This is a genomic window from Pseudarthrobacter sp. B907 (genome assembly GCF_040137805.1).
In the GTDB taxonomy this organism is placed as follows: Bacteria; Actinomycetota; Actinomycetes; order Actinomycetales; family Micrococcaceae; genus Arthrobacter.
On the sequence record NZ_JBEEQE010000022.1, the window covers coordinates 1 to 54,718 of the forward strand.

The following is a 54,718-nucleotide window of genomic DNA, read 5'->3' on the forward strand; positions in this document are numbered from 1 at the left end:
GACCTTCATGCCGGCCAGCACCGCGGAGGCGGCGTTGGTGCCGTGCGCGGAGGCCGGGATCAGGCAGACGTTGCGCTGAGCGTCGCCGCGGGAGTGGTGGTAGCCGCGGATCGCGAGCAGGCCGGCGAGCTCGCCCTGGGAGCCGGCGTTGGGCTGGATGGAGACCTGGTCGTAGCCGGTGATTTCGGTCAGCTGGGCTTCGAGGTCCTCGATCAGTTCGCGCCAGCCGGCGGTCTGGGAGTCGGGGGCGAAGGGGTGGATGGAGGCGAATTCCGGCCAGGAGATCGCTTCCATCTCGGCCGTGGCGTTCAGCTTCATGGTGCACGAACCCAACGGAATCATGGTCCGGTCCAGCGCGAGGTCCCGGTCCGAGAGACGGCGGATGTAGCGCAGCAGCTGGGTCTCGGAACGGTGCGTGTTGAAGACCGGGTGCTGCAGGTAGTCGGAGGTGCGCTCGACGGCGGCGTCCAGGGCGAAGCCTTCCACGGAATCAACCACCGTGGCGCCGAAGGCGGCGACGACGTCGGCAACGTTTGCCGCCGTCGTCGCCTCATCGGCGGAGATGCCGACCGTGTCGGCATCGATGGAACGCAGGTTGATGCCCTTGGCATCGGCGGCGGCGATGATCTCCGCGGCCTTGCCCGGAACCGAGACGGTGACAGTGTCGAAGAACGAGGTGTGCAGCACGTTAAGGCCGGCGCCCTTGAGCGAGGCGGCGATGGTGCGGGCGTTGTTGTGGACGGTCTCGGCGATCGCCTTCAGCCCGTCCGGGCCGTGGTAGACGGCGTAGAACGAGGCCACGATGGCCAGCAGCGCCTGGGCCGTGCAGATGTTGGAGGTGGCCTTCTCGCGGCGGATGTGCTGCTCGCGGGTCTGCAGCGCCAGGCGGTAGGCGGGCATGCCGGCGTTGTCCTTGGAGACACCGACGAGGCGGCCGGGCATGGAGCGCTCGAGGCCCTTGGCTACGGCCATGTAGGCGGCGTGCGGGCCGCCGAAGAACAGCGGGACGCCGAAGCGCTGGGCGGAGCCGACGGCGATGTCCGCACCCTGCTCGCCCGGGGAGGTGATGAGGGTCAGGGACAGCAGGTCCGCCGCCACCGTGACGAGCGCGCCGCGTTCCTTGGCCTCGGCGATCACGGCGGTGTGGTCGAACACGCGGCCGGAAGCGCCCGGCTGCTGCAGCACAACGCCGTTGATGACGCCCTCGGGCAGGCCTTTGGACAGGTCTGCGACCTCAACTTCGAAGCCGAGGGCCTCGGCGCGGCCCTGGACGATGGCGATGGTCTGCGGCAGGCAGTCGGCGTCGAGGACGGTTTTGCCGTCGTGGGCCGTCTTGTTCTTGTTGGCCCGGCGCATCATCAGCACGGCCTCGGCGACGGCGGTGGCTTCGTCCAGCAGCGAGGCGTTGGCGATCGGCAGGCCCACGAGGTCCTGGACCATGGTCTGGAAGTTCAGCAGCGCCTCGAGCCGGCCCTGCGAGATTTCGGGCTGGTACGGCGTGTACGCGGTGTACCAGGCCGGGGCTTCGAGGATATTGCGACGGATCACGGCCGGGGTGACGGTGTCGTAGGAGCCCTGGCCGATCATCTGCACGGCGGTCTTGTTCTTGGCGGCCAGCTTGCGCAGCTCGGCGAGGACTTCGACTTCGCTCAGTGCCGCGGCGAGCGCCAGGTCGGAGTCCTGGCGGATGTCCTTCGGAACGGCGGTGTCCACCAGCGCGTCGACGGTGTCGTGGCCGACAGCCTTCAGCATGGTGTCGACGTCGGCCTGGCGGCGGGCGCCGATGTGCCGGTCAACGAAGGACGTGGAGGCTGAGGTAACAGTCACAAGGAACTCCATAACTAAGGCGGCGCAGGGTACGCCACATTGATTCGGGTTCCTCCCCGCTCTGTATTGGACCTGAGAGTTTCCGCGCAACCGCTTTCGCGAGGCTCCGCTTGCACCGTCGGTGAGCACGGCGCGCCCGGGGCGTGCCTGCTGCTTTCCAGAGTTGCCTTGCCGCGGCGGTACATGGGCCTGAGAGATTCCTGGGGAGGGTTTGCTCCTACGGCGCCTGCTTGTACCTACTTGCAGAACTCTCCCGCCGCAGATCAAAGGCATATTCAATTGCTCGTGACCGCAGTCACAAGTCCCATTGTCCTATGCCGGAGGCACGTCCGCAAACTCCGGCGCACGGAGCGGTTCGGGTCACGCTTCGGGTGCCGCCGCAGGCCCCCTGATGGGACGCTCCCGCACCAACCCGCCACACCTGCGGGAGCCTCCCCGGGTTGGAGCGCCCACTCAGCCGCGCAGCCGTTCGACGGCGGCGAGCAGGCCGTCGACGTCGCCGGCCACCTCCGGCGGCGCCCCGCCGGGAGCCCGCGCGAGCATCGCGTTGAAGTACAGCCCATCCCCCATGTACAGCACAGCCTTGGCCATCGCAGGTCCGACGTCGGCAGCGAGCAGTGCCAGCCAGCTGGCCTGGACCCCGGCCATCCGCTGCAGGGTCTCAGCGTGCGCCACTTCGGCCAGCCGGGTAGCGGCCACAAACACCCGGTCCAGCGGGGTGTCGGCCCACACGGAGGATTTGATGAAGTACGCCGCCGCCCCCTCCGGCGCGGCGGCCATGGCATCCAGGTCTTCGGCGAGCAGCCGGTCCAGGCGCTCGAGCAACACCGCGATCATGGCTTCCTTGTTCGGGAAGTGGTACAGCAGGCCGCCCTTGGAGACACCTGCCAGCCTGGCCACCGCATCCAGCGTCGCGGCGCGTTCCCCTTCGGCGATGAGCAGCGATTCGAAGGCGTCGAGGACGGCTTCGCGGGCAACGGGTTTTCTGGCCATGGATTACATCATGCCTGCCGGGACGCGCATTTCTTAACTATACCGTCCAGACGGTACAGTTATCTCTCATGAGCACCGTATTCCAGCCGGCAACTGACCGCACGGCCGCAGCCCCGGAGCCGCGAGCGCCCTGGCGGGACTGGCTGGCGCTCACCCTGCTGATGTTCCCGGTGCTGCTGGTGGCCGTGGATAACACGGCCCTGACGTTCGCGCTGCCCGCGATTGCCCGAAGCCTGGATGCCACCGGGGTGGAACTGCTCTGGATTGTTGACTCTTACCCGCTGGTCCTGGCCGGCCTGCTCGTGGCGATGGGCAGCCTCGGTGACAGGATTGGCCGCCGGCGGCTGCTGCTGGTCGGCAGCACGGGCTTTGCGGCCGTCTCCGCGGTGACGGCCTTTGCACCCGGCGCGGAGTGGCTGATCGCCGGCCGGGCCGGGCTCGGTTTCTTCGGCGCCATGCTGATGCCATCCACGCTGTCGCTGATCCGGAACATCTTTCCGGAGCCCAACCGGCGGCGGCTCGCGGTGGCGATCTGGGCCGCCGGCTTCTCCGGCGGCGCGGCGCTGGGCCCGATCCTGGGCGGCTGGCTGGTGGAGCACCTCTGGTGGGGTGCGGTCCTCCTCGTCGCGGTGCCCATCATCCTGCCGCTGCTGGCCCTCGGTCCGGCGCTGATCCCGGAATCCTGCGACCCGAAGCCCGGCCCCGTGGACGTACCCAGCATCGTCCTGTCCCTGCTGGCCATGGTCCCGGCAGTGTACGGCATCAAGATCCTGGCGACCCACGGCCCGGAACCGGAGGCGCTGGCCGCCATCGGCGTCGGTCTCCTGATGGGGTACGCCTTCGTCCGCCGCCAGCGCCGGCTGGCAGCCTCGCCGGCGACGGCTCCCCTGCTGGACCTCAGCCTCTTTGGCAACCCGGTCTTCAGCACCGCCATCACGGCGAACGTGCTGGCGCTGTTTTCCTACAACGGCTTTATTCTCTTCCTCGCCCAGCACCTGCAGCTGCTCGAGGGCCAGTCGCCGTCGGAGTCCGGCCTGGCGATGGTTCCGGCCCTGGCCGCCACGGTTGTCGCGGGCCTGCTCGCGGTGCCGCTGGTGCGCAAGGTCCGCCCGGGCTTTGTGGTCGCCGGCGGGCTGCTGTTGAGCGCCACGGGCTATGCCCTGGTGGCCGGGGGCGACCACGGCGCCGGTCCCGGCATGTTGCTGGCGGCGCTGCTGGTGCTCTGCCTGGGCGTCGGCGCGGCCGAGACCATCTCCAACGACCTGATCTTGGGTGCCGTCCCGGCCGCGAAATCCGGCGCGGCGGCCGCCATTTCGGAAACCGGTTACGAGATCGGCTCCCTGCTCGGCACCGCCATCCTCGGCTCGATCCTTACCGCGTCCTACCAGCGGAACCTCAGGTTGCCCGCCGACGTCGCCGGCGCCGGCCCCGGGGCGGCCCACCAGGCCGGCGAGACCCTTGCCGGGGCAACCGAGCTGGCCCGGAGCCTCCCGGCCCCGCTGGCCGAGGCCGTGACGGCCGCCGCCAGGACCGCCTTCGACTCCGGCGTCCACATCACGGCCACGATTGCCCTGGTGCTGATGGCGGGCGCGGCCGTCCTCGCCGCCGTCGTACTGCGTAAAGTGCCGAGGGCCGCCTGAACAGGCTTACCCGGGGGGTAAACCGCGTTAAACGCCGGACGCCCGACGCCGGGAGGGAAACCCGGCGCCGGACGCTTGGAAAGGCGCGTGGAAGGTTGCGTCTATTTCTTGGCGTCAGGGGTGGTGACGCTGGCGGAGGCCCGCATGGTCTCAGCGTTCACCATCCAGGCGAACTGCTCGAACTTGGCAATGAATTCGTGCAGCAGGTCCGCGGTGGTGGGGTCTTCCTCGTCCACCTCGTCGTGCACCTTGCGCATGGTGCCGACGGCGGCCTCGAGCGCGGCGACGATCTTGTCGATCGCGTCCTTGGTGTTGATGAGCCCGGCAGGGAATTCCGCAAGGGCGGTGGACTTGGAGACGGTGGAACTGCGGCCGTCCGGCAGGGCGTGCAGGGCGCGCATCCGCTCGGCCAGGTCGTCGGCGAATCCGCGGGCGGCTTCGATGATCTCGTCGAGCTGGAGGTGGAGGTCGCGGAAGTTGGTTCCCACGATGTTCCAGTGCGCCTGTTTGCCCTGGACGTGGAGTTCAATCAGGTCCACGAGAACGGCCTGCAGGTTGCTTGTCAGGGTGGGTGTTGCTTTCATGCATCCTCCTTGATCGGAACGGCTGGTACGGCGTTATGCCTCAGACGGTACCCCAGGGAGGACGCGGCCCGCGATGGCCGCGGGTGAATTTCACGGTCAGCTTACTAAGTGAGCTTAGTAAGCGTTCCGAGCGGCTTTAGACGGCCTGGTTGAGCATCGGCCCCTGCGGGAAGATGGCCCGGGTGATCCCGCCGGCAGTCGCTTCGGAGAGCTGGGCCAGGTAATCGTTCCGGCGGCGCGGCGTGATCCGCGACTGCGGCTCGAAGCTCTGGTCCGGGTCGTCGGCGTAGTGGGCGGTGAGGCCGTCGCGCATCAGCCGGATCGCTTCGGCGCGCTGCTGCGACACCGCGGCGTGCGTGGAACCCAGCTCGGCGGCCAGGTCCTTGACGGTGCGGTCCCCGAAGTAGATCTCCTCGACCACATAGCGCATCCGCTCCGGGAGGGACTTCACGGCGGCCCGCAGGTACTGGAGCCGTTCGTCCGCGAGCACCGAGTGCTCCGGAGACAGGGTTTCCGCCGCCAGCGTGTCCACAACGGCGTCGTCGAGCGGCGTGAGGGTGCGGGACGCGTCTGCGAGCGCCGCCTCCACCACGCTTTGCTGGACACCGAGGGCGGAGGCAATCTCGTCCACCGAGGGCGTGCGGCCGAGGGCGGCGGCGAGGGTCTCCTGGACGGACATGGTCTCTTTGATCCGACGGCGCGCGGAGCGGGTGGCCCAGTCGCTGGCCCGCATTTCGTCCGCGAAGGCGCCCAGGATGCGGCGCCGGGCGAAGGCGCCGAAGGGCACGCCAAGGTCGGGGTCGAAGGAGTCTGCCGACGTAATCAAGGCAACGGCGCCAGCCGACGCCAGGTCATCGCGCGAGAGGTGGGACGCCTTCGAGCACAAATCTGAGACGAGATAACCCACCAGCGGAAGGTGCTGGGTGACCATCTCGTTGCGTTCCACGCGATTCAATAGTGTGTCCCCCCATGAGACCGGATCAGGAGCTTAAAAACCCTGAGAGCCGCACCCGCAAACGGTCCCGCGCTCCCCCCATGGGAGGCGGTGTTCGAAGCTCGGGCGCAGCACCCAGAACGAAACCTATCACCTGATCTGGAATCTGCGTGTAGCCTCAGGGAAAAGCTTGGCGGAAAATGCGGAATGCCGTAATTTGGCCGGGATGGCAAGGGAATGGGGCCCATGGGTGCAGGGGATCTTTCGGCGGCGCTGTGGCAGGAGCGGCGGCAGTTGGAACTGCTGTTGTTCAGGCTGGAAACCCAGCGCCTGCACGTGGCTGCCGGCAACACCCAATGGCTGATCTTTACCGCGTCCGAGGTGGAGTCGGTACTGGACCGGCTGCGGTTCGAGGCGCTGGCCCGGAACGTCGAATCGGCGGCCGTGGCGGCCGAATGGGGTCTTCCGGCGCAGGCGACGCTGGTTGAACTTATTGCCGCCGCCCCGCAGGGTTCGTGGCCGACGGTCCTGCGGGAGCATCTGGACGGCCTGCGGGAACTTCTGGGCCGCCTCGGCGACACGGCCCGCGCCAGCGAGGAGATGCTTGCGAGCCTGCAACTGCCCGCCGCTACCGGCGATCCGGCCGAGATGCTGGAGCAGCTGACGATGGCGGGAAACATTGACCGGGCCTTGGCCATTACGCGCCGCGCCGCCCAGCCGCTGATGGCCCAGTACCTCGGCGACGACGCGAATTCCCACTAACCGCCGTTAGTCGACGGGGCGGACGGCCGCCGGGGGCAGCAACCCGCGCAGGGCGTCCTCGGTTCGGGACCCCGCTTGCGCACCGGCTTCGGCCGCCGCCAGGTTCGCCGCGGCGATGGCCTCGATGACTTCCCGGCGCTGGATCGGGACCCCGCGGGGCGCCTCGATGCCGATCCGGACGCCGTCTCCGCGGCCTTCCAGAACAGTGATGACGATGCCGTCGCCGATCATGATCTGTTCGCCCGGCTTGCGTGTAAGTACCAGCATTCTCTCAATCTACCCTTCGTGGCCGGGCGCTGCGTCCCACGGCAGCGGCCGGGTCGCCGGCCGGCCGTCGATCCAACCCACGGGCAGGCCGAGGGCGTCAACGCTTTCGGGCGTGGCGGTGTCCGCAGCGCCCACGACAGCCACCGCGGCAACGTCGAGCCGCGCCCTCAGCAGGCCGACCCAGCGGGCGGTGTCCTCGTGTTTGCGTCCGGCGTCCACGACTACCCAGAGTTGGTCCGGCGAGAGCGCCGCGATCGCCTGGAGCCGGGCCAGGGTGTTGCGCGCCTTGCCCAGTCCGAAGGCCGCCAGCACGGTCTGCTCCGTCTCGACGGCGTGGGCGCGGGCCGCCGTCGCGCTCTGGCGCCCGTCCAAATGCAGGTGCCCGTAGGCGCTGAGCTCCCCCGCGGTGCGGACGTCCGCGCCGCCCGCGGCGCTGGACATGGCCAGGGCGGTGTCCATCGCGTCGTCGTCGAGACCCACCAGGACCACCAGGTCGCCGGTGCCGCTGAGCGGGAAGGGGACCGTCTCGCGTGCCGGCGCGGCGGCCCGCACCGCCGGCGACGGCGACGACGACGGCGACGGCGCAGACGGGACCGCGGACACTGGATGGCCGGGTGCCGGGGCGGGTGGTTCCCCTGTGCCGCTCCCCGGCTGCGCCGAAACCCTTGGGCCGGAGCGTGCCGGTTCGGGCGCCGGCGGGCGGAGGCCGGAACCGAGCTGGTCCAGCAGTTCGGCGAAGCCCGGCGATTCGGTGGAGACTCCCGGGCTGGCCGTGCGGTGCAGGGTCAGTTCGGCGGCGTCGGCTTCGGCCAGCAGGGCGGCGATCGCGTCGCCCTGCAGTTCGTGGCCGGGCGCGGCGGCGGCCCGCAGTCCGCCCGGCACCCCCGGCCGCGGCGTGTCGCGGGGGGTGTCCCGTTGCGTGTCGCGGACGGCGTCCCGCGGCGTGTCCACGATCTCGCCCTCGGCCAGGATGTCGGCGTCCGGGACCACCTCGCCGGTCACGACGTCGTGCTTGGGCTGGACCTCGATGATGGCTTCGTAGCGGTTGGCGGCGAAGAGTCCGGCAATGCCGGGGCTGATGACGCGCTCCGCGGAAATGATGCGGGCCGCGGGGCCGTACTGGGCTTCCGCTTTGCTGCGGATTTCCTCCAGCGAGGCTCCCTTAAGCCGATAGCGGTTCGGCATGGCGCACGACTCCTACGGTTTCGATCCGGACGTTGGCGGAGGTGACCTCGCGGTAGGACAGCACCGGCAGCGAACCCGGCTGCGCTCCGACGAGCCGGTGGATGGCCGGGCGCAGCGCAGGGGCGCAGACCAGGACTGCCTGCCGGTTGGCGGCGGCCGCGGAATCCACCGCGTTGCGCACCGAGCGGAGCACGGCGTCGAGCCGGTCCTGCCCCATCACAATCTGGCTGCCGCCCTCGGCCGGGCGCATGTCCTCGAGCATGGACTGCTCCAGCAGCGGATCGATCATGATCACGTTGAGCACGGGGCCTTCCATGAACTTGGCGGTCAGCGCCGGCCCCAGGGCCTGGCGGGCCGCCTCCACGAGGGACTCCGGGTCGGTGGAAATCTTGGCCCGGAGGGTCAGCGCCTCGTAGATCCGGGCGAGGTCGTTGATCGGGACCTGTTCGTCGAGCAGGCCCTGGAGCACCCGCTGCAGCTCCGCGAGCGAGAGCAGGGCCGGGGTGAGCTCGTCGACGGCGGAGGGGCTCTGTTTCCGGACTCCCTCGGTCAGCACCCGGACATCCTCGCGGGAGAGCAGCCGGGCGGCGTTGGCCGTGACGATCGAGGATAGGTGGGTGACGAGCACCGAGACCCGGTCGATCACGGTGGCCCCGGTCATTTCGGCGTTGTGCCGCATCTCGGCCGGAATCCACTTCCCAGCGAGGCCGAAGACCGGTTCGATCATCGCGGCGCCCGGCAGCGAGTCCAGCGAGTCGCCGAGGGCCAGCATCTGGCCGGCCGGGGCGGTGCCACGGCCGGCCTCCACGCCCGCGATCCGGATGGCGTAGGTGGCCGGCGGCAGGTCCACGCTGTCCCTGGTGCGGACCGGCGGGATGACCAGGCCCAGTTCCATGGCAATCTTGTGCCGGAGCGACCGGACCCGGGCCAGCAGGTCGTCCGAGGCGCCGGAGACCATGTCGACCAGGTCCGGGGCCAGCAGGATCTCCACAGGGTGGATGCGCATGTCCTCAAGCAGCTTCTCGTTCGGGTCCAGTTCCGGGGAGTTCAGCGCGGCGGCTTCGGCGTCGCGGGTCCGCTCGGCCTCCTGCTGGCTGGCGGCGGTTCGGCGCGAGGCCAGAATCAGCCCGGCCCCGACCAGGACGAATGGGATGGGCGGCATGCCCGGGATCAGGGCCATGGCGAGGGCGGCCACGCCGGCGATCAGGAGGGCGTTGGGCGATTGCAGCAGCTGGGTGGAGGCTGTCCGGCCCATGTCCGCTTCGGCGTTGGACCGGGTCACGATCATGCCGGTGGAGACCGCCATCAGCAGCGCCGGGATCTGCGTGACGAGCCCATCGCCCATGGTCAGCAGGCCGTAGGTGTTGAGGGCGTCGCCGATTTCCATGCCGCGCTGCAGCATGCCGATGGCGATGCCGCCGATGAAGTTGATGATGATGATGATGATGCCGGCGATGGCATCGCCCTTGACGAACTTGGACGCACCGTCCATGGCGCCGTAGAAGTCGGCCTCGGCCGAGACCTCCGCGCGCCGCTCCCGGGCCTGGGTGTCCGTGATCAGCCCGCCGTTGAGGTCGGCGTCGATCGCCATCTGCTTGCCCGGCATGGCGTCCAGGGTGAAGCGCGCGCCCACTTCGGCGACGCGCTCGGCGCCCTTGGTGACCACCACGAACTGGATGACCACCAGGATCAGGAAGACGACGGCGCCGATGATCATGGAGCCGCCCACGGTCACCTTGCCGAACGCCTCAATGACCTGCCCGGCATAGCCGTTGCCCAGCACCAGGCGGGTGGAGGCGACGTTCAGGCCCAGCCGGAACAGGGTGGCCACCAGCAGCAGCGAGGGGAACACGGAGAAGTCCAGCGGCTTCTTCACGAACATGCTGGTCAGCAGCACCAGCAGCGCGAGCAGGATGTTGCACACGATCAGGAAGTCCAGCAGCGGCGCGGGCACGGGAACCACCAGCAGCAGCACGATGCCGACGATGCCGATGGGCACCGCCAGCCGAGCGAGCCTGTTGTTCATGATGCGGTCCTTTCACAGACGCTGGTTCGGTGAGTGCGGCCAAAAGTGTTCACAGCGCGGCCCCGGCCATGCGGTGCAGCCCGGCGCCGGCGCCGCGGGCCTTGAGGGACATCACGAAGGCGAGGACCCCGGCCACGGCGTGGTAGAAATCCACCGGGATCTCCTGCCCCAGCTCGCAGGCGCCGTGCAGCGCCCGGGCGAGCGGGATGTCCTGGACCATCGGCACGTTTCGTTCCTCCGCTTCCTGCCGGATGCGTGCCGCGACGTGGCCGGCGCCCTTGGCCACTACCCGCGGGGCGGATTTTCCCGGTTCGTATTTCAGCGCGACGGCCACGTGCGTGGGGTTGACGAGGACGACGTCGGCGTCGCCGATCGCCGCGATCATGCGGTTCCGGCTCATGGCCAGCTGCCGGGCGCGGCGCTGGGAGCGGATCAGCGGGTCGCCTTCGCTGCTCTTGTTCTCGTCCTGGACTTCCTTTTTGGACATCCGGGTCTTCTTCCGGTTCCTGCGCATCACCACGAAGAAGTCCACGGCCGCCAGTGCGATTCCGGCGAAGACGGCGAACTGGACCAACTGCGAGATACCGCCGCCGGCCGCCGCGACGACGCCGGACACCGGGAGCCCGCCCGCCGTGAGCAGCACCGGGATCAGGCCCTGCACCACGGAGTAGAGCACCAGGCCCACGACGCTGGCTTTCAGCAGGGCCTTGACGCCGCCCCAGAGAGCCTGGGTCCCGAAAATGCGCTTCAGCCCGCTGAGGAGTTTGAAGTTCTCGAAGTCCAGCCGGAATTTTTTCAGGTGGATTCCGCCCTGCAGCGCGGAGCCGACCAGCACGACGACGAGGACCACGATCAGCATGGGGCCGAGGATTCCGGCCAGCGAGCCGAGGCCCGCTTCCAGGGCTTTGAGGGCCTTCGCCGGGTCCGGCTGCGCCATCACGCCTTTGACGCTGAAGACCTGGTCCGTGGCCGCGCTGGCCCCGCGTTCCACGGTGGCGGGAATCATGACCGCGGCGGCGCCGACCGCCAGCCACGCCGTGAGGTCCTGGGAGCGGGAGAGCTGGCCCTTGGAGCGGACCTCCCGCATGCGTTTGTCGGTGGCTTGTTCGGTCTTTTCCTGTGAATCCGACATCAGCCCACCCCCAGCACTGTCTTGGCGGCCTGCCCGGCGAGGGTGGAGACGATCCTGGGCAGCGCAAGGAAGAGGAATCCGGCCAGCGCGAGGGTCAGCATGATCTTGAGCGGGAAGCCGAGCGAGAAGGCGTTCAGCGCGGGGGCCACGCGGGTCAGCAGGCCGAGGCCGACGTCGGCGAGGAAGAGCACCACCAGCAGCGGGCCGGCGATCTGGACGGCGGCGAGGAACATGCCGGTCACCGCGGACGTCATGGCCTGGACCGGCTGGGCGAGGTCAAGGCCGCCGGCCAGGGGCAGCGCGGTGAAGCTTCCGGTCAGGCCCCCGATCACGAGCTGGTAGCCGTCCGAGGAGAACAACAGGGCCAGCGCGGCCATCTGCAGCAGCCGGGTGAACTGGGCGCCGTTGACCATCATTTGTGGATCGAACGCCTGGGCCATCTGGAAGCCGCTGAAGAGGTCCACCAGGGAGCCTGCGGACTGGACCGCGGCGAAGACCAGCATGATCAGGAAGCCCAGGACCAGCCCGGTGACGAGTTCCAGGACCACCCCGGTGAGGAATCCCGCCGTGTCACGGGCAACGTAGCCGGCGGAAAGGCGCTGCGAGACGGCCAGGCCCAGGCCGACGCCCAGCATGGCTTTGATCCGCCCGGGAAACGCCTGGTGCGCGAAGGGCGGCGCCACGATCAGGAATGCCGTCATCCGGACGGTGGCCAGGAGGAGGACTTCCAGCCACGTCTGGTCGATGGGGATGCCCACCTCACAGGCCCCCGAGCAGGGACGGGATCTTGGCGAAGAGGTCGTTGGTGAAGGCGACCATCTCCGTGATCATCCAGTGCCCGCAGACCACCAGGGCCACCGCCACGGCGGCGAGTTTGGGCACGAAGGAGAGGGTGGCTTCCTGGAGCTGGGTGATGGACTGCAGCAGGGAGATCGCCAGGCCCACCACCAGCGCGGTTACCAGCACAGGGGCCGAGAGCTTGGCGGCCACGATCATGGCCTGGAGGCAGATGTCCAGGACGGCGTTGGCGTTCATCCCGTGCCTGCGTAACTCTGGATCAGCGAGGTGATGATCAGGCCCCAGCCGTCCACGAGGATAAAGAGCAGGATCTTGAACGGCAGCGAGATCATGACCGGCGGCAGCATCATCATGCCCATGGACATCAGGGCCGCGGAGACGACGAGGTCGATCACGAGGAACGGGATGAAGATGACGAAACCGATGATGAACGCCGCGCGGAGTTCGGAGATCATAAATGCCGGGATCAGTGTCTGCAGCGGCACCGACTCCGGGGTGTCCGGGTTCTCCATGCCGGCGGCGCGGGTCATCAGGGCGATGTCTTCCTCGCGGGTGTGCGCCAGCATAAAGTGCTGCAGCGGCCCCGAGCCGGCGCTGAGCGCGGCGTTGAAGTCGAGGGTGCCGTTCAGGTAGGGCTGCACGCCGATGGTGTTCATCTCGTTGATGACCGGCCACATCACAAAGATGGACAGGAACAGGGCAAGGCCCGCCAGTACCTGGTTGGGCGGGATGGAAGGCAGTGAGAGCGCGTTGCGCGTCATGGCGAGCACCACGAAGATCTTGGTGAACGAGGTCATCATCAGCAGCAGCGCCGGCGCGACGGACAGCAGTGTGATCCCGATCAGGGTCAGGACCGCGGTGGAGGGCTTCCCGTCCATGCCGTTGATCTCAATGTTGACGCTGCCGGTGTCCGGGCTGGCCGGCGGGGTGGGCGGAACCGGCGGGACGGGGGCGGCGTGCCCGGCGGAGGCAGTCAGCCACAGGAGCAGGACAGCGAGCAGCGCGGCGGCGAGGCCGAGCGCCAGGATCCTGCCGGGTCGGCGGGCGGTGATGGGGCGGATCAATTGCGGCGTCCGCTCCTGAGAGCGGCAGCGGCCTGCTTCCAAGTGGAACCGGCCAGGATCGACCCGTGCAGCGGCGGGTGCACCGGGTTCCCGGACCCGGTATCCCGTCCCGGGGTGGTCCGCCCCGGGGAGGTCCGGGTGTGGGAGTCGCGGTGGATCGAGCTGCGGCGTGACAGCGGCAGCTCCGGCGACGCGCCGGCCGCGGGCTGGCCGCCTGCCGGCCGGGCGGCGCCGGCGTCGTCGGCGTCGTTCGCGGAAGCGGAGGCGGAAGCGGAAGCGGGGGCGGAGGCGGAGGCGCCGGCGAGGATCTGGGCGAACGCGCCGGCGGCCCCGCCGCGGCGGGGCTCCGGGGCCAGGTCTTCAAGGGCTTCTTCGGGGATGTCGCCGGTGTGGAGGACATTGACGGCGTGGTCGGTGACGCCGAGCAGGAAGCGGTGGCCGCCGGCGTCGACCACCACGACCGAGGCGCGCTGGCCGAGGCTTTGGCGGCTGACGACGCTCAGCGCAGCGTCAGCGCGGCGGCGTCCCGGGCCCTTGCCGAGACGGCGTTGGAGCAACCAGATCAGGCCGAGCACCGCGCCCAGGGCTACGGCTACCCGCAGCCCAAGGATCAGCGAGTCCATTCAGCTGAGCCCCTCGGCCACGTCGAGGATCCGGGTGATCCGCACGGCGTAGTCCTGGTCCAGGACCACAACCTCGCCGTGGGCGATCAGGCGGCCGTTGAGCAGCACGTCGGCCGGGGCGCCGGCGGAGCGGTCGAGTTCGATGATTTTGCCGGGTTCGAGCGAGAGCACGTCGCGGACGGACATGCGGGTGCGGCCGATCTCCACGGTCAGGGCCATCTCGATGTTGTTGATGCGGCCCAGCCGGCCGGCCACGGTGTCGCCGCCGCCGAACAGGTCGCCGGCGCGGTCCTGGCTGCTGCCGTGTTCGCGCAGCCGGACGGCAAACCAGGCCGCCGGGGCCGTGCCGTCGGAGAGTTCGAAGACGGCGGTGTCCGGATCCGAGAGCAGCCCGGAGGCGTCGGATTCACGCAGGTCGGAGAGCACGCCGGCGCCGAAGACGGAGCTGGCGCTTTCCATCGCCGGGCGGAGCACGTCGGTGACGGAGACGACGCCGAGCTGGCCGCCGGCCATGCCGCCTGCCGCCTCGTCCAGGAAGGTGCGGTCGCTGAGCATCAAGGCCAGGTCGGCGGTGACGGAACCGACGAAGGTCGCGGTGACGGCCTGCCGGGCGTAGGGGGCCGCGGCGCGGGCCGGGACCAGGGCAACAACCTTCAGGGCCACCGGGCTCGGCAGCTCCTCAACAAGCCGTTCCGCCGACGATTCGTGCTTGGTCAGGGTGATGCTCATTGGTTGTTCTCCTCGATTGTGACAATGACGGCAGCGGCCCGGGACCCGTTGCGGGCCGGGGCGGCGGTGGCCAGCCTCGTGCCGTCCAGGGTGAGGTCGAAGGGCCGGTTTTCCAGGTGCGGGAGGGTCAGGACGTCCCCGACCGCAAGGCCCAGTACCTGGCTGGGGGTGACGTACGACGTCGAGAGCCGGACCGAGAGTTCCACCGGGACGCGCTCCAGCTGGGAGCTGACGCGGGCGGCCGCGTCGCCGCGGTTGTCCGTCGGGTTGACCTTCTTCAGGCGTCCCAGCAGGATACCCGCGGGGACCGCCAGGGTGGCGGGGGCGCTGATGTTGCCGACATTGATGGTGAACGCGGCGACGATCATCAGTTCGCTCGGCGCTGCGGCCTGCGCGAACTGGGAGTTGTACTGGACGGTGTCCACCCGGATGGTTTCGCTCAACAGCGGCCCGAGCGAGTAGCCGAGGTCTTCGAGGGCCTCGTCCATGAGCCCTTTTACCAGGGCCTGTTCGATCTGGGTGAACTTCCGGTCCGGCATCGCCGTATCGTTCGAGGCGCCGAGCATCCGGTTGATCCAGCCGAGGGCCGAGGGGGCGGGGAACTGCACCACGAGCTTGGAATCGTGGGCCTCGACGGTGCACAGGACCATCGCGGTCACGGCCGGCAGGGAGGCTGCGTACTCGTCGTAGCTCTGCATGCTGACGTCTTCGAGCCGGACCACGGATTTTACCCGGACCTTCGCGGTCAGCTGGGTTCCCCACTGCCGGGCGAAGGTTTCGAAAGCGAGTTCCAGGACGCGGCTATGCTCTCGCGCCAGCGTCGCGGGACGCCGGAAGTCATAGACGCTGACGGTCCGCTCCCGTACCACTTCCCGCTCATCCAGAACACTCACGGTTGCCACTATCGGCAAGGGATCCGCCGCCGTAAGGCGTCCGCCCGAGGCAATACCAGCCTATTTCTGGCTGAGCTTCAGCGCCTCGGGAATGAGGGCCCGGACGACGTCGGGCTTGTCCGAAATGACCACGATGTCCACCCGCCGGTTCCGTTCCATCAGTTCCGGGGTGGAATCGTCGTTGACCTGCCGTGCGGAGCCGAACGCGACGGCGCCGATCTGCCCCGGCGGGATCCCGCCGCGGTCCACCATGTAGCGCAGCACGTTGACCGCCCGGGCCGAGGACAGCTCCCAGGTGGACGGGTAGGCGGTGATGCCGTTGGCGGCGTGGCCCTCCACCATGATTTCCAGGGCCGCCGGGCCAAGGATGGGCGAGATGATCTGCAGCACGTGGGAGGCCCGGTCGGTGAGCTCGGGCCGGTCCGCGGCGAAGAACGCCTGGGAACCGACCAGTTTGACCGTCAGGCCGCGCTGGTCGATCTGGAATTCGACGTTGGCGGTGAGCCCGGCTTCGGCGAGGCCGGCCCTCATCTTCGCTTCGAGGGCCCGGAGCCGGTCGACCTCCTTTTTGGCTTCCTCCAGGGCTGCCTGCGTGGCCGGGTTTCCCGGAGCCGGGACGGCGGCGAAGGCTTCGAGGTTTTTGTCCACGAGTTCGGGCGGGACCACCGTGCCCGACGCCGTGTCCACGGTCTCCGAGGCCACGGCACCGAAGCCGGTGGCCAGTGAGTTGCGCAGTTTTTCGAACTTGTTCGCGTCGACCGTAGACATCGCGTAGAGCACGATGAACAGGCACATGAGCACGGTGACCATGTCCATGTAGGAGGCCATCCAGCGTTCGTCGACGTGGTGCGCTTCGGGTTTCTTACGCGGCCGGCGACGGCCGCTCACGCGGCTGCGTCCATCGGCTCCGCAGAGTCGTCCCCGCCGGGCGCCTTGCGGCCCTTGTCGGCGGAGCTCTTGAGCTGGTGTTCGGGGACCATGGAGCGGAGCCGCTCGGCCAGCAGCAGCGGCTGGGCGCCGGACTGCACGGCGAGCATACCCTCCATCACGAGTGTCATGCGTTCGATGTCCAGCTCGGAGAGCCTGGCCAGGCGCGAACTGAACGGCAGCCAGATGAAGTTGGCTGAGAGCAGGCCCCACAGGGTGGCGACGAACGCGGCGGCGATCATGTGCCCCAGCTCGTCCGGCTTTGAGAGGTTTTCCAGGACGTGGGTCAGGGAGACGACGGTTCCGACAATGCCGACGGTGGGGGCGTAGCCGCCGAGGCTGGCGAAGAACTTTGAGGAGGCGTGGTCGCTGCGGGACTTTGTGTCGATCTCGTCCTCCATCTGCATCCGGAGGTCCTCGGCGTCCGTGCCGTCGGCGATGTTTTGCAGGGCGCGGGCGAGGAAGGGGTCTTTGACGCTGGCCGCTTCCTCCTCGAGCGAGAGTAGACCCTCGGCGCGGGCCTTTTCAGCAAAGCGGACCATCTGGTCGATGCTTTCCTGCGGCTTCGAGGTTTTGCCCATAAACATTGCCGGCACGGACTTGAACGCCTGAATGACGTCCTTGAGGGTGTTGCCGGCCAGCCCGATGGCCAGGGTTGCCCCGAAGACCAGGACCAGGGGCCCGGGCAGCAGCAGGGAGGTGATGCTGCCGCCTTCAATGAGCACCATGGTGATGACGGACCCAAAGGCCAGGAGCAGTCCAATGATTGTTGCGGGATCCATGGCTTACTTCCTAGGTGATTCAGGTGCAGGGGCGCCGGACTCGTCGTCCGGTCCGGCCGGCGGGACCAAGCTCAACGGGTACCCGGTGACCGCGGGAAAGTCCCGCGCCTTGCTCAGCACATAGGCGCGGTAGTCGGCGATCATCTCGACCACCTCGGCGAGGCTTTCAAGCACCACGTAGGCGGCGCCGTCGAGCGTGACCAGGTGGGTGTCCGGGCTCTCGTGGATCCGTTCGATCAGGTCCGGATTGACCGCGAAGCGCGTTCCGTTGAGGCGTGTGACAACGATCATGGGCCGATTCTGCTCTGGGGACTGCCCGGCTGTGGGCCGGGCGGCGGGGACGGGTGTTCTCCCCTTACTGTCGGCCGCCCGCGCGCTTTCGTTAGGAAGATTCCCGGTGCGGGGCCCGTTGCACAGGACTAGGGTGGAAGTCAGCGGGGCCGCGCGGCCCGCCCCGTTTCACCTTGGCCCGACGCGGTTGGCTGGCCGCCGGGCCACAGGCACCGCTCCCTGCCACGACCACGGCCGCCTGCCCCAGGAGGAGGGCGCGCCATGGCGTCATTTCCGGCTCTCGAACAGCCACTGAACCCGTTTCCGCAATACGAAGCGATGCGCCGCAGCGATCCTGTCTTTCAGGATCCGGTCACCGGAGCCTGGCACGTATTCGGCTATCAGGACGTGCAGCGTGTCCTGTCCGACCATGCCGCGTTTTCCTCCCGGTTCGGCGGGGACAACCCCACCGAAACCGGACAGCTCTTCGCGGCGAGCCTGATCAACACGGATCCGCCGCGGCACCGCCAGCTGCGTTCCCTTGTGGCCCAGGCGTTCACACCGCGGGCGGTCGAAGCTCTCGCCCCGCGCATCTCGGCGCTCACGGCGGAGCTGCTGGACCCCTTGGTTCCCGCCGGCAGCACCGACCTGATCGAACAACTGGCCTATCCGCTCCCGGTGATCGTGATCGCCGAACTCATGGGCATCCCGGCCGAGGACAGGGACCGGTTCAAGCAGTGGTCCGACGCGATCGTTAGCCAAAGCCCGGAGGCCGGGGAGGACCATTCCTCCGGCAACCGGGAGATGGCCGAGTATTTCCTGGCCATGATAGAACAGCGGCGGCACCGGCCCGGCGATGACCTGATCAGCAGCCTCCTCAAGGCTGAGATCGATGGGCAGAAGCTCAGCATCATGGAGCTGCTTGGGTTCTGCACCCTCCTGCTCGTCGCGGGCAACGAAACCACCACCAACCTGATCGGCAACGCCGTGCTGTGCTTCACCGATGAGCCGGGCACGGCGGAGCGGCTGGCTGAAGAGCCGGAGCTGCTTCCCCAGGCGATCGAGGAGGTGCTCCGCTACCGCTCCCCCGTCCAGTCGATGTACCGGGTGGCCGCCGTGGACACTGAACTGCACGGCCGGCCGATCCCGGCGGGATCCCCCATCGTGGCCTGGATCGGCTCGGCAAACCGCGACGGGCACCAGTTTCCGCACCCTGACCAGTTCGACGTCGGCCGCTCACCGAACCGCCATCTGGCCTTCGGGCAGGGCATTCATTTTTGCCTCGGGGCACCGCTGGCCCGGCTGGAGGCGAAAATCGCCCTGCAGGCCGTGCTCTCCCGGCTGCCCGGGCTTGCCCTGGAACCCGGGGCGCGGCTGGAACGGATGGACAGCACAATCGTCTTCGGAGTGAAAAACCTTCCCGTGTGCTGGCAGCCCGCCTGAGCGCCGCAGGCTGTCCCCGGGCCGCCCGACAGGGCAACCCGGGGGTGGGGGCCGGTACTAGCGCTTGAGGTTGCCGAGTTCCTGCAGGACCTCGTCGGAGGTGGTGATGATGCGGGCGTTGGCTTGGAAGCCGCGCTGGGCGACGATCAGGTTGGTGAACTCCTGGGAGAGGTCCACGTTGGACATTTCCAGCGAGCCGCCGGCCAGGGTGCCGATGCCCGGGTCACCCGCAGCGCCCAGCTGCACGTTGCCGGAGTTGGCGGTGGCGACGTAGGAGGAGCCGCCGGCCTTCTCCAGGCCGGCCGGGTTGGTGAACTTGGCCAGTGCAATCTTGGCCAGGACCTGCTTGGTGCCGTTGCTGAAGGACCCGATCAGGGACCCGTCGTTGCCGAGGGTGAAGGACTCCAGCTTGCCGGCCGCCGAACCGTTCTGGCCGGCAACCGTGAGGGAGCTCATGGTCGCGTAGCCGGAGACCTTCGAGAGGTCCACGGCGATGCCCCCGCTGGTAGCGATTGCGGGACCGGGGTTCTGCTTCCCGTTGGTGAACGTGAGGGAGCCGATCGGTCCGCCAGCGTCGGAAACGTCCCAGCCCAAAGCGGATTTGCTGAAGGTGAGCGTCACGCTGCTCTCGGCGCCGGTGGCGTCGTAGACCTTGACGACGCGCTGCAGCGCGGGGCTGCCCACGGCCGCGTCGCTGGGCAGGTTGCCGTCGAGGGTGACCTTGGTGGTGGGGGTCGCGATCATCGTGTTGGGGTTGAGCGTGATGTCGCCGATGGCACCCGCCTGGTCGACCACGCCGCTGGCGTTCGCGGTCCAGCCCTGAAGGATGCCGCCGTCGGGGCTGACGAGCTGGCTGGCGGCGTCGAACGTCATGGAACCGGCGCGGGTGAAGAGCTGCTGGCCGCCCTTGCTGGTGACGAAGAAGCCGTCGCCGGAGATCATCATGTCCGTGGCGCGGCCCGTGCTCTGCGAGGAGCCCTGGGCGAAGTTGGTGCTGACGCCGGCGACGCGGACGCCGAGGCCGATCTGCGCCGGGTTGCTGCCGCCGGACTCGCCCTGCGGCGCGGAGGCGCCCTGGGTCATCTGCGAGAGGGTGTCCTGGAACTGGGTGGAGGACGCCTTGAAGCCGGCCGTGTTGACGTTGGCGATGTTGTTGCCGGTGACGTCCAGCATGGTCTGGTGGGCACGGAGGCCGGAGATTCCGGAGTACAGCGAGCGGAGCATGGGAACTGCCTTTCTTCGGGAGGAAACTGGTTAGGAAGCGGCCGGCGCGGTCAGGCCGGTGATGGAGTCGAGGGGGATGGAAAGGTCGCCGACTTTGACGGTCGGCACGGCGCCGGCGAAGGACACCGAGCTGGCGATGCCGGTGCCGGTGGTGCCGTCGGCCAGGGTGTAGCCCACGGAGTGGCCAATCAGCTGGGAGGCTGCGGAGCGCATCTGGAGTGAGAAACCTTCCTTGCTGTTGGTGGTCAGCTCGGTCATTTTTTCCATCATGGAGAGCTGGATGGTCTGCGCCATCATCTGGTTGGTGTCCATCGGGGCGCTCGGGTTCTGGTTCTTGAGCTGCGCCACCAGGAGCGACATGAACACGTTGGCATCCATGGTCTGCACGGGGGCCCGGACGGCTGCAGCCTGCGGGGTCGTCCCCGTGGCCGTGACCGGCTGGGGGGCGATGGGCTGGATAGTCATAGCTGGGGTTCCTTTGTGTCAGACGAGAATGTCGAGGGTGGTTTGGGGGCCGTTCTGGATCCGGGCGGAGCGCAGCGAGGCTTCGTCCGCCAAGGCGTCCCAGCGGTGGCCGGGCCTCGGGCCGCCGGGACCGTTACGGTCGCCGGGACCGGCGCCGCTGCCCGCTCCGAAGCCGCCGCGTCCGGCGTCCTGCCCGGCGTTCTGGCCCGCGTCCTGGCCACGGCCGGGCGGCGGCCCGCCGTGGTCGGAGACGTCCAGGCTGGCGCCGAAGCCGGCGTCCGCCAGTTCCTTCCGCAGTTCGGGCAGGATCCCCCGCAACGCCTCCCGGCCGGTGTCCCCCGGGGCGAACAGTTCGATCCGTACGCCGGCGGCGTCGATGTGGGCGCGCACCGTCAGCGGTCCCAGATCCTCCGGCGTGACCTTCAGGGTCATGATGTGCTGGCCGTGCGGTGCCCCCGCGAGGGTGAAGAGTGGTTTGGCCAGCTGCGGCTGGAGGGCAGGTTGCGGGGCCGGCGCCGGGCCGGCGGCCTGGGGGGCTGCCGCCGCCGGTGCCGGAGCGGGCGCCGGTGCCGCGGAGCCCGCGACGCCGGACGCTGCCAGGCCGTCAACGGGCGCGGCCGGCGTCGCAGAGGGGAGGCTCTCCGCCGGACCGGACGATGCCCGGCCGGAAACCGGACCGGCGGCTGCGACGACGCCGGCCGCGCCGGGTGCCGTCGCGACGGCTGCGGCGGACGCCGCCGTCGCCGATGCTGCGGGGAGTGCCGGTGCCGCGGCCAGGCCCTGGCCTGCTGCCGCGGCGGCAACCGGCTGTCCCGGGGCGGCGGCAAAGGTGCCCGGGGCGGGCTGGTCGGATGCCCGGCCACCGGCCCCCTGGCCATTCCCGCTCTGGCCATTCCCGCTCTGGCCAGCTGTGGACGCAAGCCCGACGGCGCCCGGAAGCGGGGCGCCCGGCGGCGCCGCCGCGACGCCCGCGGCTGCGCCGGTTCCCGGTTCACGGGGGGCAGCCGCAGCGCCCGAAACGGACAGTGCGGCCGCAGCGCCGTCGCCGGCGGCCGGGGCGGCAACCGCTGCGGTGGTCGTGGGTGCGCCCGCCGGGAGCGCCAGGCTGGTCCCAGCGGCGCCCGGCTCAACCGGAGCCGGCACAGCCGTGCCCGGGCCGGCGGGTGCCGGGATGGAAGCGGCGATGGCCTGGCTGCCCGCGGGCAGGGCGGGCTGTTGCCCCGCGGCGACGGGCGCGCTGAGCACCGCGGCCGCAGCAGGCTGAAGCTGTGCCGCGAACAGCGCGGAGGCGGCCAGGATGCCGGCGTCGGCGGTCTGGGCAGTGCCGGCAGCGCCGGGAGACCCGGCCGGAACGGCGGCAGCGGTGTCCGTCGCGGTGTCCGTCGGGGTGGCTTCGGCCCTCTCGCGGCGTGCCGGGGCGTCGGCGCCAACCGGGGCGGCCGGGCCGGCGGAGGACTCCTGGGTCACGGCGTCCTCCAGCACGGTCCCGAAGCCGCCGGATGCTCCGGCGTCGGAGCGGGTGCGGTTCCCCGGCTGGGTGCCGCGTGCCTGCGCCGGGGCGAGCGCCGAGGCCAGGTCCGCCGAAGTCATGCCCTTCATGAGGTTCCTCCCGCGGGGACGATCCGGCGGATGGAGGTCAGGTTGGACTGCTGCTCCCAGGCGTCGCGGATCTGGATGGTCTTGCCCGGGACGGGCGCGTCGATGGCCTTGCCGTTGCCGAGGTAGATGGAGATGTGGTTCCCGCCGAAGCTGATCAGCAGATCGCCGGGCTTGGCCTGCGCGAGCGAAGCCACCGGGGTTCCCTGCTTCATCTGGTCGCTGACCACGCGGGGAAGCTCGACGCCGAGGTCCTTGAAGACCCGCTGGGTGAACCCGGAGCAGTCCATCCCGGTGGCGGGGTTGGTGCCGCCCCACACGTAGGGCACCCCGATGTACTTCTTGGCCATGGCGACCACGTCCGTGCCCGTCGCGGCATCGGCCGGCATGGAGACCGGGGTGGCGGTGCCCGGCGGGGTAAGCCCCTTCAGCGCCCCCAGCCCGGTGGTGCCGCCCAGGCCCAGCCCGTTGGCCAGCGAGGTCAGGTCCGTTCCGGATGCCAGGCCGGTCCCGCCGAGCGCCGCGGTCAGCGCGTCGGTGAATGAGGCGGCGTCGCCGGTTCCCGTGCCGGTGGCCAGCGAGGTCGCGGCGGCGGACTTCTGGGCCGTGGCGGTGCTTTCGGTCTGGGCGGGGCGGCTCAGTTCCGCGATCATCGACTGGATGCCCTGCATTCGGCCCAGCGCCTCGGTCATGCTCATGAGCGCACCTGCTGCTCGTCCCGATGCCAGATCGTGGAGGAGATCTCGTCCAGCACGGACTGTTCGGCCCGCAGCTCGGCGGTGTTGACCTCGGCGTGGTGCCGGTCCTGCAGCTTCTCCAGGCCCACGGAGCGGGTGCGGGCGGCGATGAATTCCTCGCGGGCCGCGGCCTCGTCGGTCTCGGCGATGCGGGCGAGGCTCTGCAGGTCCGCGAGCATACTGTGCGAGGCGGACCGGGCGGCGGCCACGGCGCGCAGCGACGCCGAGCTGCTGATCTCCTCGTCGGTGGCGGTCAGTTGCCGGCGTGCCGAGGCTTCCCGGGCGCGGACGGAGCTGGACCGGGACCGGGCGCGGGCCAGCCCGGTGGCAGCCTGGTCCTGCTGGATCTGGCGGAGGCGCAACAGCCCCGCCAGTGAAAATTGCCGGCTCATGCCGCGGCTCCCAGGATCGAAGTGAGGGTCTCCAGCTGTCGCCAGGACTCAGGGTGGGGGGTGGACTCGTCCATCGGCTGCTGCAGGAAACCGCTGACGGAGTCCTCGTGCGCCAGGGCGGCGTCCACCAGCGGGTTGGTTCCCGCCTGGTAGGCGCCGACGTCGATCAGGTCCTGCGCGGATTTACGGGCCGCGAGGACCCGGCGCAGGGTGGATGCCGCTTCCAGGTGGGGGCGGGCGTTGACCTTGGAGGCGACGCGGGAGACCGAGCCGAGCACGTCCACGGAGGGGAAATGCCCGGTCACGGCGAGTTTCCGGTCCAGCACCACGTGGCCGTCGAGGATCGAGCGGGCGGCGTCGGCGATCGGTTCGTTGTGGTCGTCGCCGTCCACCAGCACGGTGTAGATGCCGGTCACGGAGCCGGTCTCGGCGGTGCCGGCGCGCTCCAGCAGCCGGGCCAGGATGGAGAAGGTCGACGGCGGATAGCCGCGGGTGGCGGGCGGCTCCCCGGCCGAGAGGCCGATCTCGCGCTGGGCCATGGCCACGCGGGTGAGCGAGTCCATCATCAGGACAACGTCCTGGCCGTTGTCGCGGAAGGACTCGGCGATCCGGGTGGCCGTGAACGCGGCGCGCATGCGCATCAGCGCGGGTTCGTCGGAGGTGGCGACGACGACGACGGAGCGGGCCAGCCCGGCCGGGCCGAGGTCGTCCTCAAGGAACTCGCGGACTTCGCGTCCGCGCTCCCCCACCAGGGCAATCACGGATACTTCGGCGTCGGTGCCGCGGGCGATCATAGACAGCAGCGAAGACTTGCCGACGCCGGATCCGGCGAAGAGACCCATGCGCTGGCCCTTGCCCAGGGTCGTCATGGTGTCCAGCACGCGGACACCGGTCTGCAGGGCGGTGTCGATCCTCGCACGCTTCATGGCGTTCGGCGCCTCATTGTCGATCGGGACCCGGGGTCCGCTGAGCAGCGGACCCTTGCCGTCGATCGGACGGCCGAGGCCGTCGAGGACGCGGCCGAAGAGCCCCGCGCCGGTGGGGACCAGCACGGTGCCGCCCTTGGCGCGGACGGGGTCTCCGGCGGCGACCCCGGCGAGTCGTCCCAGCGGCATGCAGCGCACGGAGCCGTCGAGGGCCGCCACAACTTCGGCGTCGAGCCCGGGGTTCTCCCCCACGGTGAGCAGGTCGCCGAGCGCGCAGTCCAGGCCGGATACCTCCAGGCCCAGGCCCATCACGGAGGTGACGGTCCCGACCCGCTGCGGCGCGGCCGCGGCGAGGGCGGCGGCGAAGTCGTCGCCCTTGGGGCGCCACTGGGCGATCACGGCTGGCCGCCGGGCGAATCGTCGGAGGCGTTCGGGGACCACTGCTGGTCCCCCAGCAGTGCCGCCTTGGCGCGGGCGAGTGCGCTGCCGAGGCTGGCGTCGAGCCAGCCCTGCTGGTATTCCACCTTGGCGTCGCCGCGCTGCAGGGACGCGTCCGCGAGCAGCGGCAGGCCGGCCGGAAGGTCCTGGCCTTCCTTGGCGAGCACGTCGATGTCCGCCGGGTGCAGGCGGATGGCCAGCACGGTGGCGGCGTCGTTGCCGGAAAGGGCGCGGTCCAGGGCGGCGCGGGCGGTCCGGGTCCCCTCGGCCAGTTCGTAGCCCAGGATGGCCTCGGCGAGTTCCAGCGCGGTGCGGGCCAGGACCTCCTCGGCGTCGTGCAGGGCCTGGACGTTGCGGTGCGCGAAGTCGGTGCGGGCCACCGCGAGGGCGCGGACGGCACGGTCCAGGTCCTGCTGCCCGGCGGCCAGGGAGGCGGCCTGCTCGGCCGCCATCCGGTCGCGCCAGCGGCGCTGTTCCTTCGCGGCGGCGCGCACGCCCGCGGCATAGCCGGCGGCGTGGCCCTCGGTGTAGCCGGCCTGCTCGCTGGCGGGGCCGGATGAACGCAGCGAGGGGAAGACGATGCGGGCCGGCGCGGCCCCCTCAGTAGACATAGTCTTCTTCGTCCCCGCGCTGGATCGTGATCTGGCCTTCGGCCTCGAGTTCGCGGATGGAGCGGACGACGGCGGCGCGCGCCTCCTCGATCTGCGAGGCGCGCAGCGGTCCCAGCGCGGCCATTTCGGATTCGAGGATTTCGAGGTTGCGCCCCGAAACGTTGGTGGTGATGGTCTCCAGCACCGGTTCCGTGGCGCCCTTCATGGCCACGGCGAGGACGGAGGCGTCCAGGCCGCGGAGCACCAGCTGCACGTCGCGGCGTTCCAGCTTCACGATGTCGTCGAAGGTCACCATCTGGGCGCGGATCTCCACGGCGAGGTCCGGATCGAGCAGGTCCAGGCCGTCCAGGACGGACCGTTCGGTGCCGGCGTCGGTGCGGTTGATGATTTCCAGCAGCGGCGCGATGCCGCCCACCACCTTGGAGGCCTGTTGCGACACGGCGGCGCCGCCGCGCAGCTTCAGCGTGTCCGCCACGATGCCGATGGCTTCTGGCGCGCCGGAGCCCATCGTGGCGATGCTCAGGGCGACGTCGGCCCGGAGCGAGCCGGGGAGCCCGGACATCACGGCCGAGGCCTTGCGCGGGCTCAGGTGGGCCAGGACCAGGGCGATGGTCTGCGGCAGTTCGCCGTCGATCAGGGCCAGGATCTGCACCGGTTCGATGTCTTCGAGGAACTCAAAGGACTTGCCGGCCATGTTGACCGTCAGCCTGTTGATCAGGCCGGCGGCCTTCTCCGAGCCGAAGGAGGCCTCCAGCAGGCCCTCGGCGAGCTCCCGGCCGCCGCGGGCCTGCCGCGGGCTGCTCAGGGCGGCCTCGTGGAAGTCCTTCATGATCTGTTCGGCGACGTCGGGGTCCACCTTGCGGAGCCGGACAATCTCGGCGGCAATTTCCTCCGCCTCGGCGTCGGTGAACTGCGCCATCACCCGCGCCGCGTTGGCGGGGCTCATCTGCATCAGGACGACGGCGGCGCGCTGGGTGCCGGTGAGGGTCGCGTCGGCGAGTTTCATGCGGGCTGCCTGTCATCCATCAGGCCGCGGAGGTAGTCGGCGGCCTTCTCCGGGTTGGCGGCGACCATGTTGTCAATTTCCTGCATCCGGCGTTCGGCTTCGAGCACTTCCATCGGCGGTGCCGGCAGCGGCTGCAGCGGCAGCGCGGTCAGCGGGATGGCCGACGTCGCGGGCTCCGGGTCGAAGGCCGTAACGGCGGGCAGCGAGGGCAGCAGGTCCAGGCGTTCGCCGAGGTCCACGGGTTCGCGCTTCTGCCGGCGGCGCAGAATGATGGTGATGATCAGGGCCAGGATCAGCAGGCCGAGCAGGATGCTGCCGGCGGTGACGAGGGTCCCGAAGAACGCCGCCTGTTTCTGCGCCTCGATCTCGGCTTTGGCTGCGTCGAGGGACGCGTTGGCCTGGTCCGCGGCGGCCGTGCTGAACGGGATCACCTCGACGGTGACGACGTCGCCGCGGGCGCGGTCGACGCCGGCGGCGGAGGTGACCAGCGCGGTCAGCGAGCCGATGTTCAGCCCGCCTGCCGCGGACTGGCTGACGGCCACCGAGATGGTCTGGCGCTTGACGGCACCCGGCGGGATGGTCCGGTCCTCGGTCACCTTGTTGACCGCGTTGTTCTTGGTCGCCGTTGAGGAGTCGAAGTTGCCGTTGCCGCTGGTCCCGCCGGGCACGGCAATGTTGTCCGGGCCGAGGACGCCGGCGGCCCCTCCCCCGGTTCCGGTGTACTTCTCGGTTTTGGAGGACTCGCTCAGCGGCAGCGCACCGGGGGTGTTGGAGAACGTTTCGCTCTTCTGCTGGGCGGATTCGCCGGTGACGTCCGCGGCGACCGCGACGGTGGAGTTACCGGGGCCTACTACACGGTCCAGGACGGCGCGGACGGCGTCGCCGGTGCGCTGCTGGTAGTCGGCGGCCTGCTTGGAGGAGGATCCGGCGGCCCCGCCCCCCACGGTGGAGAGGACGTTGCCGTGCGAGTCGACCACCGAGACGTTGGCGGGCTTGAGGTTCTCGATCGCGGCCGAGGTCAGGTGCACAATGGCCTGGACTTTGTCGCCGGAGAGCGTCACACCGGGGGCGGTCTCGACGAAGACCGAGGCCGTGGTGTCCGGGGTCTTGGAGACGAAAACGGTCTTCTCCGGGATCGCGAGCCGGACGGCGGCGGTCTTCACGCCTTCCATGGCGGAAATGGTGCTGGCCAGTTCGCCTTCGAGCGCGCGCTTGTAGGTGACGGACTGCTGGAATTCCGAGGACGTGACGCCCATCTTGTCCAGCAGCGAGTACCCGGTGGCGGCGGCGGTCGGGAGGCCGGCGGCCGCGGCCTTGAGGCGCTCGTCGTAGACCTTGTCCTGCGGGACGAGGATGGTGGCGCCGCCGTCGCTGAGTTCGTAGGGCACGTTGTCCTTGCGCAGCTGCTCCACGATGCCGTTCGCGTCCGTGTTTTTCAGCCCGGAGAACAGCGGCGTCATGGTGGGCTTGGACAGCCAGGCGGACAGCGCGATGATGCCCACCACGAGCAGCGCGGTGCCGATCACGGCGAGCGTGCGCTGTCCGGTGGTGAAGTTCTTGAGGCCGGCGCCGAAGCGCTGGAAGAAGACGGTAATCTGCGGAGGCATCAGGCCTGCATCCTCATGATCTCGTTGAACGCGTCAACGCCCTTGTTGCGGACAGTGGCCACGAGTTCGAGCGTGATCTGTGCCCGGCTGGCCGCGATCGTGGCGTTGTGGATGTCGTCCAGGTTGCCGGTCACGGCGGAGACCGCCAGCTGCTTCGACGTCGACTGCAACTGCTGGAGGTTGTCCACGGCCCCGGTGAGGGACGATGCAAAGCCGGAACCGTCGGTGCCGGGCACCGACGAGGCGCCGGAGAGGTAATCGGTGGGAACGACGCCCTGCACCGGTGCGATGGGGGAAACGGGCATCAGGATCTTCCAATCTCAAGGGCGGCGAGGTAGGTCTCGCGGGCGCGGTCCACAACCTGGGCGTTGGCCTGGTAGCCGCGCTGGGCAATGATCAGGGCACCCATCTGCTCCGCCATGTCGATGTCCGGGTACTTCACGTTGCCGTTGGCGTCGGCGAGGGGGTGGTCCGGCTGGTAGACGATGCGGCCCGCGCCGTCGCCCAGCTGCGTGCTCTTGACATAGACACCGGTCCCCTCGGCGCCTTCGGCGGCCTCCACGTACTTGGCCCGGAACGCGGGACCTGAGGTCGCCGAGGCGTTGTTCATGTTCGCCAAGTTGTCCGAGACGGCGTCGAGCCACTTGCGGTGCACGGTGAGGGCGGAGCCGGCGATGCCGATTGCGTCGAAAGTCATTAGTTGGTCCTCATCGCGGCGCGCACGGCAGTGAATTCCCCGCCGATGGCCCGGGCCGCGAACTGGAAGCGCAGCACAGTGTCGATGTTCGACAGCGTTTCCGTGTCCAGGTTGACGTTGTTGCCGTTGAGTTGGGTGGGCTCGAGCGACGTCCCGGTGGTGGCATCGGCGTGGCCGTCGCCGGACTTCACCGACGCGGCGAGGGCAGCTTCAAAGCTGACGCGCTTGGCGTGGTAGTTCGGGGTGTTGACGTTCGCGATGTTGTTCGCGATGGCGCGTTGGCGCAGCGCCAGCCCGTCCATGGCGCTGGCCAGGGCTGCGGAAGTCACGGATTCGAGCACAGAGTCCTGCCTGGGAAATTGCGGGAGGCCGATCCGTGGCCGGTAAACGAGCGATCCGTGCTCTTACTGTGGTTATCGGCACTGTTCAGCGCCGCGTTAGCGAAAAGTGTGAAACGTTTATTCGGGTTCTTTTTAGGTCACCGGCCGGCGCCCGGTTTACCCGTTGACGTCGAGGTAGATAGCGCCGGACGGGTCGCCGACGCCGGGTACCGAGCTGACCGCCTGGAGTTGCCGGGCCACGTCATGCTTGGCCGCTTCCAGGCGCCGTGCCACGCGCTCCTGGGCCTCCGACAGCGCCACGGCCCGCCGCCGCGCCTCCGGGGGCAGGGGCCCGCTCAGCGACGGCGGGGACCAGCGCTGCATGGGAAGGGCGGCCACCGGCTGCTCCGGAGCGGACAACGGTCCCAGCGGGTCCTTCAGCGTTTTCTCTGCAGCCACGACTGCCATCTCCAGCACATCCAGCACCAGCAGCCACGCGGCGAGGGCCGGGTCCGCCCCGGATGGCTCGGCCTTCTGGTCCCCCCAATGGGCCTGCTCAGCCAAAGCCAAGGCTCCCGCCGGAAGCGCCCGGCTGCGTAGCCCAGGCGCCGGCGCCCGCGAACGTTGACGCCGCCGGCTTCGTCGCGGCCGTCGGGGCCGGCGTGCCTGTCGCCTGCCCGGGCTGGGTCACCGGGATGGATGCCGCGGCCTCGTGCCACGCCTGGCGCAGGGGTTCCAGGAGATCGATCGCCTCGCGGGTCAGGGCGGCGTCGCGCTGGATGTTGGCATTGACCAGTGCGGTGAAGGCGTAGTTGTAGAGGCCCAGCAGCCCGTCCGCGCCGTCCCAGGCGTCCGTCTTGAGCGATGAGATGAGCTCTGCGATGATCGCCTGGCCGTGCAGGAGGTTCTCCGAGGCGACCGGCCAGTTGGCGGCCTGCTGCGCTGTCTCAGCGCGGCCCAGGTCCAGCAGGAGCCGGTCGTAGAGCATGGTCAGCAGCCGTGCCGGCGGCGCCGAGAGCACGGAATCCGCCAGGTACTGGTTGCGCTGGGCGGCGCCGCTGTAACCGAAACTGTTGCCGTAGGGGGTGCCGGTCATTACTTGGCGCCCCCGCCGGAAAGGCCCGCCAGTTGCGCGGTGAGCCAGGACTGCTGTGCCTTCATGCCGCTGAGCGCTGTCTCCAGGCCGGAGTACGTGCGCTGGAGGGTGGCCTTGCGCGAGGCGAGCCGGAGGTCCCAGTCGCTGATCCGGTCAGCAAGGTCACGGACCTCGGACTGCTGCCCGGTGATCTTGGTGGTCAGCGTTCCGGTGTACCTGTCTGAGGCGCCAGTTGCCGCCGTGGCGATGCGTCCAGCGAGTTCCTGCACCTTGGCCGTTGTTCCGGCGGGATCGGCGGCAAGGGCGGCGGCAAACTTGGTGCCGTCGAACTCCATCGTGCCGGTCTTGGTGATGCTGATGCCGATCTCCGACGGCGATCGCGGCGGGGTGCCCACCGGCAGCGAGGCTGCGGAAAGGATGTTCTGGTTGACCGAGCGCACCGTGCTGTCTCCGGCAAAGATCCCGGCGGAGACTTTGGCACCGCTGGTGTTGGTGGTGGTGTTGACCGCGGTTTTGCTGGCGACCAGCGAGAAGATGCCGTTGACCCCGTCCACCAGGTCGGAGGCGACCTTCTTGATGCCTGCGTCGTCGCGGGAGACGGTGAGGGTGACGGGCGCGGCAGTTACGTCCTTGGCGGTAAGCGTCACGCCAGGCAGCACATCAGCAAAGGTGTTTGTGGAGGATTTGATGGTGGTCTGGGCGATGGGACTTGTCGGCCACAGGACGAGCTCAGCGTCCTGGGCGCTCTTGACGTCCGTGAAAGTGGTTCCGGGATCGCTGATGGTGAACGCGCCGGCGGCGCCGGACTTGGTGGCGGTGAACTGGATTCGGAAGTCGCCGCCGCCGACATCCACCTTGCTCGCGGTGACCCCGGCGCCCGCGGCGTTGACCGCAGTCACGACGTCGTCCAGGCTGTTCGAGGCCGGCGTGATCGTGTAGTTCTGTCCGCCGCTGTTGATGGTCATCGTGGTGTAGGGCCAGCCCGTCACGGCGTTGACCTTGGGGGTCACGGTGACCTGGGTCTGCGCCAGCTTGGTGACCTGGAAGTCGAGGGATCCGGCCTTGGCCGAAGCGGTGCAGGTGGCGACGACCTTGTCGCTGCTCGTGGTGGCCGTGTAGAGGTCCAAGGCGCCGGGCTTGGCGGCTGCCGTGGCCTGCGTTGCGAGCGCGGCTACCTTGCCGTTGAGGCCTTGGAGGGCGGAGACCATGGACTGTATGTCGTAGGACTTGTTCTTGAGCAGGGTTTGCGGGAGGGCTTCGGACTGCATGATCGAGCTGATGAGCGCGGTGGTGTCGAGCCCGCTGGCCAGTCCGTCGAGTGAGATTCCCATCGCTGCCTCTCCTTGGCAATAGCTTTCAAAATGTTCAGTGGTGATGCTGGTGTATTGGTGTTGCACGTAAGGGCCGGACGATGGTTTTGCCATCGTCCGGCCCTTCCGCAGCTTGATGATCGGGGGTGTCTCTTCGTCCGATCGCCGGTGGCAGCCCTACTGCTAGACTGCCGGTTTTGCCTAGCGCAGGAGCGAAAGAACGCCCTGGCTGGACTGGTTTGCCTGGGCCAGCATTGCGGTGCCGGCCTGGGACAGGATGTTCGCCTTGGTGAACTTGACCATTTCCGAGGCCATGTCGACGTCGGCGATGCGGGACTGGGCGGCCTGCAGGTTCTCACCGGCAACGTTCAGCGACTTGATCGTGTGCTCGAGGCGGTTCTGGGCTGCACCCAGGTCTGCGCGCTGCGAGGACACGTTCTTGATTGCGGCGTCGATGTAACCGATCGAGAGCTGGGCGTTTGCTGCCGTATCCACCTTGAAGTCGGTCGCACCCGTGGAGGCGGAGAGAACCTTGCCAGCTGCATTGACGCCGGAGGCGCCTTCGACATCGCCGACCTTGACGGAGATGGTGTCGTTGGTGGTGCCTCCGGTGCCAACCTGAATCTTCAGGATGCCGTTGGCAGGCGTGCCGCCGTCAGAGGTTACCCCGGTACCCGTGGCGCCCTTGAGCAGGTCGATGCCGTTGAAGTTGGTGGCCGCGGTAAGGCGGTTCAACTCCTTGCCGAGTGCGTCGCCTTCAGCCTTGATGGCCAGACGGGCGTCGGCGTTGTTGGTATCGTTCGCGCCCTGGACGGCGAGGTCGCGCATACGCTGCAGGATGGAGTGAACCTCGGTCAGGGCGCCTTCAGTCGTCTGGATGACAGAGATGCCGTCCTGGGCGTTGCGGGCGGCCTGAGCCGAACCCGTGACCTGAGCCTTCAGGCCCTCGGAGATGGACAGGCCTGCTGCGTCATCGCCGGCGCGGTTGATGCGCAGGCCGGTGGACAGCTTCTCCAGGGACTTGGAGAGATCGGTCTGGGTGGAGTTGAGGTTGCGGTACGAGTTGTTCGCCGCGAGGTTGTTGTTGATAACGAAGCCCATGGTATTTCCTCCGTGAGTTGGGACTGTAAGCGATGGCCCATCCGTGGGCCTTCAGCAGTAGCTATCGCCATCCAGACTGCAGGGGTAAGGAGAATTCCAATATTCTTTTCGGAATTTCCCTTCCGCCGAAATCCGCGTGTTATCAGCCTTATTCCTGCTAACGGGTGCGGCAATCCTGCCGATAGTTTGTACGAACCCTGCAGAAGGCCTCGTCGTCCGCACGACGATTTCCCGGCCTTCGCACCATTCGCACTCATGAGGGAGCCGTCCGGACCATGGCCATCCACGAACTTTCTGCCCTGCTGTGGCGGGAGCGTGAACTGCTGGACGTATTGACTTTCAAGCTGGAGGAAGAGCAGCTCCTGCTCACCGCCGGCAAATCCCGCTGGCTGCCGCACGGGACCAAGGAAGTGGAGCAGGTTCTGGGCCATCTGTCCCAGGCGAGCCTGGCGCGCACCATCGAGGCCGCCGTCGTGGCTGAAATGTGGGGCCTGCCCACCGACGCCACCCTGGGTGAACTTGCCGAGGCCGCGCCGGAAGGCGCCTGGGCCGAAGTCCTGAGCGCGCACCTCGCCGCCCTCACCCGCCAGACCGCTCTGATCAGGGAACTCCGCGACGCGAACGAACAGTATTTGCGCACCGCCGTCCGGTCCACCCAGGAGTCGCTCGCCGATCTGCGTCCGGCCTCCGCCGGCACCTACGACGCGCATGGCAAGACCGGGGATTCCGCCGGCTCCCGCATCTTCGACCAGCAATTCTAAGGAAGCGACCATGAGCACCTTTGGCGCCCTGAACACCGCCTACCGCGGGCTGACCGCCGCCCAGCAGGGCATGAACGTGGCCGGCCAGAACATCGCCAACGCGGCCACCGAGGGTTACACCCGCCAGCGCGTCCAGCAGTCGGCCCTCGCGGCGCCGGCCCAGGGCCTCAACGGTTCCGGCCGTCCCGAGGCGGGCCAGGGCGTCTCGGTGGATGCCATCACCCGGCTCGGCAGCAGTGTCCTCGACGCCAGCGTCCGCTCCGCGAGCGCGCAGGCAGGCTACGCCGGTGTCCGCTCCTCGGCCCTGCAGGGGATCGAAGGCATTTTGCAGGAGCCCGGCGACAACGGCATCTCCGCCTCGCTCCAGGGATTCTGGTCCGCCTGGCAGGGTGCCGCGAGGCAGCCGGCCGAGGACGGCCCCAAAGGGCTGCTGCTGAATGCGGCCAACTCCCTGACGGACAAGATCTCCTCCGCGTACCAGACCCTGCAGGGGCAGTGGAGCAGCGTCCGGGCCCAGGCCGCCGACGCCGTCACCGCCGTGAACGCGGCCGCCAGCCAGGTGGCCGCCTACAACGCCACCATCCGCTCCACCCTGGCCGCCGGCGGTTCAGCGAACGAGCTGATCGACGCACGCGCCAAACTCACCGACACCATCTCGCGCCTGGCCGGCGGCACGGTGCGCGAACAGGCAGACGGCACCGTGGACGTCCACATCGGCGGCAACGCCCTCGTGATGGGCACCTCGGTCCGGGGCCTTCAACTCTCCGGCAGCCAGACCGCGGACACCCTCGGATCCGCCGTGCAGCTGCTCTGGACGGACCCGGCCGGAGTGGCGTCCTCCGACGGCGGCGAAATCGCCGGTGCCCTCTCTGTGCTGGCCCCTGCCGCCGGCGGCAACGGCGGCGCCATCGCCGAGGCAGCCGAGAAGTACAACGGCTTCGCGAGCAAACTCGCTGAAATCGTCAACACCGTCCACCGCTCCGGCGAAACAGGAGCAGGCGCCACCAACGTCGACTTCTTCACCATTGGCGCCGGACCTACCGCGCTCGGCATCAAGGCTCCCGCCGGGACCGCCGGCATCGCCCTCAAGGCCCCGAGCCAGGGTGCCCTCGACACCAGCATCGCGGACAAGATTTCGCAGCTTGGCACGGGCGCGGATTCGCCGGATAAGCTCTGGTCCGGCATTGTCACCGGGATCGGGGTGGAGTCCCGCGGCGCCCAGCAGCGCGAGGCACTCACATCCGCGGCGCAGGCATCGGCGGTGACCGGCCGCGCGTCACAGGCTTCGGTGAGCCTGGATGAAGAGAACGTCAACCTGCTCACCAACCAGCACGCCTACCAGGCCGCCGCCCGCGTGATGACCGCCGTCGACGAGGCCCTTGACGTCCTGATCAACCGCACCGGACTGGTAGGAAGGTAGCCATGCTGAACAGGGTAACGAACCTGACCATGAACGCGGCCGCGCAGCGGAGCCTGCAGACCCAGCAGGCCAAGCTGGCCGAGCTGCAGGACAAGGCCACCTCGCTCAACAAGATCTCCCGCCCCTCGGACGATCCCGCCGCCACGGCCCAGGCCCTGGCCACCCGGTCCTTGCTCGCGGCCAACGCCCAGTACGGCCGGAACATCGACGACGGCAACACCTGGCTCACCGCCGCCGATTCCGCGCTGGAACAGGCCACCAACGTGATGCGCCGGGTCAAGGACCTGACAGTCATGGCGGGCAACGGCTCGCTGAACCAGTCCGGCAAGGACGCGATCGCCGCCGAGCTGGAGTCCCTGAACAAGGACCTGGTGTCCATCGCCAACACCCAGCACCTGGGCCGAAACGTCTTCGCCGGCAGCTCGGATGCAGCCGGTGCCTTCACCCCGGGCACGCCGCGCAACCCCAGTGTCCCCAGCGACGCCGGCACCCCGCCCACCTTCAATGGCACCGGCATAAGCTCGGTGGAGCGGCGGATCAGCGCCACCCAAACCGTGCGCGTCGACGCCGACGGCGCCGAGATCTTCGGTAACGGCGCCGGCTCCGTTTTTGACACCGTGAGCAAACTGGCCGCGGACCTGCGGACCGGCACCGACGTCGCCCCGCGGGTGGCCGACGTCGACACCGCCTTTAAGAAGATCGTCAACGGCCGTGCTGAAATTGGAACACGGCAGGCACAGCTGGAACGTGCCGGCAACGTCAACACCGAATTGGAGGCTTCCTTGGACGCCCAGCGGACCGGCATTGAAAAAGCTGACCTTGGCAGCGTGATCATGGACCTGAAACTTCAGGAAACCAATTACCAGGTGGCCCTGGCCGCCACCGCACGGGTCCTGCAGCCCACCCTGATGGACTTCCTGCGATGAACTCGGTCCTCAGCAGCACGCCGGTGACCTTCACTGCCCCGATGCCGGGGCTAGAGAATGTCCACGACTTCACCCTGCGGAACATCGACAGTGCCCCCGGCCTGTTCGCCCTCGAGTCCGGCTCCTCGCCGGTGCGGCTGTTCCTCGCGGACGCGGCCGTGTTCGTTCCGGGTTACACGCCGCCGCTCCCGGGCTCCGCGCTGGAAACCCTGGAACTCGGCGACGGCGAGGCACCCCAGGTGCTGGTGGTGGTCAACCACTCCCCCACTGCCACCACGGTCAACCTGATGGCGCCGATTGTGCTCAACCCGGCCACCCGGCGCTGCACCCAGCTTGTGCTGGACGGCAAGGAGTACCCGCTGCGGGCGGACCTCGGCTCGCTCTAGCGGGACCCGCCGTCGGGCGCCGCCGTCCCACCGGGGCCGGTCACCAGAAGTGCGCCACATCAATCACCAGGCGTGAGCCCGTGCCGGGTCCCGGCAGCGTGAAGACCCGGAACGGCAGCCGCGCCCGGACGCCCAGCCCTAAGCTGGTGTAGCCCTCGAAGCTCCCGGCCCACGCCACCTGCCGGAACGTCTGGTACCCGCCCACGTTGCTCACTTCGTCCTTGGTACCCGGGGTGTAAGTGGGTTGGCCGGCGTCGTCGTAGGCGGGCGCGTTGACGGTGATCTGCAGGAAGGCCTGGCCCCGCAGCGAAATCGGCAACCCGGACCCGTCCTGGACGACCTGGGGCACGTACCGCACCGTGTAGCCGCCCACCGGGCCGTTGAGGTCCATGACGATCCGGTCGAAGCAGTAGTGCTGGCCGGTACGGACGTTGGTCACCTTCGCCTGGCTCATCGCGGCGTCGGCCTTGGCCAGCGACCCCCACACGAGTCCGCAGTAAGGATCAGCCGCGGCGGGCCCGGGGGCAAGTAGCCCCAGCCCTGCGGCCATCAGCACCGCCGCCATCAAGACGGTAAGTTTCTTCTCCTGGAATCGCCTCACCCGGGCCGCCCCCTCAAGTCGTTTAGACACCTCAAGCGTAGGATCGGGCGCCCGCCTTGGCGAGGGCCTGTGCAGCATCGGCGCCCAACCGTTAGCCGGCAGCGGCTCCGGTCACGAATTCAGCAGTGATGCTGGTCCGGGCGCCGCCGGATACGGCAAAGCGCCGGGCCCTTGGGGGAGGCCGGCGCTTTGCACTGAGTTCGAAATTCTTGGCACGTCCCGCGGGGCGGGCTCGCACTGGAGGGTTGTTAGCCTTCGCAGTCGCGGCAGTACTTCATACCGTTCTTTTCCTTGGCAACCTGGGACCGGTGGCGGACCAGGAAGCAGGAGGAACAGGTGAATTCATCGGACTGCTCGGGAACAACAATGACGGTCAGTTCTTCGCCGGAGAGGTCGGCGCCGGGAAGGTCGATGCCTTCGGCGGTGTCGTTCTCGTCGACGTCGATAACAGCAGTCTGGGCGCCGCCGCCACGGGACGCCTGGAGGGCCTCCAGCGATTCAGCGGGAGACTCTTCTTCTGTCTTGCGTGGGGCGTCGTAATCGGTAGCCATAGCGGGATTCACTTTCGTTGCTGCGCAGCGCCATTTCAGGCACCTCAGTGAAGCAGTTTAGGCCATCATGCCCGGAGTTGAAGAATACTGTGTTCAAAGCGACATTCCGCGTCGCCGGACCGTGACAATCTGGAGGAAACGATGCCTACGAAACTCAACAAACAAGCGCTCTCCCTCGCGCGCCGCCTGGTCAAGGACGGAAAGGTCCGGCGCGATACCCGGGACGACTGGAGCGAGCACGCACCGTCAGCGGAGCAGGAAAACACGTTCATCGAGAAGAACGGATTCGCCGAGTTCTCCCACTGGCATCTGGGGCTGGACCCGGACGCCTCGGAAGGCACCAAGGGCAGCGTGACGTTTCCCTTCGGCGACTTCAAGAGGATCCACCGCTGCGCCGTAATTTCGCTCCAGAGCCGGGCCGCACAACATGGTCACGACGACATAGCCGACGCAGCGAGGAAACTCCTCGAAGAGATCGACGCAGACTAGCGCCGGGGTACCTTCGGATCAGCCCACCGGCCAGACGATGAGGGTCTTCCAGGCCGAGGGGTCGGGCTCGGTGCCCGGATCGCTGAGGTAGTACTCCCACATGGTGTCCCCCGGCGTCAGGCCCTCCGCCTGCATCCGAGCCATCACCTTGCCGTAGGTCTCCGGCAGCGTCTCATACGGGCCCACATGCATCGCTTCGAGGGCGCGCCCGCCGGGGAGCACGCCGGCCACCACGCCGCCGTCGCCGCCCGGGAAGGGCGCGGCGAGCGGGAACCCGGCTTCGACGTCGACGACGTCGGTGGGCATGCCCCGGTACAGCGCGAACGGCGGCCCGGCCAGTTGGACGTGCTGCTGCTGCACGGCGGCCATCACCGAGGAATAAGCGCGGCCGAAGAACTCCCGCAGGGCGTTCATCGGAACGGTTTCGCGCAGCACCGCCGTGGGCTGCTCCTGGCGGTCAGTCGACTTGATCTCGGGCGTGGATTCCGGATTCGATTCGCTCATCTGCCCAGCCTCCGCCGCCGCCCTGGCCCGGTCAAGGGCCGAACGTCCCAGCAGCCGGCCTCCCCACCAAGAAGGTAGCCATCCTTGGACTGCGCGGGCCCCGCGTCCGTCCGGGGCGCCATTGGACCCGGCTCCCTCCGTACCGCCGCGTTGGCCCGGGGTGTCCGTGTCATAGTGCCCCCAGACGGCCGGCAGCCAGCCACGCACCGGACCGGACGTTCCTCCCGGAGGCACAAAAAACCCCTCCGTCCCGGGCAGAATCGCCGGAACGGAGGGGTTCGTGGAGCCCCCTGTCGGATTCGAACCGACGACCCCCGCTTTACAAGAGCGGTGCTCTGGCCAACTGAGCTAAGGAGGCAATTTCGCCGTCGTCGTCCAGCCGCGAAAGGGGCCGGACGCTAAGCGCTAGATAAGGGTAGCCCACGGACGCCTGCCGGTAAAAAATGCCGGCAAGGAGACAGCCCGGCGCCGGACGGATCCGGGGCCGGGCTGTGTCCGCGAGCGCGCGCTTACTTCTTGGCGTCGACCGCTGCCTGGAGGTACTGGTCGAACGGGGTCTGGGCGCTGTCGCCCTTGCCCCACTGCTTGCCCTCGACAAACACGGTGGGCGTACCCGTGACCCCGATGGCCGCAGCCTGCTGGGTCGTGTACTTCACGTACGGGCGGTAGGTCTTGTCATCCACGCACTTGTCGATGCTCTTGGCGCCGGTATCCGTGGCCAGCTTCTTCAGGTCCGCGTCGGAAAGGCCTGCGGTGCCCTCCTTCGGCTGCTTCGCGAACAGTGCGTCCACGAAGTCCGAGTACTTCTCCGGGGACTCGTTCACAACACAGGCCGCGGCGTTGGCCGCCCGGGAGGAGTAGTTGGTGGTCGAGCGGCTGTCCAGGAAGCCCAGCGGCCGGTACTCGACGGTGATCTTGCCGTCGTTGCGCAGCTTGGTGAGGGTTTCGTTGTAACGGGCTTCGAAGTCCTTGCAGACCGGGCAGATGAAGTCGATGTAGAGGACCACCTTGACCGGCTTGCCGGCCTCGGCGTCGGCGCCGGGCGCCTTGATCTCTGCGGGCGGGGTGGCGGCCGGGGACGGCAGGTCCGCGAGCTTGACGGTGGCTGCGTCCGATTTCGCCACCTCGGTGTTGGCCAGCAGGGTCACGCCGCCGTTGACGTTGCCGTTCGCCGGCGTCGGGCCGGAATCGGCGATCGGTGCGTTCTTCTGGATGTTCGAGGTGACCACCAGGGCGACAATCACAATGATGGCGACGACGGCGGCCACGATGCCCCAGCCGATCAGCAGCTTGTTGCGCTTTTCCTTCTTCAGCTGCGCCTCGCGGATCTCACGGGCTTTCTCGCGCGCCGCGGCGGTGCGCTCCGCTTTGGACTGACGGGGTTCGTTTGCGGGGCTCATTGGTTCCTCGTGTCGGTCGGCCTGGGATGGTCCACTGGGTGGCAACTCCATCATTTTAGGGGAGAAACCTGAGGAGCTTGCGCTTTCAAGTTTCCCTCCGTGTGCCCAACGGGCGAATAGCACAGAAGATTCCGCCCGGCTAGGGTGGATCAGAGCCACAAGCGACCCCAGGGGGCACCAATGCAAGCAAGCCAGAGCGCCGAGCAGACCGCCGAGCAGAACACTGCACAAACAGCCGAAGCGGACCAGGAAGCCCCGTCGACGGCGGAACCCGCCCCCGGGGAGGCCGTCGACACCTTTGATTTTATGGTGGTGTCCAACCGGATGCCTGTGGACCGCTGCTCCCCGGACGAGCCGGGCTGCGAGGACGGCTGGCGCCGCTCTCCCGGTGGCCTGGTCACGGCACTGGCCCCCATGATGACCAAGACCGACGGCGCCTGGGTGGGCTGGCACGGCGCCCCGGACGAGCACCTCGAGCCCTTCAGCCACGGCGGCATCGACCTCATCCCCGTCCAGCTCAGCACCCGTGACATCGAGCTGTACTACGAGGGCTTCTCCAACGCCACGCTCTGGCCGCTCTACCACGACGTGATTGCGCCGCCGGAGTTCCACCGTGCCTGGTGGGACTCCTACCGCAAGGTCAACAAGCGGTTCGCCGACGCCGTCATCCGCCACGCGGCGCAGGGCGCCACGGTCTGGGTGCAGGACTACCAGCTCCAGCTGGTGCCCAAGATGCTCCGCGAGGCGCGCCCGGACCTCAAGATCGGCTTCTTCAACCACATTCCCTTCCCGCCGCCGGAGATCTTCGCGCAGCTGCCCTGGCGCCGCGCGATCATCGACGGCCTGCTGGGCGCGGACCTGGTGGGCTTCCAGCGCAGCAGCGACGCCGGGAACTTCATGCGCTCGGCCCGCCGCTTCCTCGGCGCCAGCGTCAAGCAGCAGCAGGTCCACGTCAAGGGCGCCGACGGCGAAACCACCCACATCGCCCGCGCCCAGGCCTTCCCGATCTCCATCGACGTCAAGCAGATCACCGAACTGGCGCAGAAGCCCGAGATCATCGAGCGGGCCAAGCAGATCCGCCGCGACCTCGGCAACCCCAAGACCATCCTGCTCGGCGTCGACCGGCTCGACTACACCAAGGGCATCCGGCACCGGCTCAAGGCCTACGAGGAACTACTCGAGGATGGCAAGGTCACGGTGGAGGACGCCTCCCTGATCCAGGTCGCCAGCCCCAGCCGCGAGCGCGTCGAACAGTACCGGCTGCTGCGCGAGGAAGTCGAGGGCACCGTTGGCCACATCAACGGCACCTTCGACACCATGCAGAACACCGCCGTCCGGTACCTGCACCACAGCTACCCGATCGAGGAAATGGTCGCGCTGTACCTGGCCGCCGACGTCATGCTCGTCACCGCCCTGCGCGACGGCATGAACCTGGTCGCCAAGGAATATGTCACGGCCCGGACGAACAACGACGGCGCCCTGGTGCTCAGTGAATTCGCCGGCGCAGCGGACCAGCTCAAGCAGGCCCTCCTGATGAACCCGCACGACATCGACGGGCTCAAGGACACCATCATGCGGGCGGTCAACATGCAGCCCGCCGAGGCCGCCCGCCGGATGCGCGCCATGCGCAAGCAGATCCTGACGAACGACGTCGACCTCTGGTCCGCCGACTTCCTCCGCGCGCTGCAGGAGAAGGTGGTGCGCGATGACTCCTGACGCCAATCCAGCCAACACACGGCTCTCACTCTCGCCCGAGTTGCTGGAGGCCGTGCGCCGGGTCGCGGGAACCGAGGAGCTGCTGGTCGCGATGGATTTCGACGGCACCATGGCCCCGCTGGTGGACCACGCCGAAGACTCCCGGGCCCTCCCCCGTTCCGCCGCCGCTTTCGCCGCCCTCGCCGAGCTTCCGCGGACGACGACGGCGCTCATCTCCGGCCGTGCCCTCGACAGCCTGCGTGCCGTCGCCTCGCCCCCGGAGCAGACCCTGCTGATCGGCAGCCACGGAGCGGAGGTCTGGATGGGCCCCGGCTCCAGCGAACTCGTGCTCGAAGACGCCCAGCGCGAGCTGCTCGCGGATGTGCGCCGGATTCTGGCGGAAATCGTGGAGCAGGCGCCCGGAACCCTGCTCGAGGACAAGCCGGCCGGCGTCGTGCTGCACACCCGGCTGGCCGCGAACGACGTCGCCGAGGACGCGGTGGCCGCTGCGAAGGCCGCCCTGCAGGACCGCCCCGGGGTCTTCCTCAAGACCGGAAACCGGGTGCTGGAGACCTCGGTTGTCCACGCCTCCAAGGGCGAGGGGATCTCCTTCCTCCGCCAGGCCACCGGGGCCACTGCCGTCGTGTTCGCCGGCGACGACACCACGGACGAGGACGCCCTGGGCAGCCTCATCCGCGGGGACCTGGGCGTCAAGGTGGGCCTGGATTTCACCCAGGCCGAGTTCCGGGTGGAGGCCTTGGTGCACGTGTCGGAGCTGCTGGAGGCACTGCTGCGCGAGCGCCGGAAGGCCGTCGGCGCCTAACCAGCCCCGCACCCCAACTAACTCGCAGTAGTTGTCGTTATCAGCCCTCAAAACGACAACTAATGCGAGTCAGTTGGGTCAGGACTCGGGTTCGTAGCCAATCAGCCAGTGAAGTCCGTGCCGGTCGACCACCTGGCCGTCCGATGCGCCCCAAGGCTTCGGGGCGAGGGGGTCGATCACCCGGCCGTCGACGGCGAGTTTGTCGAACCACTCGTGGAGGACGGCCGGTTCGGCAGTCCCCAGCAGCGAGAGCATCAGGCCTTCGAACCGGACACTTTTCTCGCCCGGCGCCGCGTCCGAGCCCGCCAGGGCGACGGCGCCGGTCAGCTGGCCGTGGGCAATGGCGTCCGGCGGGCCGTCGGTGCGGTTGAACTGCTCATACGTGAACATAGCCAGCTCTCCACCGAAAACGTCCGCATAGAAGCCAAGGGCTTCCCGCGCCGTGCCGGGGAAACTGACATAGATCTGGAGGGCCGTCATGCGCACAGCATACACAGGCGCTTCCGGCTCTACGTGAGGGAGCCCACTTGTGAGATCCGTAACCTTTTCACCCTAAAACCAAAAATCTGACATACTCTGTATGTGATGTGGCGCACAACTACCGTGCGGCGTCATTGGATGCTCCTCGGCTTCGGCCGAGGAGCATGCGCATCCTTCGGATGCCACAACTGAATAAAAAGAACCATTCACTACGGATCGTCCGGCACGTACCTGCCGGTGAAAGGATTGATGACTGTGGCTACAGTTACTTTTGATAACGCTACGCGTCTGTACCCGGGCACAGAGAAGCCCGCTGTTGACAAGCTCAACATTGAAATCGCCGACGGCGAGTTCCTGGTCCTCGTTGGACCCTCCGGCTGCGGAAAGTCCACCTCCCTGCGTATGCTCGCAGGCCTTGAGGACGTCAACTCCGGCCGGATCCTGATCGGCGACCGCGATGTCACCGACGTCCCGCCGAAGGACCGCGACATCGCCATGGTCTTCCAGAACTACGCCCTCTACCCGCACATGACGGTCGCGGACAACATGGGCTTTGCGCTGAAGATCGCCGGCGTCAGCAAGGAAGAGCGCGCCGAGCGTGTCCGTGAAGCCGCCAAGCTCCTGGACCTCGAGCCGTACCTGGACCGCAAGCCGAAGGCCCTCTCCGGCGGCCAGCGCCAGCGCGTCGCCATGGGCCGCGCCATCGTGCGCAACCCGCAGGTGTTCCTGATGGACGAGCCGCTGTCCAACCTCGACGCCAAGCTCCGCGTCCAGACCCGCACGCAGATCGCGTCGCTGACCCGCCGCCTCGGCGTCACCACCGTCTACGTCACCCACGACCAGGTCGAGGCCATGACCATGGGTGACCGCGTCGCCGTGCTCAAGGACGGCCTGCTGATGCAGGTCGACACCCCGCGCAACCTGTACGACAAGCCGAAGAACGTCTTCGTCGCCGGCTTCATCGGCTCCCCCGCCATGAACCTGCTCGAACTTCCCGTCGTCGACGGCGGCGTGCAGTTCGGCGGCACCGTCTACCCGGTACCGCGCGACGTCCTCGAGGACGCTTCCGGCTCCACCGTGACACTGGGTTCCCGCCCCGAGGACCTCGAGACCGCCCCCGAGGGCGACGGCCTCCAGGTTGAGGTCGACGTCGTCGAGGAACTCGGCGCCGACGCCTATGTCTACGGGCACACCACGCTGGACGGCAAGAGCCACGACATCGTGGCCCGCGTCGACGGCCGCCGTCCCCCGATGAAGGGCGAGTCCATCTGGGTCCGCCCGCAGTCGGGCCACGTGCACCTGTTCGATACCAAGACCGGTCTGCGCCTGGGCGACTGACGTTCCGGCTTAGAGAACGACGGCGGTCCTCCCTCGGGAGGGCCGCCGTCGGGCGTTAACCGTCCGGCTTTAGGCGCCGCCCGCCCTGTGCGGGAGAATTGCCTCATGACCGAGGAGAACCGCATGAGCGAGGACAACGGTGCCCAGTGGCACGACGAACCCACTGACTACGGGCAGATCGGCAAACTGCCCCGGTATCAGGCCGCCAGCGCCAATGACGACAAGGCCGTCTCCAGCTCGCTGAGCATCACGGCCGCCGCCACGGAACCCGAACTGCTGGACCTGCCCTGGCACATCGCGCTGGAGGACTGGCCGGCGGAATACCTCGCCGCCCTGCCCCGCGGCATCTCCCGGCACATCGTGCGGTTCGCCCATCTGGGCGGCTCCGTGATCGCCATCAAGGAGACCTCGGAGCATATCGCCCGGCACGAATACCACATGCTCCGCAAGCTCGCCCGACTGGACGTCCCGTGCGTGGAGCCGGTGGCGGTCATCACCGGCCGGACCACGCCCGAGGGCCGGCCGCTGAACCCGGTGCTGGTCACCCGGCACCTGAAGTTCTCCATGCCGTACCGGGCGCTGTTCTCCCAGATGCTGCGCAAGGACACCCTCACGCGCCTGATCGATGCCCAGGCCCTGCTGCTGGTTAGGCTGCACCTGATCGGCTTCTACTGGGGCGATGTGTCCCTCTCCAACACCCTGTTCCGCCGCGACGCCGGCGCCTTCGCCGCCTACCTCGTGGACGCGGAGACGGGTGAGCTGTACCCGGACCTGTCCACAGGCCAGCGCGAGTACGACCTGGAGATTGCCCGGGTCAACATCGCCGGTGAACTGATGGACCTGCTCGACGGCGGCCTGATCGAGGAGAAGGTGGATCCCGTTGCCACCAGCGAGCTGATCATGGAGAGCTACCGTCGGCTCTGGACCGAGCTGACCGAGAAGGAGTCGTTCGAGATCGGCGAGCGCTGGCGCGTGGCCGCCCGTATCCGCCGGCTCAACGAACTCGGCTTCGACGTCGAGGAATACGCCATCAAGACCACGCAGAACGGCTCCACGATCCAGCTGCAGCCCAAGGTCGTGGACGCCGGGCACCACCAGCGCCGGCTGCTGCGCCTGACCGGACTGGACGCCCAGGAGAATCAGGCCCGGCGGCTGCTGAACGACATGGACTCGTTCCGGGCGGACAACAACCCGGGCATGGACGAGGAATACAGCGCCCATCTCTGGGTAAGCCAGATCTTCGAGCCGATCGTCCGCTCGATCCCCCGGGACCTGTCCGGGAAGCTGGAACCTGCGGAAGCCGTGCACGAGATCCTGGAACACCGCTGGTACATGTCCGAGAAGGAGAACCGGCACATCCCGCTGGCCGAGGCCGTGCAGTCGTACATCGACTCCGAGCTGAGGCACCGCCGGGACGAGGCCGCGATCATGCTCAACCCGGACACCGAGCTGCTGAAGATCCTCGAAGTCGAGACCGAGGAATCCCGCTACGGCGACGACGAGTCCATCGACGAAAACGAGTACCCGGACGCGGACGACTAGGGAAGAAGCACGGCCGGGCTAAATCGCCTTGCCGGGGTTCAGGATGCCGGCCGGGTCGAAGAGCTCCTTGACCCGGCGTTGCAGTTCGCGCACCGGTTCTTTCTGCTCCAGGCCCAGCCAGCGCAGCTTGTACTGGCCCACGCCGTGCTCGCCCGTGATGGTGCCGCCCATCGCGAGTGCCACGGTGACGGAATCGTCCAGGGCGGCGCCGAGCCGCTCCATGGCCCCCGCGTCCACCGCGTCCCCGGTCCGGTCCACCCAGAAGGTGGGGTGCAGGTTGCCGTCGCCGGCGTGCGCCACCACCTTGAGCTTGACCTCATGCCGCACGGCCATGGCCTCGAGCTCTTCGACGTAGTCCACCAGCCGGGAGCGCGGCACGGCGACGTCCTCGCCCACCCGGTATTCGTCGTCGACCTCCACGCCGCGGCTGTTGCGGCGCAGTTCCACCAGCTGTTCGGCTTCGGCGTTGGCCTCCATGGTCACCACGGCCCCGCCGGCGGCGAGCAGCGGCCGGATCGCTGCGGCCTCGGCGGCGGCGCCGAAGCCGTCGGTCTGGATCAGCAGCAGCGAGGTGCCGCGGGAGGCCAGGTCCGAGCCGTGGATCGCATCGAGCTGGGCCAGGGTGCCGCCGTCGAGCAGTTCCATGATGGCCGGCTGCACCCGTGCCCGGCCGACGGCGAGGACGCCCGCGGCAGCGCTGCGGAAGTCCGGGTAGAACGCGGCGATCGTGTGCACCTCCCGCGGCAGGTACTTCAGGCGCACCGTGACCCCGACGACGATGCCGAGGGTCCCCTCCGAGCCCACGAACAGCCCGGTGAGATCGTAGCCGGCCACGCCCTTGAAGGTCTGGTGCCCGGTGTGGATGAGCGAACCGTCCGCGAGCACGACGTCGAGCGCCAGGACCGAGTCCCGGGTCACCCCGTACTTCGCGCACCGGAGCCCGCCCGCGTTGGTGGCGACGTTCCCGCCGATGGTGGAGATCCTGTAGCTCGCGGGATCCGGGGCGTACATCAGCCCATGCACGGCGGCGGCAGCGTTGAGGTCCGCGTTGATGACCCCGGGTTCGACGACGGCGGTCTCGTCGTCCGCATTCAGGTTTAGGATGCGGTTCATCCGTTCCAGGCTGAGCACCACACACCCCTCGCTGGCGTGGGCGCCGCCGGACACACCGGTGCCGGCACCGCGGGCCACCAGCGGCACCCTGCTGGCGGCGCACACCCGGACGGCGGCCTGGACGTCTTCGATCGATTCGGCGAGGACCGCGGCCTGCGGGAGCTGGTAGTCCAGCACGGGGGCCTGGTCCACGGCGTAGCCGGCGAGGGAGGCCTCGTCCACCACGACCTTTTCCGCTCCGAGGGCGTTCGTCAGCTCCTCAACAATGCTGCGCATGGCTCTCCAGTTCTCCGTCGAATCCGGCCTTCAGTCCTGGCCTTCAGTCTAGGGTGCCGGCAGCGTGACCCCGGGGAGCACCCAGGCGGCGGCCGCCGGGCCGCCGGCCCGGAAGTGTGCCCCGGCCGCAGTGATGTCTCCGACAGCGAAGGCCGGCGGCAGGGCGAGGGCAGCGAGCTGTCGGTCGGAGAGCAGGCCCGCGGCGAGGTGCACGTCCGCGGCGGCCCGGGCCACCACCACCAGCACCGCGCTGTCCGCGGTTTCCCGGACGAAGGCCAGCACATCCCCCTGCGCGTGCAGCCAGCGGATGCCGCCGCCCGTGAGCGCCGGCTGGTCCCGGCGCAGCGCGGTGAGTGCGGTGTAGGCGCCGCGCAGATCGGCCGGGACCCGGGCGGGGTCGTTCCAGGGCATGGGCGTCCGGGAGAACTCCCCGTTGTCGCCTTTGAGCCCGAACTCGTCGCCGGCGAACACCACCGGCACCCCGGGGAGGGTGAACATCAGCACCGCGCCGAGCTGCTGGCCGCCGTCGATCATCACGGTGGCGGCCCGGGCCGTGTCGTGGCTGTTCAGGGCGTTCATGTTCTGCTGCCGGACGTTCCAGCTGAAGGCCGCGGCGAGGTCCTGGTGGGTGGCGAGGAAATCCTCCGCGTCGATCCGGTTCGGTCCGGCCAGGGGTGTGCCGAAGAAGTTGACATGCCCGGCGTCGCCGGCGAGCCAGGCCCACAGCGGGCGGGTGAAGTTGGAGTAGGTCATGGCGCCGTGCCAGTGCTCGCCGCTGAAGTCCGGCGCGGCGTCGTTGGTTGCCTCCGCCAGCAGCGCCGCGTCCGGGTTGATCGCCCGGACCCGCTCCGCGATCAGCCGGGCCACCTCCTGGTTGAGGTCGGTCACTCCCAGCCGCCCGGTCATATTGCCGACGTCGATCCGCCAGCCATCCAGGTCGAACGGCGGACGGAGCCAGCGCGCCACCGGGGAATCGTCGTCGAGCACGAATTTCTCCCGCAGGCCGGCCGAGGCCCAGTTGAGCTTGGGCAGGGAAGGCACACCGTACCAGGCCTCGTAGCTGCTGTGGTCCGCGCTGAAGTAGTAGTAGCCGGCTTCCTCGGAGCCGGGGTCGGCGAGGGCCCGCTGGAACCACTCATGGGCGTCGCCGGAGTGGTTGGCGGTCAGGTCGCCCATAACCTTCAGGCCGCGGGCGTGGGCCGCTTCGACGAGTTCCACCAGGGCCTCATCGCCGCCGAGCAACGGGTCCACCGCGGTGAAGGTGGAGGCGTCGTAGCGGTGGTTGGAGCGCGCCGGGAAGAACGGCGTCAGGTAGATGATGTCCGCCCCGAGCTCCTGGATGTGGTCCAGGTGCTCGGTGATGCCGTGCAGGTCGCCGCCGTAGAACTGCAGGGGCGTCTGCGCGGAGGCGCCCTGCACCGCGGTGGTGTCCCAGTCGCAGGGGACGGCCCAGTCCGGGGCCGGGTGCGCCGAAGCTGGGTTTTGTCCGGCGGACGAGCGCGCGAAGCGGTCCGGGAAGACCTGGTACATGGTGCCCCGGCGCAGCCACTCTGGGCCGGCCGGGTAGGTTGCGAGCCGGAAGTCGGCGTAGTCGGAGACGTCGCGGTTGAAGAGGCCCTGGGCGTTGAGACTCCAGTACTGCTGCCCGGCCTCGATCAGGAAGCGGTAGCGGGCCACCGGGTTGGTGACCGCCAGCTCGGCCTCCCACCAGGCCCAGCCGTCGGCCGTACCGAGGCCGGCGGCGGCGGTGTAGCGGGGTTCGCCGTCGTGCACGGAGCGGAGCCAGACCCGGCTCGCGTGCCCCCATGCCTCGGGGATGCGGAGCCGGAGCCGGGCCGCTTCCCCGAGTTCCACGCGCTGCGGGGCGTGCAGCCCCGAGCCGTCGTGGTGCGGAAGCGGCCCCGCCGTGTGCGCCGCCGGCATGCCTAGCCCTTCACCGAGCCCGCCGTCAGGCCGCTGACGATGTAGCGCTGCAGGAACAGGAACAGGGCCATCACCGGCAGGGCGGAGATCACCGCACCGGCCGCGAAGACGCCCCAGTTTTCGGAGCGCTGCTGCGCCACGAACGAGTAGAGGCCGACGGCCAGGGTCTGGCTGTCCGGGTCCGTGAGCACCACGGACGCGATGACGAATTCGCCGGAGATGGAGATGTAGGTCAGCAGCCCCACGACCGCCAGGATGGGGGTGACCAGGCGCATGATGATGCCGAAGAAGATCTGGGTGTGGCTGGCGCCGTCGATCTTGGCGGCCTCGTCCAGGGACTGCGGCACGGTGTTGAAGAAGCCGTACATCAGGTAGGTGTTCACGCCCAGTGCGCCGCCCAGGTAGACCATGATCAGGCCCAGCTGGCTGCCCAGGCCCAGCGCCGGGATGACCTCGGAGATGCCGCTGAGCAGCAGGAAGATGGCCACCACGGCCAGCAGCTGCGGGAACATCTGCAGCAGCAGCAGGCTCAGCAGGCCCACGCGGCGGCCGGTGAAGCGCATCCGGGAGAAGGCGTACGCCGCCATGGCGCCGAGGAACACCGTGGCCACGGAGGTCACGCCGCCCACCACCAGGGTGTTGAGGAACCAGCGGGCGAAGGGCCGCGACGGGATGTTGAAGAGCGCCGCGAAGTTGCCGAAGTCGATCTTGCTGAACAGGGCGTTGGAGCCCACCAGGGTGCCGGTGGAGTTCAGGGCCGCCGAGAGCACGTACAGCAGCGGGAAGATGGCGAAAATGGTGACGACGACGCCGACCACGTGGCGCCAGCCCTTGTCCTTGAACCAGGCCCCGAACGGGCGCCGGCGGTGCAGGGACTTGAGGTAGTCGACGTCGGTGGTGCCGCCGGCTGCGGTCGGGTGGTCCGTCGTGGGTTCCGCCGGAGCGGTGCGCGGTGCTGACCCGTTCATGAGTTCACGTCCTCGAGTGCCTTGGTCTGCTTGAAGCTGATGGCCGATACGGTGGCCACGATGATGAAGATGATGATCGCCAGGGCGCTGGCCAGGCCGTAGTCACGGCCGGTCCCCTGCCCGAACGCCACCTTGTACACCAGGGTGATCAGGATGTCGGTGGCTCCGATGTCCCGGTTGGTATCCGCGAAGCGCGGACCGCCGCCGGTGAGCATAAAGATCACATTGAAGTTGTTGAAGTTGAAGGCGAAGGACGAGATCAGCAGCGGCGCGATCGAGACCAGCAGCAGCGGCAGCTTGATGGAGCGGAACACCCGCCACGGGCTGGCGCCGTCCATCCGGGCGGCCTCGTCCAGCTCGCTCGGCAGGGACTGCAGGGCACCGGTGCAGACGAGGAACATGTAGGGGTAGCCCAGCCAGAGGTTGACCACCAGCACGCTGATCTTGGCCAGCACCGGGTTGGTCAGCCAGCCAATGGAGGCGCCCCCAAGCAGGGTCTGGTTGAGCCAGCCGAACTCCGGGTTCAGGATGCCGGACCAGACGAGCCCGGTGAGGAACGCGGGGAAGGCGTAGGGCAGGATCATCAGGATCCGGTAGACCTTCTTGCCCTTGAGGTCCTCGCGGTTGAAGGCGATGGCGAGGAAGAGGCCCAGAGCGAAGGTCAGGGCAACCGAGGCGAGCGCGAAGGTGAAGGTCCAGAGGATCACGCCCAGCAGCGGCCCGCGCAGGCTCGGGTCCGTGAAGGCGCGGGCGAAGTTCTCCATGCCGACGTCGATCTTCCAACCGGTGGACAGCGTCTCGCCGCTTTCCGCCGCGAAGGCGCCCTTGCCGTTGTCGCGGTAGACGGAGCCGGTGTCGGTGTCGGTGAAGGTGTCCGCGGCGGCGTCGTACTTCAGGGCCGGTTTGAACTGGTAGGCGTTGCTGCCGTCGGCGGTGCGGAGGGTGCCGTCGGCTGGGTCGGAGGAGACCGGGACGGTGATGCCCAGGATCTGCTTTTGGTTGGCCACGATTTCCTGGAAGTTCAGGGTCCGGTACCCGTCCAGGGCGTTGGCCTTGCCGGTGGAGTCCTTGCCGGCTGCGTCGACGCTTTTCAGCGGGGTGTCGGTGCTGCCGAGCGAGACTTTGCCGTCCGGGGCGGTGAAGAGCAGGTAGAAGGAGTTGTCTTTGGCCAGCACGGCGGCCTTGTAGGCCGGCGAGTCGGGCACACGCTTCTGGGCGGTGAGCTGGATGGCCGCAATGGCATCATCTTTGGTGCTGTTGTGGCCGTCGCCGTAGTTGGTGAAGGCGATGTAGCCGCTGAACATGACCACAAAGACCTGGAAGACCAGCAGGAACAGCACGCCGGGCGCGAGGTACTTCGCGGGCAGGCCGCCCTTGCGCAGGTAAATCCAGTTGATCGCCAGCACGACGACGGCGGAGACGGCCAGAGCCGCCCAGGAGTGGCTGAAGAACAGCATCGTCAGGACGAAGACGGCCACGGCATCCACGAGGCCCAGCAGGACGATCTTGGCGATGGTCCCCTTGGTGCCGTCCGGACCGAAACGGCGGCGGGAGGTGACGCGCTGCCTACCGGGGGCGGAGGGGCCGGCGCCCTGGGTGGCCGGCACGACGTCGGGGCCTAAGCCCTCGCGGAGTTCAGTTTCTGGCATAGCTGTCTTCAGTCCTTGGGGGAAGCTGGGGTGATGCAGGAACGGGCCGGGCGGTTTGGTGCCGCCCGGCCCGGTGCTGGCCGGTTCCTGACGCTCCTCAAAAGTGTTGAGGGGTCAGGAACCGGCTCGGGGGCTAGCCCCCGATTTTGGTCTTAATGCTTGCTGCCATCTTGGCCCAGTCAGCGGCGGGGTCGCCCTGGCCCTTGATGAGGGCGAGCTCGGTGGCTCCCCAGTCAGCCCAGACCGCGCTCATTTCCGGGATGGCCGGCATCGGGACGCCGGTGGCGCCGATCTTGCCGAAAGCTGACACAACCGGGTCGCTTGCAGCCTTCTCGAAGGAGGCCTTCAGCGCCGGCGGGCGGCCGCCGGCTTTGTACATGGAGTCCTGGGCTGCCTCGGACGTGAGGTAGTTGGTCACGAACTCGTTGGTGGCCAGGGCGTTGGCGCTCTTGGCGCTAATGAAGAAGCCGTTAACACCGATGAACGGCTGGGCCGGCTGGCCGCCCGTGGTCGGCAGTGCGTCCACGGCGAACTTGATGCCCTTCTTCTGCACGTCCGGGACATTCCACGGGCCGGTCAGGAAGTACGGGGATTCGCCGGCCAGGAACTTCTCCTTGGCGATGTCACCGGTGATGTTGGAGTTGATGATCTTCTCACCGGCGTCGCCCCAGGCGGCCAGCTTCTTGGCGAACTCGACGCCGGCGGTGTCGCCGATCAGAAGCTGCTTCGGGTCGTAGCCGCCGTCGGAGGCCTTGCCGAAGACCTGCGAGCCCATGGAGGACTGCAGCGGGTACAGGTGGTACGGGTCGCCCTGCTTCGGGTCCATTCCGACGAGGAACGGGAACTTGGCCTTGCCGTCGGCGACGGCCTTCTTGCCGTTGGCGATGACCTCATCCATGGTCTTGGCCGTGTCGGACACGATCGCGGTGTTGCGCAGCAGCGCGATGTTCTCGATCGCGTAGGGAACGCCGTAGACCGAGCCGTTGTAGGTCATGGCCTTGATGGAGGAATCCTGGAAGGAGGCCTTCTTGTCGCCGAGCTCGACAGGTGCGATCACGCCGTTCTGGACGAACTTGCCTACCCAGTCGTGCGGGCCGACGATCAGGTCCGGGCCCTTGCCGGTAGGAACCTGGGTGATGAAGTCGTCGCGGACTGCGGCGAAGTCCTTGACCACGAGCTTTACTTCGATACCGGTGTCAGCCTGGAACTTCGCGGTGATGTCCTTCAGCGCGGGCGAGCGCTCGGCGTCGACCCACATGGTGATCGTGGCTGCGCCGGCGGACTTGAGGTCCGGCTTCGCGGTGGCCGTGGCCGGGGCGGTGGCTGCCGCTCCGCCGCAGGCGCTCAGTGCCAGCGCCGCGGCCACGGAGATCGCGCCTGCCGTGAAGACCCGGCGGCTGGTCCCGGTCGTGAGGGTGTTCTGCACCTTCATTGGTGTCCCTTTCATAAAATCCTGCATCCACGCGTTGGGCCCTGATCGGTAGGATCCGGGCCCGGTGGCATCGTCGGTGATGTGGCTCACAGCTGCAAGCGCTTCCAAGCTACACGGTGATGCACGCTTTGGAAAGTTATTCTAGCGGGGCGTGTCGCGGCCTGCCGACCATGCCCGTGTTCCTGCGGATTCCGAGAACCCGCGCAGTCAGGGGCCGGATGCAGTCTTCGCCCGGGGATTCGGCGGGGAGCGAGAATCCGGCACGCCGGCGCCCTGCGACTGGAAGCGTTTTCAATTTTGGCCGGCGGGCCTTACGATTACCGGCATGTCCGTTGATTCAGTCCTCTCCGCCCTGGCCAGCCCCTTGACCCTGGTGCATGCCGCAGACCACACCCCCGGCTGGTGGCGCTCCGCCGTCATTTACCAGGTGTACCCGCGTTCCTTCCGGGACCTGAACGGCGACGGCGTCGGCGACCTGGCGGGCATTACGGCCGAACTGCACCAGCTCGCGGAGCTTGACATCGACGCCGTCTGGCTCTCGCCGTTCTACCGCTCCCCGCAGCGCGACGCCGGCTACGACGTCAGCGACTACTGCGACGTCGATCCCCTGTTCGGCACCCTGGCCGACTTCGACGCCATGATGGCCGAGGCCACCCGGCTCGGCCTGCGCCTGATCGTCGATTTGGTGCCGAACCACTGCTCGGACCAGCACACCGCTTTCCAGGCCGCGCTGGCCGCCCCCGCGGACAGCCCGGAACGGGACATGTTCATCTTCCGCGACGGCCTCGGCGACGCCGGCGAGCTGCCGCCCAACAACTGGCAGTCGCACTTCGGCGGCCCGGCCTGGACCCGGATCACCGAGCCGGACGGAACCCCCGGCCAGTGGTATCTGCACCTTTTTGACACCTCCCAGCCGGACTTCAACTGGGACAACGACGCCGTCCACGCCGAGTTTGAGCGCGTTCTGCGCTTCTGGCTGGACCGAGGGGTCTCCGGTTTCCGCGTCGACGTGGCGCACGCGCTCGTCAAGGCCCCGGGCCTGCCCGAGTGGGGCGGCCGCGCCGACGGCAACAGCTCGCACGGCTTCCCCGGGCACGAGGCCCCGATGTTCGGCCAGCCCGCACTGCACGACATCTACCGCACCTGGCGCCGGATCCTGGCCGAATACGGTCCCGACCGCATCCTCTGCGCCGAGGCCAACGTGGACCCGCTCCCCCGGCTGGCCGACTGGGTCCGCCCCGACGAGATGCACCAGGCCTTCAACTTCCCGTACCTGCACGCCGGACTGGATGTGCACCGCATGCGCCGCGTCATCACGGACTCGCTGACCGCCCTGGACGCCGTCGGAGCTCCGAGCACCTGGGTGCTGTCCAACCACGACGTCGTCCGCCATGCCACCCGTTTCGGCTACAACGGTCCGGCTCCGCGCGACGGCGACGGCATCGGCCCGGCCGATGCGCAGCCGTACGAGGAGCTCGGACGCTCCCGCGCGGCCGCAGCCTCGATGTTCATGCTGGGCCTGCCCGGCGGCGCCTACCTGTACCAGGGCGAGGAGCTCGGCCTGCCCGACGGCATCGACATCCCGGACCACCAGCGCCAGGACCCCACCTTCGGGCGCACCGGCGGCGAGCGGCTGGGCCGGGACGGCTGCCGGGTTCCGCTGCCGTGGTGCTCCGGCGAAGCCCACGCGGGGTTCGGCGCCGGAGCCGACCCCTGGCTGCCGCAGCCGTCGAGCTTCGCCGGGCTGGCCCGCGACGCCCAGGCCGCGTCGCCGTCGTCGCACCTGAACCTGTACCGCCGGATGCTGGAACTCCGGCGCGAGCTCAGCCTCGGCCAGGGCTCGCTTGCCTGGCTCGAGGACTGGTGCACGGACACCTCCCTGGCCTACCTCAACGGCACCACCGCGGTGCTGCTGAACGTCGGGCCGGAGCCGCTCGAGCTGCCCGCCGGACAGGTGCTGCTGCGCAGCTCCGGAACCGCGGAGCAGGCAGAAGACGCCCATCGGTTAAGCTCAGGTGAAACTGTTTGGCTGGAAA

General features: G+C 68.6%; 56 protein-coding genes, 1 tRNA gene and 2 riboswitches (1 of these 59 cut by a window edge). Of the genes, 13 read left to right on the forward strand and 44 right to left on the reverse strand.

Going from position 1 to position 54,718, the window contains the following annotated elements; all coding sequences use genetic code 11:
* Both ABLI39_RS15940 and ABLI39_RS15945 read right to left on the reverse strand, forming a co-directional pair.
* Positions 1-1,839, reverse strand: a 1,839-nt coding sequence (locus ABLI39_RS15940; protein ID WP_502935241.1) for an aminomethyl-transferring glycine dehydrogenase, incomplete at its 3' end; no start/stop codon positions are given.
* Between the two features lie 39 nt (positions 1,840-1,878).
* Positions 1,879-1,993, reverse strand: a riboswitch (glycine riboswitch).
* A gap of 1 nt (position 1,994) precedes the next feature.
* Positions 1,995-2,093, reverse strand: a riboswitch (glycine riboswitch).
* Between the two features lie 187 nt (positions 2,094-2,280).
* Positions 2,281-2,820 carry a TetR family transcriptional regulator gene (locus ABLI39_RS15945; RefSeq protein ID WP_349414451.1) on the reverse strand — a complete coding sequence of 180 codons (540 nt, stop codon included), beginning with the start codon at positions 2,818-2,820 and terminating at the stop codon, positions 2,281-2,283.
* 68 nt (positions 2,821-2,888) lie between these two features.
* On the opposite strand from ABLI39_RS15945, the gene ABLI39_RS15950 reads away from it, so the two are divergent.
* On the forward strand, positions 2,889-4,460 hold the full coding sequence (locus ABLI39_RS15950) for an MFS transporter (protein WP_349414452.1): 1,572 nt from the start codon (positions 2,889-2,891) through the stop codon (positions 4,458-4,460).
* Between the two features lie 101 nt (positions 4,461-4,561).
* On the opposite strand, the gene ABLI39_RS15955 is transcribed toward ABLI39_RS15950, so the two are convergent.
* Together ABLI39_RS15955 and ABLI39_RS15960 are read right to left on the reverse strand one after the other, a co-directional pair.
* Complete coding sequence (locus ABLI39_RS15955) at positions 4,562-5,044, reverse strand: Dps family protein (RefSeq protein WP_349414453.1); 483 nt, start codon at positions 5,042-5,044, stop codon at positions 4,562-4,564.
* A gap of 136 nt (positions 5,045-5,180) precedes the next feature.
* Positions 5,181-5,999: a sigma-70 family RNA polymerase sigma factor gene (locus ABLI39_RS15960; RefSeq protein ID WP_349414454.1), complete on the reverse strand. Its 819-nt coding sequence runs from the start codon at positions 5,997-5,999 to the stop codon at positions 5,181-5,183.
* A gap of 225 nt (positions 6,000-6,224) precedes the next feature.
* On the opposite strand from ABLI39_RS15960, the gene ABLI39_RS15965 reads away from it, so the two are divergent.
* Positions 6,225-6,740 (forward strand): flagellar protein FlgN, encoded by a 516-nt coding sequence (locus tag ABLI39_RS15965; RefSeq protein WP_349414455.1) that lies wholly within the window; start codon positions 6,225-6,227, stop codon positions 6,738-6,740.
* Between the two features lie 6 nt (positions 6,741-6,746).
* On the opposite strand, the gene ABLI39_RS15970 is transcribed toward ABLI39_RS15965, so the two are convergent.
* From ABLI39_RS15970 to ABLI39_RS16030, 13 genes are read right to left on the reverse strand one after another with little or no spacing between them, the layout of a single operon-like run.
* On the reverse strand, positions 6,747-7,007 hold the full coding sequence (locus tag ABLI39_RS15970; protein ID WP_349414456.1) for a carbon storage regulator: 261 nt from the start codon (positions 7,005-7,007) through the stop codon (positions 6,747-6,749).
* Positions 7,008-7,016: 9 nt separating this feature from the next.
* Positions 7,017-8,192 carry a hypothetical protein gene (locus tag ABLI39_RS15975; protein ID WP_349414457.1) on the reverse strand — a complete coding sequence of 392 codons (1,176 nt, stop codon included), beginning with the start codon at positions 8,190-8,192 and terminating at the stop codon, positions 7,017-7,019.
* Entirely contained in the window at positions 8,170-10,218 is a 2,049-nt protein-coding gene (locus ABLI39_RS15980) for a flagellar biosynthesis protein FlhA (RefSeq protein ID WP_349414458.1), read from the reverse strand. Before ABLI39_RS15980 ends, ABLI39_RS15975 begins: the two co-directional genes overlap by 23 nt.
* 49 nt (positions 10,219-10,267) lie before the next feature.
* The gene (locus ABLI39_RS15985) at positions 10,268-11,350 is read right to left on the reverse strand and encodes an EscU/YscU/HrcU family type III secretion system export apparatus switch protein (RefSeq protein ID WP_349414459.1); all 1,083 of its coding nucleotides are present in this window, start codon (positions 11,348-11,350) and stop codon (positions 10,268-10,270) included.
* Positions 11,350-12,108, reverse strand: a complete 759-nt coding sequence (locus ABLI39_RS15990) for a flagellar biosynthetic protein FliR (protein ID WP_349414460.1) — start codon at positions 12,106-12,108, stop codon at positions 11,350-11,352. Before ABLI39_RS15990 ends, ABLI39_RS15985 begins: the two co-directional genes overlap by 1 nt.
* Before the next feature lies 1 nt (position 12,109).
* Positions 12,110-12,385, reverse strand: coding sequence for a flagellar biosynthesis protein FliQ (gene fliQ, locus ABLI39_RS15995; RefSeq protein WP_349414461.1), 276 nt, complete (start codon positions 12,383-12,385; stop codon positions 12,110-12,112).
* Positions 12,382-13,212 carry a flagellar type III secretion system pore protein FliP gene (fliP, locus tag ABLI39_RS16000; RefSeq protein WP_502935242.1) on the reverse strand — a complete coding sequence of 277 codons (831 nt, stop codon included), beginning with the start codon at positions 13,210-13,212 and terminating at the stop codon, positions 12,382-12,384. The genes fliQ and fliP overlap by 4 nt, the downstream gene beginning before the upstream one ends.
* Positions 13,209-13,835, reverse strand: a complete 627-nt coding sequence (gene fliO, locus ABLI39_RS16005; RefSeq protein WP_349414463.1) for a flagellar biosynthetic protein FliO — start codon at positions 13,833-13,835, stop codon at positions 13,209-13,211. Before fliO ends, fliP begins: the two co-directional genes overlap by 4 nt.
* A complete protein-coding gene (gene fliN / locus ABLI39_RS16010) occupies positions 13,836-14,564 on the reverse strand; it encodes a flagellar motor switch protein FliN (protein ID WP_349414464.1) in 729 nt (242 codons plus the stop codon).
* On the reverse strand, positions 14,561-15,457 hold the full coding sequence (locus ABLI39_RS16015) for a flagellar motor switch protein FliM (protein ID WP_349414466.1): 897 nt from the start codon (positions 15,455-15,457) through the stop codon (positions 14,561-14,563). Before ABLI39_RS16015 ends, fliN begins: the two co-directional genes overlap by 4 nt.
* A 60-nt stretch (positions 15,458-15,517) precedes the next feature.
* Positions 15,518-16,345 carry an OmpA/MotB family protein gene (locus ABLI39_RS16020; protein ID WP_349414468.1) on the reverse strand — a complete coding sequence of 276 codons (828 nt, stop codon included), beginning with the start codon at positions 16,343-16,345 and terminating at the stop codon, positions 15,518-15,520.
* Complete coding sequence (locus tag ABLI39_RS16025) at positions 16,342-17,166, reverse strand: motility protein A (RefSeq protein WP_349414470.1); 825 nt, start codon at positions 17,164-17,166, stop codon at positions 16,342-16,344. The genes ABLI39_RS16020 and ABLI39_RS16025 overlap by 4 nt, the downstream gene beginning before the upstream one ends.
* 3 nt (positions 17,167-17,169) lie before the next feature.
* Positions 17,170-17,457: a flagellar FlbD family protein gene (locus ABLI39_RS16030; RefSeq protein ID WP_349414471.1), complete on the reverse strand. Its 288-nt coding sequence runs from the start codon at positions 17,455-17,457 to the stop codon at positions 17,170-17,172.
* A gap of 261 nt (positions 17,458-17,718) precedes the next feature.
* Here ABLI39_RS16030 and ABLI39_RS16035 point away from each other — a divergent pair, with 261 nt between their 5' ends.
* Positions 17,719-18,879, forward strand: coding sequence for a cytochrome P450 (locus ABLI39_RS16035; protein ID WP_349414472.1), 1,161 nt, complete (start codon positions 17,719-17,721; stop codon positions 18,877-18,879).
* Positions 18,880-18,936: 57 nt separating this feature from the next.
* On the opposite strand, the gene ABLI39_RS16040 is transcribed toward ABLI39_RS16035, so the two are convergent.
* The 16 genes from ABLI39_RS16040 to ABLI39_RS16115 form a co-directional block, all read right to left on the reverse strand.
* Positions 18,937-20,103, reverse strand: a complete 1,167-nt coding sequence (locus ABLI39_RS16040) for a flagellar hook protein FlgE (protein WP_349414474.1) — start codon at positions 20,101-20,103, stop codon at positions 18,937-18,939.
* Positions 20,104-20,133: 30 nt separating this feature from the next.
* A complete protein-coding gene (locus ABLI39_RS16045; RefSeq protein WP_349414476.1) occupies positions 20,134-20,568 on the reverse strand; it encodes a flagellar hook assembly protein FlgD in 435 nt (144 codons plus the stop codon).
* An 18-nt stretch (positions 20,569-20,586) separates the two neighbouring features.
* Positions 20,587-22,167 carry a flagellar hook-length control protein FliK gene (locus ABLI39_RS16050; RefSeq protein ID WP_349414477.1) on the reverse strand — a complete coding sequence of 527 codons (1,581 nt, stop codon included), beginning with the start codon at positions 22,165-22,167 and terminating at the stop codon, positions 20,587-20,589.
* Positions 22,164-22,862, reverse strand: coding sequence for a C40 family peptidase (locus ABLI39_RS16055; protein WP_349414478.1), 699 nt, complete (start codon positions 22,860-22,862; stop codon positions 22,164-22,166). The genes ABLI39_RS16050 and ABLI39_RS16055 overlap by 4 nt, the downstream gene beginning before the upstream one ends.
* Positions 22,859-23,293, reverse strand: coding sequence for a flagellar FliJ family protein (locus ABLI39_RS16060; RefSeq protein ID WP_349414480.1), 435 nt, complete (start codon positions 23,291-23,293; stop codon positions 22,859-22,861). Before ABLI39_RS16060 ends, ABLI39_RS16055 begins: the two co-directional genes overlap by 4 nt.
* Positions 23,290-24,618 carry a FliI/YscN family ATPase gene (locus ABLI39_RS16065; protein ID WP_349414482.1) on the reverse strand — a complete coding sequence of 443 codons (1,329 nt, stop codon included), beginning with the start codon at positions 24,616-24,618 and terminating at the stop codon, positions 23,290-23,292. Before ABLI39_RS16065 ends, ABLI39_RS16060 begins: the two co-directional genes overlap by 4 nt.
* Complete coding sequence (locus ABLI39_RS16070) at positions 24,615-25,268, reverse strand: FliH/SctL family protein (protein ID WP_349414484.1); 654 nt, start codon at positions 25,266-25,268, stop codon at positions 24,615-24,617. The genes ABLI39_RS16065 and ABLI39_RS16070 overlap by 4 nt, the downstream gene beginning before the upstream one ends.
* The gene (gene fliG / locus ABLI39_RS16075; RefSeq protein ID WP_349414485.1) at positions 25,258-26,274 is read right to left on the reverse strand and encodes a flagellar motor switch protein FliG; all 1,017 of its coding nucleotides are present in this window, start codon (positions 26,272-26,274) and stop codon (positions 25,258-25,260) included. Before fliG ends, ABLI39_RS16070 begins: the two co-directional genes overlap by 11 nt.
* Positions 26,271-27,881: a flagellar basal-body MS-ring/collar protein FliF gene (gene fliF / locus ABLI39_RS16080; RefSeq protein WP_349414487.1), complete on the reverse strand. Its 1,611-nt coding sequence runs from the start codon at positions 27,879-27,881 to the stop codon at positions 26,271-26,273. The genes fliG and fliF overlap by 4 nt, the downstream gene beginning before the upstream one ends.
* The gene (gene fliE / locus ABLI39_RS16085; RefSeq protein ID WP_146335739.1) at positions 27,881-28,186 is read right to left on the reverse strand and encodes a flagellar hook-basal body complex protein FliE; all 306 of its coding nucleotides are present in this window, start codon (positions 28,184-28,186) and stop codon (positions 27,881-27,883) included. The genes fliF and fliE overlap by 1 nt, the downstream gene beginning before the upstream one ends.
* Positions 28,186-28,578 (reverse strand): flagellar basal body rod protein FlgC, encoded by a 393-nt coding sequence (locus tag ABLI39_RS16090; protein WP_349414489.1) that lies wholly within the window; start codon positions 28,576-28,578, stop codon positions 28,186-28,188. Before ABLI39_RS16090 ends, fliE begins: the two co-directional genes overlap by 1 nt.
* On the reverse strand, positions 28,578-28,919 hold the full coding sequence (locus ABLI39_RS16095) for a flagellar basal body rod protein FlgB (protein WP_349414491.1): 342 nt from the start codon (positions 28,917-28,919) through the stop codon (positions 28,578-28,580). Before ABLI39_RS16095 ends, ABLI39_RS16090 begins: the two co-directional genes overlap by 1 nt.
* Positions 28,920-29,075: 156 nt before the next feature.
* Positions 29,076-29,462 (reverse strand): hypothetical protein, encoded by a 387-nt coding sequence (locus ABLI39_RS16100; RefSeq protein ID WP_349414492.1) that lies wholly within the window; start codon positions 29,460-29,462, stop codon positions 29,076-29,078.
* The gene (fliS, locus tag ABLI39_RS16105; protein ID WP_349414493.1) at positions 29,455-29,994 is read right to left on the reverse strand and encodes a flagellar export chaperone FliS; all 540 of its coding nucleotides are present in this window, start codon (positions 29,992-29,994) and stop codon (positions 29,455-29,457) included. The genes ABLI39_RS16100 and fliS overlap by 8 nt, the downstream gene beginning before the upstream one ends.
* Complete coding sequence (fliD, locus tag ABLI39_RS16110) at positions 29,994-31,325, reverse strand: flagellar filament capping protein FliD (RefSeq protein WP_349414495.1); 1,332 nt, start codon at positions 31,323-31,325, stop codon at positions 29,994-29,996. Before fliD ends, fliS begins: the two co-directional genes overlap by 1 nt.
* A gap of 180 nt (positions 31,326-31,505) precedes the next feature.
* Positions 31,506-32,405, reverse strand: a complete 900-nt coding sequence (locus ABLI39_RS16115; protein WP_349414497.1) for a flagellin N-terminal helical domain-containing protein — start codon at positions 32,403-32,405, stop codon at positions 31,506-31,508.
* A 275-nt stretch (positions 32,406-32,680) separates the two neighbouring features.
* Here ABLI39_RS16115 and ABLI39_RS16120 point away from each other — a divergent pair, with 275 nt between their 5' ends.
* From ABLI39_RS16120 to ABLI39_RS16135, 4 genes are read left to right on the forward strand one after another with little or no spacing between them, the layout of a single operon-like run.
* The gene (locus ABLI39_RS16120) at positions 32,681-33,166 is read left to right on the forward strand and encodes a flagellar protein FlgN (RefSeq protein WP_349414499.1); all 486 of its coding nucleotides are present in this window, start codon (positions 32,681-32,683) and stop codon (positions 33,164-33,166) included.
* 10 nt (positions 33,167-33,176) lie between these two features.
* On the forward strand, positions 33,177-34,586 hold the full coding sequence (gene flgK / locus ABLI39_RS16125; RefSeq protein ID WP_349414501.1) for a flagellar hook-associated protein FlgK: 1,410 nt from the start codon (positions 33,177-33,179) through the stop codon (positions 34,584-34,586).
* Positions 34,587-34,588: 2 nt separating this feature from the next.
* On the forward strand, positions 34,589-35,512 hold the full coding sequence (gene flgL / locus ABLI39_RS16130; RefSeq protein ID WP_349414503.1) for a flagellar hook-associated protein FlgL: 924 nt from the start codon (positions 34,589-34,591) through the stop codon (positions 35,510-35,512).
* Positions 35,509-35,898 (forward strand): flagellar assembly protein FliW, encoded by a 390-nt coding sequence (locus ABLI39_RS16135; protein WP_349414505.1) that lies wholly within the window; start codon positions 35,509-35,511, stop codon positions 35,896-35,898. Before flgL ends, ABLI39_RS16135 begins: the two co-directional genes overlap by 4 nt.
* Positions 35,899-35,938: 40 nt before the next feature.
* Here the strand turns inward: ABLI39_RS16135 and ABLI39_RS16140 are convergent, their stop codons facing one another.
* A complete protein-coding gene (locus ABLI39_RS16140) occupies positions 35,939-36,463 on the reverse strand; it encodes an AMIN-like domain-containing (lipo)protein (RefSeq protein ID WP_502935243.1) in 525 nt (174 codons plus the stop codon).
* Positions 36,464-36,747: 284 nt separating this feature from the next.
* Positions 36,748-37,050, reverse strand: coding sequence for a DUF4193 domain-containing protein (locus tag ABLI39_RS16145; protein WP_056424304.1), 303 nt, complete (start codon positions 37,048-37,050; stop codon positions 36,748-36,750).
* A gap of 141 nt (positions 37,051-37,191) precedes the next feature.
* On the opposite strand from ABLI39_RS16145, the gene ABLI39_RS16150 reads away from it, so the two are divergent.
* Positions 37,192-37,539, forward strand: coding sequence for a hypothetical protein (locus ABLI39_RS16150; protein WP_349414507.1), 348 nt, complete (start codon positions 37,192-37,194; stop codon positions 37,537-37,539).
* Between the two features lie 18 nt (positions 37,540-37,557).
* On the opposite strand, the gene ABLI39_RS16155 is transcribed toward ABLI39_RS16150, so the two are convergent.
* The 3 genes from ABLI39_RS16155 to ABLI39_RS16165 all read right to left on the reverse strand — a co-directional run bounded on the left by ABLI39_RS16155 (position 37,558) and on the right by ABLI39_RS16165 (position 39,443).
* Entirely contained in the window at positions 37,558-38,043 is a 486-nt protein-coding gene (locus tag ABLI39_RS16155) for a GyrI-like domain-containing protein (RefSeq protein ID WP_349414509.1), read from the reverse strand.
* Positions 38,044-38,324: 281 nt separating this feature from the next.
* Positions 38,325-38,401 (reverse strand) — tRNA-Thr (locus ABLI39_RS16160).
* 151 nt (positions 38,402-38,552) lie between these two features.
* On the reverse strand, positions 38,553-39,443 hold the full coding sequence (locus tag ABLI39_RS16165) for a DsbA family protein (RefSeq protein WP_349414510.1): 891 nt from the start codon (positions 39,441-39,443) through the stop codon (positions 38,553-38,555).
* Between the two features lie 306 nt (positions 39,444-39,749).
* On the opposite strand from ABLI39_RS16165, the gene ABLI39_RS16170 reads away from it, so the two are divergent.
* Positions 39,750-41,159 (forward strand): alpha,alpha-trehalose-phosphate synthase (UDP-forming), encoded by a 1,410-nt coding sequence (locus tag ABLI39_RS16170; RefSeq protein WP_349414542.1) that lies wholly within the window; start codon positions 39,750-39,752, stop codon positions 41,157-41,159.
* Entirely contained in the window at positions 41,149-41,961 is an 813-nt protein-coding gene (gene otsB, locus ABLI39_RS16175; protein ID WP_349414511.1) for a trehalose-phosphatase, read from the forward strand. The genes ABLI39_RS16170 and otsB overlap by 11 nt, the downstream gene beginning before the upstream one ends.
* A 78-nt stretch (positions 41,962-42,039) precedes the next feature.
* On the opposite strand, the gene ABLI39_RS16180 is transcribed toward otsB, so the two are convergent.
* Positions 42,040-42,441, reverse strand: coding sequence for a VOC family protein (locus ABLI39_RS16180; protein WP_349414513.1), 402 nt, complete (start codon positions 42,439-42,441; stop codon positions 42,040-42,042).
* A 255-nt stretch (positions 42,442-42,696) separates the two neighbouring features.
* Here ABLI39_RS16180 and ABLI39_RS16185 point away from each other — a divergent pair, with 255 nt between their 5' ends.
* Both ABLI39_RS16185 and ABLI39_RS16190 read left to right on the forward strand, forming a co-directional pair.
* The gene (locus ABLI39_RS16185) at positions 42,697-43,779 is read left to right on the forward strand and encodes an ABC transporter ATP-binding protein (protein WP_349414515.1); all 1,083 of its coding nucleotides are present in this window, start codon (positions 42,697-42,699) and stop codon (positions 43,777-43,779) included.
* Positions 43,780-43,902: 123 nt separating this feature from the next.
* Positions 43,903-45,321: a DUF4032 domain-containing protein gene (locus ABLI39_RS16190; protein ID WP_349414544.1), complete on the forward strand. Its 1,419-nt coding sequence runs from the start codon at positions 43,903-43,905 to the stop codon at positions 45,319-45,321.
* 18 nt (positions 45,322-45,339) lie between these two features.
* Here ABLI39_RS16190 and ABLI39_RS16195 read toward each other — a convergent pair whose 3' ends face one another.
* The 5 genes from ABLI39_RS16195 to ABLI39_RS16215 all read right to left on the reverse strand — a co-directional run bounded on the left by ABLI39_RS16195 (position 45,340) and on the right by ABLI39_RS16215 (position 52,682).
* Positions 45,340-46,710, reverse strand: coding sequence for an FAD-binding oxidoreductase (locus ABLI39_RS16195; protein ID WP_349414517.1), 1,371 nt, complete (start codon positions 46,708-46,710; stop codon positions 45,340-45,342).
* Between the two features lie 48 nt (positions 46,711-46,758).
* Positions 46,759-48,633: a glycoside hydrolase family 13 protein gene (locus tag ABLI39_RS16200; RefSeq protein WP_349414519.1), complete on the reverse strand. Its 1,875-nt coding sequence runs from the start codon at positions 48,631-48,633 to the stop codon at positions 46,759-46,761.
* 2 nt (positions 48,634-48,635) lie between these two features.
* Positions 48,636-49,601, reverse strand: coding sequence for a sugar ABC transporter permease (locus tag ABLI39_RS16205; protein ID WP_349414520.1), 966 nt, complete (start codon positions 49,599-49,601; stop codon positions 48,636-48,638).
* Positions 49,598-51,250: an ABC transporter permease subunit gene (locus ABLI39_RS16210; protein WP_349414522.1), complete on the reverse strand. Its 1,653-nt coding sequence runs from the start codon at positions 51,248-51,250 to the stop codon at positions 49,598-49,600. Before ABLI39_RS16210 ends, ABLI39_RS16205 begins: the two co-directional genes overlap by 4 nt.
* A 133-nt stretch (positions 51,251-51,383) precedes the next feature.
* Complete coding sequence (locus ABLI39_RS16215) at positions 51,384-52,682, reverse strand: sugar ABC transporter substrate-binding protein (RefSeq protein WP_349414524.1); 1,299 nt, start codon at positions 52,680-52,682, stop codon at positions 51,384-51,386.
* 325 nt (positions 52,683-53,007) lie between these two features.
* Here ABLI39_RS16215 and ABLI39_RS16220 point away from each other — a divergent pair, with 325 nt between their 5' ends.
* Positions 53,008-54,718: the 5' portion of a glycoside hydrolase family 13 protein gene (locus ABLI39_RS16220; protein ID WP_349414526.1), read on the forward strand. It continues 26 nt past the right edge of the window; the window shows 1,711 of its 1,737 coding nt (coding positions 1-1,711); it begins with the start codon at positions 53,008-53,010; its stop codon lies off the right edge, out of view.

Coding starts and splice junctions, on each gene's coding strand:
- ABLI39_RS15945 (WP_349414451.1), bottom strand. CDS start 2,820: ATGGCCAGAAAACCCGTTGCCCGCGAAGCCGTCCTCGACGCCTTCGAA.
- ABLI39_RS15950 (WP_349414452.1), top strand. CDS start 2,889: ATGAGCACCGTATTCCAGCCGGCAACTGACCGCACGGCCGCAGCCCCG.
- ABLI39_RS15955 (WP_349414453.1), bottom strand. CDS start 5,044: ATGAAAGCAACACCCACCCTGACAAGCAACCTGCAGGCCGTTCTCGTG.
- ABLI39_RS15965 (WP_349414455.1), top strand. CDS start 6,225: ATGGGTGCAGGGGATCTTTCGGCGGCGCTGTGGCAGGAGCGGCGGCAG.
- ABLI39_RS15970 (WP_349414456.1), bottom strand. CDS start 7,007: ATGCTGGTACTTACACGCAAGCCGGGCGAACAGATCATGATCGGCGAC.
- ABLI39_RS15975 (WP_349414457.1), bottom strand. CDS start 8,192: ATGCCGAACCGCTATCGGCTTAAGGGAGCCTCGCTGGAGGAAATCCGC.
- ABLI39_RS15980 (WP_349414458.1), bottom strand. CDS start 10,218: ATGAACAACAGGCTCGCTCGGCTGGCGGTGCCCATCGGCATCGTCGGC.
- ABLI39_RS15985 (WP_349414459.1), bottom strand. CDS start 11,350: ATGTCGGATTCACAGGAAAAGACCGAACAAGCCACCGACAAACGCATG.
- fliQ (WP_349414461.1), bottom strand. CDS start 12,385: ATGAACGCCAACGCCGTCCTGGACATCTGCCTCCAGGCCATGATCGTG.
- fliO (WP_349414463.1), bottom strand. CDS start 13,835: ATGGACTCGCTGATCCTTGGGCTGCGGGTAGCCGTAGCCCTGGGCGCG.
- fliN (WP_349414464.1), bottom strand. CDS start 14,564: ATGAGCATCACCCTGACCAAGCACGAATCGTCGGCGGAACGGCTTGTT.
- ABLI39_RS16025 (WP_349414470.1), bottom strand. CDS start 17,166: ATGGATCCCGCAACAATCATTGGACTGCTCCTGGCCTTTGGGTCCGTC.
- ABLI39_RS16030 (WP_349414471.1), bottom strand. CDS start 17,457: ATGATCGTTGTCACACGCCTCAACGGAACGCGCTTCGCGGTCAATCCG.
- ABLI39_RS16035 (WP_349414472.1), top strand. CDS start 17,719: ATGGCGTCATTTCCGGCTCTCGAACAGCCACTGAACCCGTTTCCGCAA.
- ABLI39_RS16040 (WP_349414474.1), bottom strand. CDS start 20,103: ATGCTCCGCTCGCTGTACTCCGGAATCTCCGGCCTCCGTGCCCACCAG.
- ABLI39_RS16045 (WP_349414476.1), bottom strand. CDS start 20,568: ATGACTATCCAGCCCATCGCCCCCCAGCCGGTCACGGCCACGGGGACG.
- ABLI39_RS16050 (WP_349414477.1), bottom strand. CDS start 22,167: ATGAAGGGCATGACTTCGGCGGACCTGGCCTCGGCGCTCGCCCCGGCG.
- ABLI39_RS16055 (WP_349414478.1), bottom strand. CDS start 22,862: ATGAGCATGACCGAGGCGCTGGGCCGAATGCAGGGCATCCAGTCGATG.
- ABLI39_RS16060 (WP_349414480.1), bottom strand. CDS start 23,293: ATGAGCCGGCAATTTTCACTGGCGGGGCTGTTGCGCCTCCGCCAGATC.
- ABLI39_RS16070 (WP_349414484.1), bottom strand. CDS start 25,268: ATGTCTACTGAGGGGGCCGCGCCGGCCCGCATCGTCTTCCCCTCGCTG.
- fliG (WP_349414485.1), bottom strand. CDS start 26,274: ATGAAACTCGCCGACGCGACCCTCACCGGCACCCAGCGCGCCGCCGTC.
- fliF (WP_349414487.1), bottom strand. CDS start 27,881: ATGCCTCCGCAGATTACCGTCTTCTTCCAGCGCTTCGGCGCCGGCCTC.
- fliE (WP_146335739.1), bottom strand. CDS start 28,186: ATGCCCGTTTCCCCCATCGCACCGGTGCAGGGCGTCGTTCCCACCGAT.
- ABLI39_RS16090 (WP_349414489.1), bottom strand. CDS start 28,578: ATGACTTTCGACGCAATCGGCATCGCCGGCTCCGCCCTCACCGTGCAC.
- fliS (WP_349414493.1), bottom strand. CDS start 29,994: ATGACCGGCACCCCCTACGGCAACAGTTTCGGTTACAGCGGCGCCGCC.
- fliD (WP_349414495.1), bottom strand. CDS start 31,325: ATGGGAATCTCACTCGACGGACTGGCCAGCGGGCTCGACACCACCGCG.
- ABLI39_RS16115 (WP_349414497.1), bottom strand. CDS start 32,405: ATGGGCTTCGTTATCAACAACAACCTCGCGGCGAACAACTCGTACCGC.
- ABLI39_RS16120 (WP_349414499.1), top strand. CDS start 32,681: ATGGCCATCCACGAACTTTCTGCCCTGCTGTGGCGGGAGCGTGAACTG.
- flgK (WP_349414501.1), top strand. CDS start 33,177: ATGAGCACCTTTGGCGCCCTGAACACCGCCTACCGCGGGCTGACCGCC.
- flgL (WP_349414503.1), top strand. CDS start 34,589: ATGCTGAACAGGGTAACGAACCTGACCATGAACGCGGCCGCGCAGCGG.
- ABLI39_RS16135 (WP_349414505.1), top strand. CDS start 35,509: ATGAACTCGGTCCTCAGCAGCACGCCGGTGACCTTCACTGCCCCGATG.
- ABLI39_RS16140 (WP_502935243.1), bottom strand. CDS start 36,463: ATGGCGGCGGTGCTGATGGCCGCAGGGCTGGGGCTACTTGCCCCCGGG.
- ABLI39_RS16145 (WP_056424304.1), bottom strand. CDS start 37,050: ATGGCTACCGATTACGACGCCCCACGCAAGACAGAAGAAGAGTCTCCC.
- ABLI39_RS16150 (WP_349414507.1), top strand. CDS start 37,192: ATGCCTACGAAACTCAACAAACAAGCGCTCTCCCTCGCGCGCCGCCTG.
- ABLI39_RS16155 (WP_349414509.1), bottom strand. CDS start 38,043: ATGAGCGAATCGAATCCGGAATCCACGCCCGAGATCAAGTCGACTGAC.
- ABLI39_RS16165 (WP_349414510.1), bottom strand. CDS start 39,443: ATGAGCCCCGCAAACGAACCCCGTCAGTCCAAAGCGGAGCGCACCGCC.
- ABLI39_RS16170 (WP_349414542.1), top strand. CDS start 39,750: ATGGTGGTGTCCAACCGGATGCCTGTGGACCGCTGCTCCCCGGACGAG.
- otsB (WP_349414511.1), top strand. CDS start 41,149: ATGACTCCTGACGCCAATCCAGCCAACACACGGCTCTCACTCTCGCCC.
- ABLI39_RS16180 (WP_349414513.1), bottom strand. CDS start 42,441: ATGACGGCCCTCCAGATCTATGTCAGTTTCCCCGGCACGGCGCGGGAA.
- ABLI39_RS16190 (WP_349414544.1), top strand. CDS start 43,903: ATGAGCGAGGACAACGGTGCCCAGTGGCACGACGAACCCACTGACTAC.
- ABLI39_RS16195 (WP_349414517.1), bottom strand. CDS start 46,710: ATGCGCAGCATTGTTGAGGAGCTGACGAACGCCCTCGGAGCGGAAAAG.
- ABLI39_RS16200 (WP_349414519.1), bottom strand. CDS start 48,633: ATGCCGGCGGCGCACACGGCGGGGCCGCTTCCGCACCACGACGGCTCG.
- ABLI39_RS16205 (WP_349414520.1), bottom strand. CDS start 49,601: ATGAACGGGTCAGCACCGCGCACCGCTCCGGCGGAACCCACGACGGAC.
- ABLI39_RS16210 (WP_349414522.1), bottom strand. CDS start 51,250: ATGCCAGAAACTGAACTCCGCGAGGGCTTAGGCCCCGACGTCGTGCCG.
- ABLI39_RS16215 (WP_349414524.1), bottom strand. CDS start 52,682: ATGAAGGTGCAGAACACCCTCACGACCGGGACCAGCCGCCGGGTCTTC.